Below are 46,524 nucleotides of genomic sequence, written 5' to 3'. Positions count from 1 at the left end.
TCCTTCCGCCACCCTCCTCCAAAAGTTGCGGTGACTGCTCGCGATTCCCGCAACTTGTGGATGACCGTCACCACCGCAGGAGTCGCGACGGATGCGCGCGCTCACCGCGACTCGCGGGGCCGGGTGGGACGGCTCGACCCTCGTTCGCAGCAGGTGGCAGCGGTAGGGCCGGCGCTCGCCTCGCCTCCAAGCCGACGCAGAGGCCTGAGCCGGAGGCCGCGGCTCAACCGCGCCAGCCGTGGGCGTGGAGCGCCGCACGGATCTCGGCGATCGTCCGGGCACTCCCCCGCCGCAGGCCCTCCGCTCGGACCGGGACGATGATCCATCCCGCGAGCTGCAGGGAGAGACGGCGCTCGCGGTCGCGGGCGAACTGCGCATCGCTCGTGCGGTGCTGCTCCCCGTCGTACTCGACGAGCACCTTCCACCGCGAGAACACCAGATCGCCGATCGTGATGACCCTCGCCCCCACTCGGATCGGGACGTTGAGCTCCGGTTCCGGGAGACCCGCCTCCACTATCAGCAGCCGCAGCCCGGTCTCGGGTCGGGACGCCGCCTCCGCCGACGCCGCCGAGAGCGCAGCCCGGAGCGCCCGTGCGCCGCTCCCGTGGAAATCGGCGAGTGCCTTCTCGAGCTCGGCCCGCGTCGCGAAGGGACGATCGGGGTCGTCACTGCGGTAGCGCGGAACGAAGAGGAAGTGGTCCGTCGCGACGACCAGCTCCCGGAACGAGAGGATCGGGCCGAGCATCAGCCAGGTCGACACGGCGTCCGAGACGGGGAGCCTCCGTCGGGTGGTGACGACGAAACGACGGCCGTCGACCGCGTGGCCGATGACTCCGCGGCACCGCGGCGGCCTCGCCGGAGTGAACGCCGCCACGTGCACCGGATCGTCCTCCGCGGCGAGAGTCGGCAGTGGGACGTCGTACAGCACCGCCGCCGTCAGGTGCGAGAAGAACTGGCCGTCGCGGAGCCGCGGCACGTACGCCTGGGCGCGCTGGAGATGGGTGCGAGGCTGGACGACGGTGCGCACGCCGTGGAACGGACGGGACAGCGCTCGCCTCCGGATGCGATCCTCCGACCAGCCCCGCTCGATCGCGGACGCGCGGGAGAAGGCTCCGAGGGGGTTGTCGCTCTGACTCATGCGCCCAGCATCCCCGCGCCGCCGCGCCCGACGCCGTTGTCCACAGGCCCCTCGAGGCCGCAACCGCCTGTGGAGGCGTCAGTGCGTCCGCCCTCCTCCAAGAGTTGCGGTAAGTGCTGGCGCTTACCGCAGCTCTTGGAGGACCGCCAAGGGCGGGCAGGGCGGCGGGCGGCGCCCTGCCGCCCCGCCTCAGAGGAACAGCGGCGCCGGATCCAGCGTCGCGAAGCGGCGGCGCATCACCGCGACCGCGTCCGCGTGCGAGTCGATCAGCACGAAGCGCCGCCCCAGCGCGTGCGCGACCGCCCCGGTCGTGCCCGAGCCGGCGAAGAAGTCGAGCACCGCGTCGCCCTCGCGGCTCGACGCCTGCACGATGCGCCGGAGGATTCCCTCCGGCTTCTGCGTCGGGTACCCGGTCTTCTCGCGGCCCGTCGGCGACACGATCGTGTGCCACCACACGTCGGTCGGCCGCTTGCCCCGCTCCGCCTTCTCGGGGGTCACCAGTCCGGGCGCCATGTAGGGCTCGCGGTCGACCGCGACGGAGTCGAAGTGGTAGCTGCGCGGGTTCTTCACGTACACGAGGATCGTGTCGTGCTTGGTCGGCCAGCGCCGGGTCGCCTTGGCGCCGTAGTCGTACGCCCAGATGATCTCGTTGAGGAAGCACTCGCGGCCGAAGAGCGCGTCCAGCAGGACCTTGGCGTAGTGCGCCTCGCGGTAGTCGAGGTGGAGGTAGAGGGTGCCGTCGTCGGCGAGCAGGCGCCAGGCCTCGGCGAGCCGCGGCTCCAGGAACGACCAGTAGTCGTCGAAGCGGTCGTCGTAGCGGAGCAGGTCGCCCCGGATCCGCTCGTAGCTGCGGCCCTTGAACCCCGCGATCGTGCCCGTCGCCGAGCGCACCGACGTCGTCGAGGTGCGCACCTGCGCGCGCCCCGTGTTGAAGGGCGGGTCGAGGTACACGACCGTGAACGCCCCGTCGGCCAGCTGCGGCAGCACCTCGAGGTTGTCGGCGTGGATCACCGCGCTCCGCGACTCCGGCACGCCGTCGGCGATCTGCGGGGTCGGGGGCATCCGGCAATTCTGCCAGGGCGAGGGAGCGCTCCCGACACGCCCTTCCGCCCGGGAGGACCCTGAGCGACCCCGCCCGGTCCCCGGCGTAGAGTGCTGCGATGACTTCCGAGGTGCGTCACGACGAGGACGAGTCCAGGTACACGCTGTGGGTCGACGGCGAGAACGTCGGGGTCGCCGACTACGCGATCCGCGGATCCGACATCGTGTTCCTGCACACGGAGATCGCTCCCGAGCACCGCCACGAGGGGCTCGGCGACCGCCTGGTCGAGGCGGCGCTCGACGACGCGCACCAGCGCTTCGGCGGCCGCATCGTGCCGACGTGCCCCTTCGTGGCCGAGTTCATCGCCGCGCACCCCGACTACCAGGAGCTGCTCGCGAGCTGAGCCCGCCCGGCCGGGCGACCCGCGTCAGCGGAGGCGTCGCGTCGCGCTCACGGGACCCGGCGCAGCCACTCCTGGGTCGAGTACTTGGTCCGCACCAGCTCCTCGGCCTCGGCGTACTCCGCGTCGGTCAGGTCTCCCGGCGTGCCGCCGTGCAGGCGCACGAAGGTGTCCTTCATCCGCTCGATGATCTCGGCGCGGCTGAGCCCGGTCTGACTGCGCAGCGGGTCGACGCGCTTGACGGCGGAGGCGATGCCCTTGTCGGACAGCTTCTCGCGGCCGATGCGCAGCACCTGCACCATCTTCTCGGCGTCGATGTCGTAGCTCATGGTCACGTGGTGCAGGACCGCTCCCGAGCCCAGGCGCTTCTGCGCGGCTCCGCCGATCTTGCCCGAGGGCGAGGTGATGTCGTTGAGCGGCTGGTAGACCGCGTCGATGCCGAGCGACTGCAGCGCGCTGATCGTCCACTCGTCCAGGAACGCGTAGGAGTCGGCGAAGGTCAGACCCTGAACCAGGTCGCCGGGCACGTAGATCGAGTAGGTGACGACGCTGCCCGCCTCCATGAACATCGCCCCGCCGCCCGAGATGCGCCGGACCACCTCGACTCCGTGCTTCTCGGCGTTCTCGAGGTCGACCTCGTTGCGCAGCGACTGGAAGCTGCCGATGACGACGGCCGGCTGGTCCCACTCCCAGATCCGCAGGGTCGGCTCGCGGCGGCCCTCGCCGACGGCGGCGGTCAGGACCTCGTCGAGCGCGAGGTGCATCGCGGGCGGCACGGCCTTCGCGTGCACGATCCGCCAGTCGTAGTCGCGCCAGCTGGTCGCCTTCTGCAGCGAGCGGCGGATCGCGACCGCCACCGCCTCGGGCGTGAAGCCCAGCAGCACGGCGTCCGCGGGCAGCGCCGCCCGGATCGCGGCGGCGATCGTCTTGGCGTCGCTCTCCTCCGGCAGCCCCACGACGGCGCGGTCGATGTCGTCGAGCGCGGTGTCGGGCTCGAGGAAGAAGTCGCCCGCGAGGCGGAAGTCGGCGAACCTGCCGTCGACCACCTCCAGGTCGACGACCACGAGTTTTCCGCCGGGGACCTTGTACTCGCCATGCATGGGGCCAGCCTAGGCGGGAGCGGCCGCCCCGGGTGGTGCGTCGAAGCGCTCGTCGAGCCACGCGACCACGTCCGCCGTGACCTCGGCCCGGTTGAGCTCCTGGAACAGCTCGTGCCGGGCCTCCGGGTACACCCGGACCGACACGTCGGTGAAGCCGGAGCGCCGGCGGTAGGCGCGGGCGAGGGCCTGCACGGACCGCTCGCCGCCCAGCGTGTCCTCGGCGCCGATGACGATGAGCAGCGGCAGCGGAGGAGTGATCCGCCGCGCGGGCCGGCCGACCAGCCGCAGGGTCTCGATCACCCCGACCCGCTTCGCCAGCGGATCGGTGAAGGTCAGCTGGTCGTCCTGGAACAGCTGCCAGACGGCCGGATCGCGCGACAGCCACTCGAGGCCCAGGCCGCCGGGCTGCCGGTGCCGCCGGGTGAGGTCCCCGCCGTTCATGAACCCGGGCAGCCGGTAGGCGGTGCCGCTGAGCACGAGGGCCGCGTAGTCGGAGGAGTGGTGGTCGACGATCCGCTGCGCCATCAGCGATCCCCAGGAGTGGCCCAGCAGCACGATCGGCAGCCCGGCGTTCTCGGCGGCGAGCTCGCGCGTCAGGCGGTTGATCGCCTCCTCCGTCGCCCGCAGGCCGCCCGGACCCAGCCGCCCCAGCTGCGACGCGTCGCCGCCGTGCTGCTGCAGGCCCGTGCGCCCGTGCCCGCGGTGGTCGTCGGCGGCGACGGCGTAGCCCGCCGCCACGAGGGCCTGCGCGAGCTCGAGATACCGGCCCGAGTGCTCGCCGACGCCGTGCGCGATCTGCACGAGGGCGCGGGGCGCGGGGTGCGACCACCAGCGGTAGTGGATGGTCACGCCGTAGGCGTCGTCGAAGGTCCTGTCGACCGCGGTGTCCGGCATGGCACCAGTTTGGCCCACCGGCCGCTCAGCGCGACGGCGGACCCGAGAACTGAGAAGATACTCACGATCGAGTCGGAGCCGCCGCCTCGCCGTCGGCGGATCGTTACGGTTCTCATCGACTCACGGCGCCTCCGACGCCGGTCCCCCCACCCCTTCTCGAGCGAGGCCTCCCCCACTGATGACCGTATCGCCCCTGATCTGGACCCTGACGATCGTCTTCATCGTCCTGCTCCTGCTCTTCGACTTCTTCTTCCACGTGCGCAAGGCGCACGAGCCCACGCTGAAGGAGTCGGCGCTCTGGTCGGCCCTGTACGTCGGCATCGCCGTGCTCTTCGGCCTCGGCGTCCTCGTCTTCGGCGGGCCGACCCCCGGGTCCGAGTACTTCGCGGGCTACATCACCGAGAAGGCCCTCTCGGTCGACAACCTGTTCGTCTTCCTGATCATCATGGCGAGCTTCAAGGTGCCCCGCGCCGACCAGCAGAAGGTGCTGCTCTTCGGCATCGTCTTCGCCCTGATCGCCCGCACCGGCTTCATCTTCCTCGGCGCCGCCCTGATCAACTCGTTCGCCTGGGTCTTCTACGCGTTCGGCCTGATCCTGCTGCTCACCGCGTTCAACCTGGTGAAGCCCGGCGACGAGCACTCCGGCGACAACGTCATGGTCCGCCTCGCCAAGCGCGTCTTCAAGACGAGCGACAAGTACGACGGCGACAGGTTCTACACGACCGTCGACGGCAAGCGCGTCCTCACCCCGATGATCCTGGTCATGGCCGCGATCGGCGGTACGGACATCCTGTTCGCGCTCGACAGCGTGCCCGCGATTTTCGGCCTCACCAACGACGTCTTCCTGGTCTTCACCGCGACCGCGTTCTCGCTGCTGGGCCTGCGCCAGCTGTACTTCCTGATCGACGGCCTGCTCGACCGCCTGGTCTACCTCAGCTACGGACTCGCCGCGATCCTCGCCTTCATCGGCGTGAAGCTGATCCTGCACGCGCTCCACGAGAACACCCTGCCGTTCATCAACAACGGCGAGCACGTCGAGGTCTTCGAGATCGGCACCGGCCTCTCCCTCACCGTGATCATCGGAGTGCTGACCGTCACGGTCATCGCCTCGCTGGTCAGCCCCAAGGGCCGCCGCATGGCGAAGGAGGCCGCCGAGCGCCGCCGCATCGAGGCCGAGGCCGGCGCCGGGCACTGATCCCTCTTGTGTGCCGCAGGGCGGCGCACCGCGGTCGGCTTCCCTGCGTGGGACGGTCGCGCAGAGCGTCCTGCGTCCGCCTACGGCGATCCGCTGGCACGCGGATCACCTGTTCGGCTCCCACCCTGCGATGAAGCCCCCCGGAACCGCGAGTCCCGGGGGGCTTCGTCCTTCCCGGAGCAGGCACTCACTTCGCGCGGTACCGGTGCTCGGGCCGGCCGGTGCTGCCGTAGCTCAGCGTCATCTCGACCAGCCCGCGGCTTGCCAGCCCCGCGAGGTAGCGCTGAGCCGTAGCCCGAGAAATCCCCGCGCGCTCCGCGACCTCGAGTGCCGAGAGCTCGGCTCCGGACTCGGTGAGCCGGGCGAGCACGAGCTGCTCGGTGGCCGACCGCGAGGGCGGGGCCGCGGCCGCGTCGCCCGAGTGCAGGATCCGGAGCGCCCGTTCCACCGCCTCCTGGTCGGCCGCGCGGTCCTCGCGCAGCACGTTGCGGAACCTCACGTAGGCGTCGAGCCGCTCGCCCAGCAGCCGCGCGTCGAACGGCTTGATCAGGTAGCCGAGCGCACCGGCGTGCAGCGCGCGCCGCACCGTCGCTCCGTCCGACGCGGCGCTCACGACGAACGCGTCGGTGTCGAGCTCGCGCAGCAGTGCGATGCCGCTCTGGTCCGGCAGGTGCACGTCGAGCAGCAGCAGATCCGGAGCGGAGTCGAGCACCGCCGCCCGCGCCGCCCGCGCGGTGTGCACGGGCGGCAGCGCGCGCAGCCCCTGGCGCCCGTCGACCAGGTCGGCGTGCAGCTGCGCCACGCGGAAGTCGTCGTCCACGACGAGCACGGTGCGCTCCTGCGGGTCGGTCATCGCTCCTCCTCCGTCCCGGGCGGACGCACCGCGCCCGGCAGCCGCGCGCAGAGCACCGCCCCTCCCGTGCCGCCACCGGCGTCCGCCAGCCACACCGCGCCGCCGCGCCGCGCCGCCACCTCGCGGCAGAGCGGCAGCCCGAAGCCGCGGCCGTGCACGCGGTCCTCGTCCCCGTCGTCCTCGGCGGGGCCGCGATCGAAGAGGGTCTCCGGATCCGCGACGCCGTCGCCGCTGTCGGCGACCGTGACGAAGAGGGTGTCGCCGTCGTCGAGCAGCTCGACCTCGACGAAGCGCACGTCGCGGGCGCCCACCGCCGCTGCGCGCACCGCGTTGTCGACGAGGTTGCCGACCACCGTGGCGACGTCCTCCGGCTCGACGACGACCCCGCGCACGAGCGTCTCGTCGCCGAGGGTCAGCAGCACGCCGCGCTCGGCCGCCTCGATCCCCTTGGCGCCGACGAGCGCCTGCAGGTACGGCTCCTGCAGCCGGTCGGCGTGCTGCACCGGGTACTTCAGCGGCCCGCGGGTCAGCACCTCGCCGAGGTAGTCGCGGGCCGACTCCGTGCGGCCGGCGTCGAGCAGCCCCGCCACGACGTGCAGGCGGTTCGCGAACTCGTGCCGCTGCACGCGCAGGGCGTTGGTCATCGAGCCGACGGCGTCCAGGCGGCGGCTGAGCGCGGCGACATCGGTGCGGTCGCGCAGCACGACCACCAGCCCGAGGTCGCGCTCCCCGCGGGTGACCCGGCGGATGTCCACGTAGACGATGCGCGAGCGGACGACGAACCCCTCGGCTCCGGCACTCCGGGCGCGCTCGGGCGAGCGGAGCGCGGCGGCGACCGCGTCGGCCAGCGGCGTCGGCAGGCCGAGCTCGGCGAGCGCGAGCCCGTGCAGCGCGCGCCCGGAGGGGTCGTCCGAGCCGAGGATCGCGGCGGCGCGGGCGTTGCAGACGCCGACCCGCCCGTCGAGGTCGAAGGCGAGCACTCCCTCGTCGACGCCGTCGAGCACCGCGGCCTGGTCCTGCACGAGCGCGGTCAGCTCCTCCGGGGCCAGTCCCAGGGTCAACCGCAGCAGCCGACGGCGGATGAAGACGGAGGCGACCACGGCGAGCGCCAGCGCGGCGACGGCCGCCGCGACGACTCCGAGGAGCGCCTTCGGCAGGTCGTCGAAGACGCTCGAGCGGGCGAAGCCGATGCTCACCTCGCCGACGACCCCGCCGCCCGCGGGAGCGAAGACGGGCACCTTCGCCCGGGCCGACTCCCCCAGCGTGCCGGTGCCCCACGACACGCTCTCCCGCCCGGCGAGGGCCTCGGTCGCGCTCGTCGAGACGATCTCGCCGAGCCGGTCGGGGTCGGGGTGCGCGAGCCGGATGCCCTGGTCGTCGGTGATCACCACGAAGAGCGCGCCGGTGCGCTCCTCCACTCCGGCGGCGAGGTCCTCGAGCGGGCCGGAGCGCAGATCGACCGCGTCCGGCGTGCCGGGGTCGGCGGAGTAGTCGCCGACGGCCGAGCGCACGTCGGGATCCTCGGCGACGGTGCGGGCGATGGCGAGCGCCGTCTCCTCCGCCTCGCCGCGCAGCTGCTGCACGCTGAGGGCGGTGACGAGGCCGGCGCAGACCAGGACCGCCGCCGAGACGGTCGCGAGCTGCAGCACGAGCACGTGGGTCGCGAAGCGCATGCGCCGCCTCCTCACTGCGCAGAATGCGCAGAACCCACACTATGCGCAGATCGCGCGCTAATGAGCGATACCCGGGTGCGGCCGTCGGGCGTCCCTAGGGTTCTCAGGACCCGGAGAGCGCCGCCTCGGCCGGAGCGCTGGACGCACCACGACGAAGGAGTCAGCAGTGTTGGTAGTACTCGGATTCACGATGATCCTGGCCTTCATGGCCCTGATCATGACCAAGAGGCTCACGCCCATGGTCGCGCTGATCGTCGTCCCCACGATCTTCGGCCTCTTCGCGGGCGCGGGCCTGGGCATCGGCGACATGGTCATCGAGGCCATCGGCAGCCTCGCCCCCACGGCCGCCCTGCTGATGTTCGCGATCATGTACTTCGGCATCATGATCGACGTCGGGCTCTTCGACCCGCTGATCCGCTTCATCGTCCGCGCCCTGGGCGACGACCCGGCCAAGGTCGTGCTCGGCACGGCGCTGCTGGCCGGCGCGGTCTCGCTCGACGGCGACGGATCGACCACCTTCATCGTGACCACCGCCGCGATGCTGCCCATCTACCTCCGCCTGGGCATGAACCCGGTCGTGCTCACCTGCGTCGCGGGTCTGGCCAACGGCACGCTGAACATCGTCCCGTGGGGCGGCCCGACGGTCCGCGCCGCCGCCGCCCTGCAGGTCTCGCCGAGCGAGATCTTCGTGCCGATGCTCCCCTCCCTCGCGGTGGGGCTGGCCGTCACGCTGGTCTTCGCGTGGATGCTCGGACTCGGCGAGCGCCGCCGCCTCGGCTCGCTCGCCCTGGCCGAGCCCATGGTCGAGCAGGAGCTCGTCGGCGCCGGCCGCGCCGGCCGCGCCGGCGGGCTCGCCGCCCTCACCGGAGGCATCCGCACCGTCGCCCGCGAGAAGTTCTCGTTCCTGCGCGGACCGGAGTCGCTGCGCGGCGCCCAGGTCGCCGTCGCCGCCCGTGTGCAGGCCGACGACGCCGACACCGCCATGGCCGACACCATGCTCGACCCCGAGCGCGAGACCCTGCGCCCGAAGCTGATCTGGGTGAACCTCGCGCTCACGCTGGCGGTCATGACCCTGCTGGTCGCCGACGTCCTGCCGCTGCCCTACGTCTTCATGGTCGGCTCGGCCGTGGCCCTGCTCATCAACTTCCCGAAGATGAAGGACCAGGCGTCCGAGATCGTCAAGCACGCGCCGAGCATCGTCGGCGTCGTCTCGATGGTGCTCGCCGCCGGTGTCCTCATCGGAGTGCTGAACGGCACCGGGATGGTCGACGCGATGGCCGAGTGGGTCGTCGACGTGATCCCGCCGGCGCTGGGTCCGTTCCTCGCCGTCATCACCGGTGTCCTGAGCATCCCGATGACGTTCTTCATGTCGAACGACGCCTTCTACTACGGCATCCTCCCGGTGCTCGCCGAGAGCGCCGCGAACTACGGCATCGACCCGGTCGAGATGGCCCGCGCCTCGATCACCGGCCAGCCCGTCCACCTGCAGAGCCCGCTCGTGCCGGCGATCCTGCTGCTCGTCTCGCTCGCCGCGGTCAACCTCGGCGACCACCACCGCAAGGTGCTGTGGCGCGCGGTGATCGTGTCGCTGGTGATGCTGGCGGTCGGCGTGCTGGTCGGAGCGATCCCCTTCGGCTGATCCGCAGCAGAACCTCGGCCCGGAGGGCCCGTCGCGCACCATCAGGCGCGACGGGCCCTCTCCGCTGAGGCTCTGCGGCTGTCGCGCAGCCCTCAGGCCGCGACGTCCGCCCGCTCCGCCTCGCGGGTGCCCGCGTAGACCTCGCGGTCGATCTCGTCGTCGGCGTGCGCGACGAGCATCGCGACGAAGGTGTCGCCGTTGACGTTGAGGAAGGTGCGGAAGATGCCGGTGAACCAGTCGACGGCGATCAGCAGGCCGACCGCCTGGATCGGGAGGCCGAGGGTGGTCGCGAGGAACAGCGCGACGACGGGGAACCCGCCGGGCACCGTGATGGTGCCCATGTTCAGCAGGATCGCGAGGCCCATCCCGAGCAGGATCTGCCCGGGCGAGAGCGCGACGTCGCCGGCCTGCGCGAGGAAGAGGACGACGATCGTGTAGTTCAGCACCGCGCCGTAGGAGCCCATGGTGAGCCCGATCGACAGGGTGAAGTCGGCCACCCGGCGGCTCACTCCGACCTTCTCGACGGTGTTGCGCAGGACGGTCGGGAAGGTGACGGCGGAGCTGGTGGTCGTGATCGCGATCACGGTCTGCTCGGCGAGCTTGCGGGGCAGGCGTCGCGGGTCGAGGCGGGTGCGCACCGTGACCACGACGACGAACACGACCGTGAGGATCAGCACGCCCAGCAGCGTGGTGCCGAGGTACGCCAGCGCGGTCGACACCACGGCGAGCCCGACCTCGCCGGTCAGCGCGGCGAGCAGGGCGAACACGCCGATCGGCGCGATGCGCATCACGAGCCGGATGAGGACGAGCAGGATCTGCTGCAGCTGCTCGAGGCCCTTCAGCACGAGGGTGTTGCCGGTGGAGGTCGCGTAGCTGTTCAGGGCGATGCCGAACAGGAGCGAGAAGACGATGATCGGCACCATCGTCGCCGTCGACATCGAGGCGATGATGTTGGTCGAGAAGAAGCCCAGCAGCGTGTCCTGCCATCCCGCGGCCTCGGCCGCCGACTCCTGCAGCGCCGGGTCGAGCTCCCCTGAGAAGGTGGCGCCCGCGCCCGGCTGCAGCAGCAGGCCGAGGGCGACGGCGACCGACGCGGCGACGATCGAGAAGCCGATCATCCAGCCGAACGTGCGGGCGGCGAGCCGGCCGGTGCCGACCCCGCCCATCGAGCCGGTCGCCACGATCACCGATGCCATCACGAGCGGCACGATCGCCATCTGGATCAGGCGGATGAAGATCTGGCCGACGAACTCGAGGTTCCCCGCCCACTCCCCCGCGATCAGGCCGAAGACGATCCCGGCGACGGCTGCGAGGCCGATCCGGGTCGCCGGGTTCGTGAGGACGCTGAGCTTCATGGGGACTCCGAGGACGAGGGCGGACGGCCGGGGCCGAAGTGGTAGGACCAATCAAGCGCACGGGTGTTGCGTCCGCGCTTCGCCCGTGTTTCGAGTGCGTGACGACCGTCGGCAGCGTGTGATGATCGGAGCGTCCGCCCCGCGTCCCGGGGCGCAGGAAGGGCAGCCCGTGGTCGAGACCTCCGCCGAGACGGTGCCCGCCGTCGTCGTCCGGCACCTCGAGGGCCTGATCGCCCGGGGCAGGCTCCTCCCCGGTGCCCGGCTCGATTCCGAGCGGGCGATCGCCGCCGAGCTCGGCGTCTCGCGCACCGCCGTCCGCGACGCGCTCGCCCGGATGGAGGCGGCGGGCCTGGTCGAGCGCCGGCAGGGCTCCGGTACCCGCGTCAGCGCGATGCCGCCCGCCGAGCGGCTCCTCGCCTCCGGCCTCGAGCGGCACCTGTCCGACCTCGCTCACTCCGCCGAGCTCCGCCGCGTCCTGGAGCCCGAGACCGCCCGACTCGCGGCCCTCCGCGCGACTCCGGAGGACCTGCGCGCACTCGTGGACGTCCTGGAGCGGGCAGCGGGCTGCGACGACCCCGACCGGTCCGTGCGGCTGGACGTCGAGTTCCACGTCGGCGTCGCCCGGCTCACCGGCAACCCGCTCCTGGTCACGATGAGCGACCTGACCACCTCCTGGACCGTCGAGGCGCGGATCTACTCCCACCTCGAGGACCGCGGACGCGCGGCGTCGCTCGCGGGCCACCGCCGGATCCTCGACGCCCTGGCCGCCGGCGACGGCGAGTCGGCCGCGATCGCGATGCGCGAGCACCTGGGCGAGATCGAGACGATCATCGCCGAGGTCGTCGCGCCCTGAGCCCGGTCCTCAGGCCAGCAGCGGCGCCAGGTTCTCGGTCCACACGTCGAAGCCGAGCTTCACGATGAGCGCGCCGACCACCGCGAGGAACGCGATCCGGATGAAGCGGCTCCCCTTGGCCACCGCCATGCGCGAGCCCAGATAGGCGCCCGCCACGTTCGCGAGACCCATGAAGAGGCCCAGCACCCAGATCACGTGCCCGCCGGGGACGAAGTAGAGCAGCGCCCCGAGGTTCGTCGCGACGTTGACGATCTTCGCCTTGGCGCTGGCGAGCAGGAAGTCGTAGCCGAGCGCCGTGATCAGCGCGATGATCAGGAACGTGCCGGTCCCGGGGCCGATCAGTCCGTCGTAGAACCCGATCACCAGGCCCAGCACCGCCGCGGTCGCCAGGTGCCGCCGCCCCGCGTGCTTGAGCGCGGTGACGCTGCCCATCGTGGGGCGCGCGATCGTGACGACGGCGACGACGATCAGCGCGACGACGATGATCGGCTTGAAGACGGAGGAGGGCAGCAGCCCCGCGAGCGTCGCGCCTCCGTAGCTGCCCGCGAGGGCGACGGCCGCCATCGGCAGCGCCGTGCGGAGGTCGGGCCGGGCCCGCCGGAAGAACGTGATCGCACTGGTCGTGGTGCCGAAGATCGACGCGAGCTTGTTGGTGGCCAGCGCCTGCACCGGCGAGATCCCCGGCACGAGGAGCAGGGCGGGCAGCTGGAGGAGGCCTCCGCCGCCCACCACCGCGTCGATCCAGCCGGCCGCGAAGGCCGCGAGGACCATCAGCGCGATGATCGGGAGCCCGAGGTCCGAGGTGAAGTCCAGCATCGCTTCGGAGCGTACTGGAGCGCTCCCACCCCCTCGACCTCCCGCCCGGGCCGCCCTAGGGTCGGCGGCATGCGATTCGGACTCTTCATCCCCCAGGGCTGGCGCCACGACCTCGTCGGCATCGACCCCGCCGACCAGTGGAGCACCATGAACGACCTCGCCCGGCACGCCGATGCCGGCGCCTGGGAGTCGATCTGGGTGTACGACCACTTCCACACCGTGCCGGTGGTGACCGAGGAGGCGACGCACGAGGCGTGGACGCTGATGGCCGCCTTCGCCGCCACCACCTCGCGCGTCCGCCTCGGCCAGATGTGCACGTGCATGTCGTACCGCAACCCCGCGCACCTCGCCAAGATCGCCACGACCGTCGACGTGGTCTCGGGCGGCCGCGTCGAGATGGGCATCGGCGGCGGCTGGTACGAGCACGAGTGGCGCGCCTACGGCTACGGGTTCCCCCGCATCGGGGAGCGGCTCGGCCGCCTCGACGAGGGCGTGCAGATCATGCGCCAGGCGTGGACCACCGGGTCGGCGACCCTCGACGGCCGCTACTACACGGTCGACGGCGCGCAGAACCGGCCGCTGCCGCTCCAGGAGGGCGGGATCCCGCTCTGGGTCGCGGGCGGAGGCGAGAAGGTCACCCTGCGCATCGCGGCGCAGTACGCGCAGTACACCAACTTCGCCGGCGCTCCGGAGGCGTTCGATCGGAAGAGCGAGGTGCTGCGCGGGCACTGCGAGCGTCTCGGCACCGACTTCTCGGCGATCACCCGCAGCGCCAACTACAACGTGATGATCGCCGAGACGGAGGCGGAGGTCGAGCGGGGCCTGCAGCGCCTCGAGGAGCGGGTCGCCCCGTTCCTCGGCGCCGAGGCCGCCGCGTCGTTCGTCGCGGAGTACCGCTCGCCCGAGGCGCTCGCCGTCGGCACCCCCGGGCAGATCGTCGACCGCCTCGCCGACATGGCGTCGCGCGGCATGGACTACGGGATCTTCTACTTCCCGGACGCGGCGTACGACCGCTCGGGGATCGAGCTGTTCGAGCGCGAGGTCCTGCCGGCCCTCGCGTGAGCGCGCGGATCGGAGGCGGTGCCTACGCCTCCGATCCGCAGTCCGCAAGTCCCTGCGTCGCCCCCGCACCCCCGCCTACGGTCGGAGCATGGACGCACAGGACATCCGCTGGAACGACGAAGCCCGCAGCAAGATCCTCGAGGACTCGGACCGTGTCCTCCGCGAGGCGGTGCTCGATCTCGCCCGGAGCAAGAAGGGCGAGCCCTGGGAGGACGTCTTCGCCGAGCTGAACGCCCGGCTGAAGGACCGCTTCATCGACTTCGAGCCCGGGCCGGACCTCCGCAAGTACGCCGAGGCCGTCTCGGCCGGAGAGATCGAGTCGGGCTCGTGAGCGGCTCGCCGGACGACGCGGCGCTCACCGACGACATCGAGTCGATCAGGGCCCTGGGCGAGGGCCGGATCGGCGAGACCGCCGGCCCCGAGGACGTCGAGCACGAGCTGTCCCCCGAGGAGGACGCCGCGATCGAGGACGAGCTCAAGCACCGGGGCTGATCCCGGACGCGACGAAGGCCCGCCCCCGAGAGGGAGCGGGCCTTCGTCGTCGGTGCGGCTACGCCGAGAGGCGCTCGTAGTCGGTGTAGCCCTCGGCTCCGCTCGCGTAGACCGTGGCCTGGTCGAGCTCGTTCTCGGGGTGCCCGCCCTGCCAGCGCTCGACGAGGTCGGGGTTGGCCATGACCGGGCGGCCGACCGCGACGGCGTCGGCGTGGCCGTCGGCGATCAGCGAGCGGACCTCGTCGCGCGTCGTCGGCGATCCGAATCCGCTGTTGGCGATGAGCACCCCGCCGAAGCGCGAGCGGAGGTCCTGGACCAGCTCGCCCGCGGGCTCGGCGTGCAGGACGCTGAGGTACGAGAGCCCGAGCGGCGCGAGGCCGTCGACGAGGGCGCCGTAGGTGGCGCGCACGTCGTCGGCGTCGGTCTCGAGCACGTCCTGGATGTTGTGGCTGGGCGAGATGCGGATGCCGACGCGGCCGGCGCCGATCTCGGCGGCGATCGCGCGCGTCACCTCGAGCGGGAACGCGACGCGGGCCTCGGGGCTTCCGCCGTAGGCGTCGGTGCGCACGTTCGAGACGGGCGACAGGAACTCGTGGAGCAGGTAGCCGTTGGCCGAGTGCACCTCGACGCCGTCGAATCCGGCGTCGATCGCGCGGCGGGACGCGGCGACGAACTCGTCGCGGACGACCGCCAGCTCCTCGGTCGTGAGCGCGTGCGGCACGGGGAACCGCGCCTTGTCGTCGCCGGGGACGTGCACCTCTCCATCGATCGCGATCGCGCTCGGGGCGACGATGCGGTCGGTGCCGGTGATGGCGGTGTGCGAGACGCGGCCCGCGTTCATGACCTGCATGACGATGCGGCCGCCCGCGGCGTGCACGGCGTCGGCGACAGCGCGCCAGCCCTCGGCCTGCTCGGTGGTCGCGATGCCGGGCTGGCCGGCGTAGCCCTTGGACTCAGCGCTCGGGAAGACGCCCTCGCTGATGATCAGGCCCAGGCTCGCGCGCTGGGCGTAGTGCTCGGCGATGAGGGCGCCGGGGACGCCCTGCTCGTCGGCGCGCAGGCGCGTCATCGGCGCCATGACGACGCGGTTGGGGAGTTCGAGGTCACCGGCGGTGAGCGGGGAGAAGGGATCCACGGAGGGCCTTTCGTCGGGGGTCGTGCGGTTCGGATGCTGTGGCACCGCGGAGGGGAACCGCGGCGGTGACGCGCGCATTCCGTCTCCCGGCGTTCTCCCATGCGGGGCCGACCCCCGGCACGCGCCGCGGCCGTCCCGGCCCAGCACGACCGGGCCGCGCGACGGACCCTCGGTGCCCGCGCACGATCGCGTCGAGCACGACCGTCACGCCGCGCCACACCGGCGAGCGTCCGATCCCGGCGGCTGGCGTTGCACGATCATGACCGACGCCGAGGAACCGCCTGCGGAGCGATCACCCGCCGTCACGGAGCTGACCATCGGCTGCCTGGCCGACGACGAGGTCGCCGATGCCCTGCGCCGCGCCGTGCTCGTCCTCCTCGCGAGCGAGGAGTTCACCGACATCCCCTGGACCCTCACCGTGTCGCGGGCGCCCGAGCTGCAGGACTCGTACGCGCACCTCTACGACCAGGCCGCGATCGAAGCGTCGAGCGGCATCGCGCGCTGACGGGGCCGGGCATCCGCACACCGCTCCTCTTCGTCGCCTGTCTACACTCGGGAGGCGAACGACGAAGGAGTGTGCGCGATGACCGCGACAGCGAACCACCGGTCCGACGTCCGTGAGCACTTCGCCGCGCGGCGGCCACTCCTGCGCACGACGACGGTGCGCACGACGACGGTGCGCACGGGCACGCTGCGCACGATCACCGCCCTGTTGATCGGCGCCGGAGTCGTCCTGGCCGGCGCCCCCGTCGCCGTCGCCGAGGATCCGGTGACGCTCGGCTCCTCCCCCGTGCTCGACTCCATCGGCGCGCTCGGCTCCGGTGACGCCGCCGAGATCGAGTCGGCCGCCTCGCGACTGTACGAGGAGCACCGGGTCCAGCTGTTCGTCACCTACGTCGACAGCTTCTCCGGCGTCTCGGGCGACGAGCGCTGGTCCGACGCCACGGCGGACCTCAACGGGCTGGGCGAGGAGGACGTCCTCCTCGCCGTCGCGGTCGACGCCCGCCAGTACCAGGTCTCGGTCGCCGACGGCTTCCCGCTCGACGACGCACAGCTCTCGTCGCTGCAGAGCGAGGACATCGAGCCGCAGCTCGTCGAGGGCGACTGGGCGGGAGCCGCGGTCGCCGCGGCCGACGGCATCGGCGAGCGCCTCGACGCGCCGACCGCCGGGGAGTCGCTCGGCCGAGGCGCGACGGTGGTGCTCGCGGTCCTCGCCGTCCTCGTGGTCCTGGGCATCGTGGTCCTCCTGCTCGTCCGCCGCTCGCGCCGTCGGAAGGCCGCGGAGGCCGTCGAGGCCTCGATCGACGAGCTCGCCACCCGCGCCGGATCGGCCCTCGTGCACGCCGACGACGCCGTGCGCACCAGCGAGCAGGAGGTGGGCTTCGCGGAGGCGCAGTTCGGCTCCGATGCGACCGGCCCCTTCCGCGAGGCGCTCGTGACCGCGAAGCGCCTCCTCGGCGAGGCCTTCGGCCTGCAGCAGCGCCTCGACGACGCCGAGCCCGAGACCGACCAGGAGCGCCGCGACGGCTACTCCCGGATCCTGCAGCTGTGCGCCGACGCCGAGCAGGCGCTGGACGAGAAGGCCGAGGCGTTCGAGCTGCTGCGCGACCTCGAGAAGAACGCCCCGGAGGTGGCGGCGCAGCTCTCCGCACGCGTCGAGGCGGTCGCGGCCCGCGTCGCCCCTGCCCGCGCGATCCTCGGCGAGCTCGCGGCCGCCTACGCGCCGACCGCGATCGACGACGTCGAGGACGACGCCGACCAGGCCGAGGACCGCCTCCGCTTCGCGCGCGACGGCGTCACGTCGACCCGCGAGGCCCTCGCCGCCGGTGACACCGGGCGCGCGGCCGTGCTCCTGCGCGCCGGACAGCAGGCGGCCGAGCAGGCCTCCGGTCTGCTCGACGCGGTCGCCACCCGCGCCGCCGATCTGCGCGAGGCCGAGGGGACGCTCGCGGCGCGGATCGGCGAGATCCGCGCCGACGTCGCCCAGGGCCGAGCCCTCGCCGCCGGCGCGGACGCGTCGGATCCCGCCACCGCTCCCCTCGTCGCGAACGTGGGAGCCGCCGTCGCGCAGACGGAGGCGTCCCTCGAGCAGGTCGAGCGCGCCGCGTCCGTCCGCCCGAACGACCCGCTGGGACTGCTCGCCGCCCTCGCCGCCGAGCTGACGAGTGCGCGCAGCCGCGTCTCGGCCGCCGAGGACTTCATCGCCGCGCGCCGCGGAGCCGTCGGCCCGCTCGCGCGCACCCGCCTCACCGAGGCCGCGCGCGCCTCGGAGTACGCCGCGCAGATCGCGGCGTCCGATCCGCGCGAGGCGCTCGCCTCCGCGCAGCGCGCCTCCGCCCTCGCCGAGCAGGCGCTGCAGCAGGCCCGCTCGGACACGAGCGGGTACGCCTCGCCGAGCGCCGCGGGCAGCCCCTTCGGCGGGAACACCACCGGGGCGTTCCTCGGCGGGATCCTGGTCGAGTCGCTGCTGGGCGGCGGCCGGCGCTCCGGCTACCGGTCGGGCGGCTTCGGCGGCGGCGGCTTCGGCGGCTCGTCCGGCGGCGGCTTCGGCGGCGGCTCCCGCCGATCGAGCGGCGGCGGCTTCGGCGGCGGCGGCGGTCGCCGCGGCGGCGGCGGCCGCTTCTGACCGGCTCCCCTCCGCCCTCCACGACCTCCACGACGCACCCCACCCACGACGCAAGGAGAGACAGCATGGCCCAGAGACAGTCCATCTTCGGACGCATCGCGCAGCTCGCGAAGGCGAACATCAACGCGCTCCTCGACCAGGCCGAGGACCCGCAGAAGATGCTCGACCAGATGGTGCGCGACTACACCGACAGCATCCGCGACGCCGAGGCCGCCATCGCGCAGACCATCGGCAACCTGCGCCTGCTCGAGGACGACTACCGCGAGGACGTCGACAACGCGCAGGAGTGGGGCGCCAAGGCGCTCGCGGCGAGCCGCAAGGCCGACGATCTGCGCTCCTCCGGCAGCACCGGCGACGCCGACAAGTTCGACGCCCTCGCGAAGGTCGCGCTGCAGCGCCAGATCCAGTCCGAGAAGGAGGCGAAGGACGCCGAGCCGACCATCCGCTCGCAGACCGAGGTCGTCGACAAGCTCAAGTCGGGTCTCAACCAGATGCGCGAGAAGCTGAACCAGCTCTCGTCCAAGCGCGACGAGCTGATCGCCCGCTCCAAGACCGTCGAGGCGCAGACCCAGGTCCAGGACGCGATCAAGAGCATCGACATCATGGACCCCACCAGCGAGGTGAGCCGCTTCGAGCAGAAGATCCGCCGCGAGGAGGCGCGCGTCCGCGGCGCCGAGGAGCTCGCCTCCTCGAGCCTCGACGCCCAGTTCGAGTCGCTCGAGGACCTCGGCGAGATGACCGAGGTCGAGGCGCGTCTCGCGGCGCTCAAGTCCGGCCGCCCGCAGGACTCGATCGGATCCTGAGAGCGCCGATCGGCGCGGCGGCTGCGATCGCGGCCGCCGCGCCGACGTACCGTTCGCGAAGGCTGGCAATCCTCATGGTGCGCAGGACAGGTGCTGCCCCTAGTCTTCGAAGAGGTAGCCCCTGAAACCGGTCGCCGCACGCCGCGTCCGGCCCCTACCGGCGCGGTGAACCAGGAGCGGACCAGGCCTGCCTTACGCAGGCGGAGCCGGGGATCGCTCTCCACGAGGCCGTCGACGCCGATGGCCGCCCCGAAAGAACGAGGCACCCCGTGAGCATCTCCGACACCCTGCCCGACGGCGGCGCGACCGCGCAGCCCGGCGGCGAAGCGAAAGCCGCCCCCCGAGTCGTCCGCACGCGTCCGCGCGCCGACGGCCGCATCAACCCCACGACCGAGTACTCCGGTCTGCTCAGCACCGTCCGCGATGCGGGCCTGCTGCGCCGTCGCACCGGCTTCTACTACACGATGTTCGCCGTCCTGGTGCTGGCCCTCGGCGGCATCGTCACCGGCTTCGTCCTGCTGGGCGACTCCTGGTTCCAGCTGCTGCTGGCCGCCGCCCTCGGCATCGTGCTCACCCAGTTCGCCTTCCTCGCGCACGAGGCCTCGCACCGACAGGTCTTCGAGTCCGGCAAGGCCAACGACGTGGCGGGCCGCACGCTCGCGAACCTCTTCGTCGGCATCAGCTACTCCTGGTGGATGACGAAGCACAGCCGCCACCACGCCAACCCGAACGTGCTCGGCAAGGACCCCGACATCGAGCGCGACGTCATCTCGTTCACGAGCGAGGACGCGGCCCGCTCGCGCGGCCTGTACGCCTGGCTGACCCGTCGCCAGGGCTACGCGTTCTTCCCGCTCCTCCTGCTCGAGGGCATCAACCTCCACATCCACGGCTTCCGCACCGTCTTCGGCCGCGGCAAGGTCGACAAGCGCTGGGTCGAGATCTCGATGCTCGTCACCCGCGTCGGCCTCTACCTCGCGGTCATCTTCTGGGCTCTGCCGCTCGGCATGGCGTTCGCCTTCCTCGGCGTCCAGATGGGCGTCTTCGGCCTCTACATGGGCGCCTCGTTCGCCCCGAACCACAAGGGCATGCCGCTGCTGCCCAAGGAGGCGCGCGTCGACTTCCTGCGCCGCCAGGTCCTCACCTCGCGCAGCATCAAGAGCACCTGGCTGACCGACCTCTACATGGGCGGTCTCAACTACCAGGTCGAGCACCACCTCTTCCCGAACATGCCCCGCCCGGCCCTGCGCCGCGCCCAAGTCATCGCGAAGGAGTACTGCGCCACCCACCAGATCCCCTACACCGAGACCTCGCTGCTCGAGTCGTACGGCATCGTCGTCCGCTACCTCAACCGCGTGGGCCTCTCGGCCGGCGGCGACCCGTTCGACTGCCCGGCCGCCTCGGCCTACGGCCGCTGACCCGCGCGAGACGCCGCGAAGGCCCCCGCTCCGATCGGAGCGGGGGCCTTCGCCGTTTCCCGGGGAGGGCGGATCGGGCCCGGCGTCAGTTCGCGGAGCAGAGGATGAGCGTCGACGACACGAAGCCGGCGGTCTTGGCTCCGGTGCCGACGTAGCCGGTCGGGAGGGACGCCACGGCGTTGAGCCGGAACGCGACCGAGATCGACAGGGTGGTCCGGAAGGTGATCGTCGCTCCGGCGGGCAGATCCGCCGTCAGGGTGATCTGCCGACTGGTGCCGCTGAGGACCAGGACGTCCGCGCTGCCGCCCGAGACCGAGAAGACCCCGATGCTGGCGACACCGGAGCCCGTGATGATGACCGTCGTGCCGACCGGAAGCGAGGCCGTCGGGCCGGCCTGGAGGGCGAAGCCGGGACCGAGGATCCCGAGGGTTCCGCAGGTGCCGCGGAGCGCGAAGGAGCCCACGTCGGTGCTCGAGGCGGCGGCCGACGGAGTGGCGACGGCGACCGCGACGACGGGGACGGTCCACGCGGCTGCGGCGGTCACCGAGCGGCGCGGGACGAGGCGCTCGGCGTGGAGAGGAGCGGGAGTGAGGTTGTGGGTCACGAGCGGCCCTTTCTGTCGGAGGAGGACGACCGAGGGCGCCCTCCGGCACGGAACGGCCGGCAGCGGTGAGGTTCGGGAGCGATCCTGGGCGGCGGGCGATCCGCGTTCAAGGCGCGGGCCTCTGCCCCTCGCAGGTGGGAGTCGCCCGAGCGCAAGGGGGTGCGCGGGGGCGGGAGCGCGACCTAGCGTGGCGTCATGAGCAGCTCCGACAACGACATCGAACCGACCCTCGTCGACCCCGAGCGGACCCCGGCCGAGACCGATCCCGAGACGGGCGGAGGCACCACCGCCGGCCTCGACGAGGTGGGCCGTCCGTCCCCCGACGGACTCACCCAGGACGGCGAGGCCGAGAACCCCCCGCTGCCCGACTGGGGCCCCACCGACGGCGTCCACGGCACCGACGCCGACCCCGACGGAACCGGTGGCGCGACCCGCTGACCGCGCACGATCCGAGGGACCTCCTCGGGCGCTGATCGCCCCGGCGATCGCTGCCCGAAGAGGTCCCTCCGTGTTCGCCCGGACGTCGCCGCCGCGACGGCGGCGCCGCCCTACACTGGCGGGATGCAGCCGAAAGAACGCGCCCTCCGGGTGATCTCCTACAACCTCCGGGAGCACCGAGCGCACGTCGAGATCGCTCCTCTCGCAGCCCGGCACGATGTCGACGTCCTCTGCCTCCAGGAGTGCGACACGACGAAGCTCCCCCAGGAGCTGGGCGACCTGCGCCTCGCGAGCGTCACCGCGCGCAACCGTCTGGGCCTCGCGATCTACTACTCCCACGCCCGTTTCGAACTCGTCGGCAGCGCCGCCTTCGAGCTCAGCAAGTCGATGCACGACCGCGTGATGTCCCCCGCTCACGAGCGCCTGCTGGCCGTCCGCCTGGTCGACGAGGAGGGCGGAGCGATCGCCGTCTCGTCGTTCCACGCGGCCCCCCTCTCGGCGGGCAACGCGCTGCGGCGCAAGCAGATCGACGAGGCGCTCAACCGGCTCCGGGAGTACGCGCCGGACACCCCGTCGCTCATGGTGGGTGACTACAACTACCCCTGGTTCTTCCGCGGACTCGACCGGAAGATGACGCGGAACGGGTACCTCGTGTCGCGGAGCGACTCCCCCACCTACGCGCGCTACCGCTACTTCAGCGGGCACTTCGACTTCGCGATCAGCGACTCCGTCCGCATCGAGCGCGTGTCGACCCTGCCCCAGGGGCTGTCCGACCACCTGCCCGTCCTGGTCGACGCCCACTACGGGATCAGCGCGGCCTAGGTCCGCCGGGCCGCGGTCCGCCGCGGTCCCGGAGCGCTCACCTCCCGCACGGCCACCGCTCGCTAGGCTCGGGGGGTGACGACCCTGATCCTGGCCCGGCACGGAGAGACCGTCTGGCACTCCGAGAACCGCTTCGCGGGCTCCTCCGACATCGCTCTGACCCCTCGCGGACAGGACCAGGCGGCGACGCTGGCCTCCTGGGCCGTCGACGCGGACCTCGAGGCGGTGTACTCCTCCACCCTCGTGCGCGCCGTCCGCACCGCCGTTCCGGCCGCGCGAGCGGCGCACCTCGAGGTGCAGCTCGATCCTGCGCTCGTCGAGGTCGACTTCGGCCAGGGCGAGGGGCTGACCACCGCCGAGATGGAGAAGAGCTTCCCCGACGCCTACCGCGCGTGGGTCGCCGCACCGGCGATCCAGCCCATGCCCGGCGGGGAATCGGGGCTCGACGCGGTCGCCCGCGCGAACTCGTCGCTCGCCCGGATCCACCGCGACCATCCCGAGGGCCGTGTGCTCGTCGTCGCGCACGGCACCCTCATCCGCCTGCTGCTCTGCGCGTACCTCGGCATCAACCCCGAGACCTACCGCCACACCTTCCCGGTCGTCGACAACGTCTCGCTGACGACCTTGCGCTGGGACGAGACGGGCGTGGGCCTGCTCGGCTACAACGTCCCGCCGGTGCAGAAGCAGCGGCGCTCGAGCTGAGCGCCGTCGACCCGGCCCCGCGCCGCCCGGGTGGCGCGGGCTCGATCGGGCTCGTCCTGGGCGCGGTCGCGAGCGTGCAGCTGGGCGCCTCGTTCGCGGTCCTCCTCTTCCCCGCCGCGGGCCCGATCGGCACCGTCACCCTGCGCCTGGTCTTCTCGGCGCTCGTGCTGCTCGTGGTGTGCCGTCCCCGGATCCGCGGCTACAGCCGCGCCGACTGGGGCACCGTCGCCGTCTACGGCCTCGCCCTGGGCGGGATGAACGCCTGCTACTACGAGGCCATCGCCCGCATCCCGCAGGGCGCGGCCGTCACCCTCGAGGTGCTCGGGCCGCTGGCCCTCTCGGTGATCGCCGGTCGCAGCCTTCTCAGCCTGCTCTGGGCCGGCCTCGCCCTCGCGGGCGTCGTCACGCTGTCGCAGGGCGGCTTCGGCTCCCTCGACCCCGTCGGCGTCGCCTTCGCCCTCGGAGCAGCGGCGCTCTGGGCGACGTACATCGTCTTCGCCGAGCGCACGGGCGGACGCTTCCCGCGCCTGGACGGTCTCGCCCTGGCCCTCGCCGCGGGCGCGATCGTGTCGCTGCCGTTCGGCATCGCCACCGCCGGATCCGCCCTCGTCCTGCCGCCCGTGCTGCTGCTGGGCCTCGCGGTCGCGGTGCTCTCCTCCGCCGTCCCCTACGCGCTCGAGCTGCTGGCGCTGCGGCGCCTCCGCTCCTCGACCTTCTCGATCCTGATGTCGCTGGCACCGGGGGCGGCGGCGCTCTCGGGGTTCCTCGTGCTCGGCCAGCGCCTCACCGCGATCGAGGCGGTCGGCATCGGCCTCGTCGTGGCGGCGAGCGTGGGCGCCGTGCGCACCGCTCGGCGCTGACCCTCGCGGGTTCGGGCGATCCCTCCCGTTCGGGCTGATGTTTCGTTAGGCTAACTATGTGCCTATCGAGACCGCGATACCCGCTCTCGCCGGAGAGCTCCGCGTCGCCGTCGCACGACTGGGCCGCAGGCTCCGCCAGGAGAAGGGCCGGCACGAGCTGAGCGACGCGCAGCTGAGCGTCCTCGCCCTGCTCGAGCGGGAGGGTCCGCGCACGCTCGGCGAGCTGGCCGAGCTCGAGCGCGTCCGCCCGCCGTCGATGTCGCGCACCGTCGCGTGCCTCGTCGACGACGGCCTGGCCGAGCGGCTCGGCGATCCGACGGACGGGCGGATCACCCGTCTGCGCCCGACCGAGGCCGGCACGGCCCTGGTCCGCGAGGTCCGCCGCAGCCGCGACGCCTGGCTGGTCGCCCGGCTCCGGGAGCTCTCCCCCGCCCAGCGGGCGCTGCTGCACGACGCCGCCGGACTCCTGCGCGAGGTGGCGGAGCGATGAGCGCCATGTTCCGCTCGATGGCCGTGCCGAACTACCGCATCTGGTTCGCCGGTGCGACGGTCTCGAACATCGGCACCTGGATGCAGCGCACGGCCCAGGACTGGATCGTGATCAACGACCTCACCGACCACGACGCCACCGCGCTGGGCATCACGATGGCCCTCCAGTTCGGGCCGCAGCTGCTCATGGTCCCCTTCTCGGGCTTCATCGCCGACCGCTTCGACCGGCGACGGCTGCTCATGGCCACCCAGGCCGCGATGGGCGCGCTCGGACTCGCCCTCGGCCTCCTCGTCGTCACCGGAGCGGTCCAGCTCTGGATGGTCTACCTCTTCGCCCTGCTGCTGGGCTTCGCCGCCGCGATCGACGCTCCGGTGCGCCAGACCTTCGTCTCGGCGCTCGTCGAGGAGAAGGACCTCTCGAACGCGGTCTCGCTCAACTCCGCCTCGTTCAACTCCGCGCGGATGATCGGCCCGGCCCTCGCGGGCGTGCTGATCTCGGCGATCGGGTCGGGCTGGGTCTTCCTCCTCAACGCCGCGAGCTTCCTCGCGGTGCTGCTCTCGCTGCGCCTCCTGCACCGCGACCAGCTCCACTCCGCGCCGCGCGCCTCCCGCGGGCCGGGTGCGCTGCTGGAGGGGTTCCGCTACGTCTCGCGGCGGCCGGACATCATCGTCGTGCTGATCATCGTGTTCCTGATCGGCACCTTCGGCCTCAACTTCCCGATCTTCGCCTCGACCATGGCCACCGTCGAGTTCGACATGGGAGCGAGCGAGTTCGGGCTGCTCTCCTCCGCGATCGCGATCGGCTCCGTCGTCGGAGCCCTGCTCTCGGCCCGCCGAGACCGCCCGCGCCTGCGCCTGATCGTCGCGGCCGCCGCCGCGTTCGGCGTGGCGCTCGCCCTGTCGGGACTGATGCCGACGGCGTGGTCCTTCGCGATCGTCCTGCCCCTGGTGGGCGTCGCCGCGCAGACTCTGATGACCTCGGCCAACGGCTTCGTGCAGCTCTCCACCGCGCCCGAGATGCGCGGCCGCGTGATGGCGCTCTACATGGCGATCTTCGTCGGAGGGACCCCGATCGGCGCACCGCTCATCGGAGCCGTCGCGAACGGCCTCGGCCCGCGCTGGGCCATCGCGGTGGGGGCCGCGTCGGGTCTCGCCGCCGCCGCGGTGGGGCTGGGCTTCCACGTCCGGATGCGCCGCGCAGGAGCCGCTCCGGCTCGCCAGGACGCGCTGGGCTCGCAGGACGCGCTCGGCTCGCAGGACGCGCTCGGCTCGCAGGACCGGCTGGATTCCGCGAGCCGGACCTGATCGCACGAGCGCGAGCTCGACTCCCGCTCCCCCGCGCTCAGGCCTCGCGGGTGATCTCGACCCGCACGAACAGCTTCGACGAGTGCGGCCCGGCGTAGACGCCCCGCAGCGGGGCGATGTCGTTGTAATCGCGGCCGCGGCCGACGATCACGTGCCGGTCGCCGATGTCGATCAGGTTCGTCGGGTCGTAGCCGCGCCACGCGCCTCCGCAGAACCACTCCACCCACGCGTGCGACTCGCCCGTCACCGTCTCGCCGATCTCGGCGTGCGGCTTGGGGTGCAGGTAGCCCGAGACGTACCGGGCCGGGATTCCGACGGAGCGCAGCGCCCCCAGCACGATGTGGGTGATGTCCTGGCAGACGCCCTTGCGAGCGGTCCACGACTCCGTCGCCGTCGAGTGCACGCCGGTCACGCCCTGCTTGTACGTCATCTCGCGGCCGATGCGCTCGGCGATCGCGAGCGCGGCCTCGCAGGGCCCGGCCGCCTCGTCGGCGAGCGAGCGCGCCAGATCGACGAGGTCCTCGGGAGGAGCGGTGCGGGTGGTCTGCTTCGACTGCTCCACGTACTCGGTGAGGGTCTCGACCTGCTCGGCGAGCTGCTCCCAGCCGTAGGGGTGCTCCGGATGCGCTTTCGGGCGCACCTCGACGAGGGAGGTCGCCGTGAGCGAGAGCTCCTGGTGCGGGTCGAGCACGTCGAACGAGGACACCCGGGTGCCCCAGTAGTCGGTGTAGGTGTGCGCCGAGGTGACCGGTCGGATGTCGAGGTTCGAGAACAGCACGAGCTGCCCGTCCGAGGACGCCGGCAGCATCCTCGCCTCGTTGTACGACGCCACGACGTCGCCCTGGTAGGTGAAACCCGTGGTGTGCGTGATGCGCAGCCTGCTCACAGCGCCTCCCCGATCCAGCTCGGCATGACGTTGGTGGGGAAGTAGCGCTGCCGGATCGCCTCGGACGCGGCCGAGGTCGCGTCCTGCACCCCGTCCATGTGCCGCGGGAGGTCCTCGAGGATCTCCGCGATCGGCCGGTACTCCAGCTCGCTCCGGATCTGGCCCAGCACGCGCTGCGCGTCGCCGGTGTGGCCGATCCGGCCCGTGCGCGGCTCGATGTCGCGCATGCACATCTCGGCGCGCGAGATCGAGAAGAGGATCGAGCGCGGGAAGAGGCGGTCGAGCAGGAGGAACTCCGCCGCGTTCCGCGCGCTCGGCACCCCGCGGTAGGTGCGGAGGTAGGCCTCGTACGCCCCGCACGAGCGGAGGATCGTGGTCCACGACGGGCCGCTCGCCTCGGTCAGCGACCGGGTCGCGAGCAGCCGCGCGGTCATGTCGGCCCGCTCGATCGAGCGGCCGAGCGTGAAGAACTGCCAGGCCTCGTCGCGGGACGTCGCCGACTCGATGATGCCCACGGCCAGTGCCGAGCGCTCGCGCACCCAGCTGAAGAACTCCGAGACGCGCTCGCCCGAGACGCGGCGCGGCATCCGGGTGCGGGTGGTGTTGAGGCACTCCCAGAGCTCGGTCGACACGATCTCGCGGGCGCGGCGGGCGTTCTCGCGGGCGGCGCCGAGCGAGTACGCGATGGACGCCGGGTTCGTGCGGTCGATGGCGAGGATCGTCAGCACGTCGGCGCGGGTGATCTCGCCCATGTCGTCGGGCGGGGTCGAGCCCATCACCGACAGCAGCGAGCGGCACGCGGTGTCCTCGTCGATCCACGGGTCCTCCAGCAGGAGCTGGAGGTGGACGTCGAGGATGCGGGCGGTGCCGTCGGAGCGCTCGATGTAGCGGCCGATCCAGAAGAGGGACTCTGCGATCCGGGAGAGCATCAGTCCTCCTCCCCCGCGTCGCGACCCTGCTGCTGCTGCTGCTCCTGGTCGGTGTTCGGGCCGTCGTGCGGCGAGTGGTCGGGGGTGTGGTTCAGCGGGTACACGATCGGGATCGAGCTGGTGACGGCGGCCTGCTCGGCGACGAGGCCCTGGATGTCGTGCGCGTCCGGCTCCCGGTCGCGCTGCGACTCCAGACCCACGACCCAGGTGTCCTTCGATCCGCCGCCCTGGGACGAGTTCACGACGAGCTGGCCCTCGGGCAGCGCCACGCGGGTGAGTCCGCCGGGCAGCACCCAGACGTCGGTGCCGTCGTTGACCGCGAACGGCCGGAGGTCGGCGTGGCGCGGGCGCATGCCGTCGTCGACGAGCGTGGGGATGGTCGAGAGCTGCACGACCGGCTGCGCGATCCAGCCGCGCGGATCGGCCTGCAGGCGCGAGCGCAACTCGGCCAGCTCCTTCGCCGAGGCGTCGGGGCCCACCACGAGGCCCTTTCCGCCGGAGCCGTCGACCGGCTTCACGACGAGCTCGTCGAGGCGGTCGAGGACCTCCTCGAGCGCGCCCGGATCCTCCAGGCGCCACGTGTCGACGTTCTTGATCACCGCGTCCTCGCCGAGGTAGTAGCGGATGAGGTCGGGCATGTAGGTGTAGACGAGCTTGTCGTCGGCGACTCCGTTGCCCACGGCGTTGGCGATGGTCACGGTGCCCAGGCGCGCGGCGAGCATGAGCCCCGGCGAGCCGAGCATCGAGTCGGCGCGGAACTGCAGCGGGTCGAGGAACTCGTCGTCGACGCGGCGGTAGATCACGTCGACGCGGGTGGGGCCGGAGGTCGTCCGCATGAACACCTTGCCGCCGGTGCAGAACAGGTCGCGGCCCTCGACGAGCTCGACGCCCATGAGGCGCGCGAGCAGGGTGTGCTCGAAGTAGGCGGAGTTGTAGACGCCGGGGGTCAGGACGACCACGGTCGGGTCGTCGACGCCCTCCGGAGCCGAGGCGCGCAGGGCCTGCAGCAGCTTGTTGGGGTAGTCGCCGACGGGGCGGACCCGCATCGAGACGAACAGCTCGGGCAGGGTCTGCGCCATGACGCGGCGGTTGGAGATGACATACGAGACACCGGAGGGCACGCGGACGTTGTCCTCGAGCACGCGCCAGCCGCCGACCTCGTCCCGGATGAGGTCGATGCCCGAGACCTGGATCCGCACGCCGTTCGCCGACACGATGCCCGCGGCCTGGCGGTGGAAGTGGCTGGAGCTCGAGATGAGCCCGGCGGGGATCACGCCGTCCTTGACCGCGTTCTGCGGCCCGTAGACATCGGCCAGGAACGCCTCGAGCGCCCGGACCCGCTGCTTGATGCCGCTCTGCACCTCGTTCCACTCGGCCCGCTCGATCACGCGCGGCACGGCGTCGAGCGGGAACGGGCGCTCCTCGCCGGCGAAGTCGAACGTGACGCCCTGCGCGAGGTAGGAGGAGGCGAGCGCGTCGGTACGGCCGCGCAGCTCCTCCTGCGTCATCCGCGCGAGCGAGGAGTAGATGTCGCGGTACGCCGAGCGGACCCCGTCGGGACCCTTCGTCGCGGCGACATCAGCGAACATCTCGTCCCAGGGAGGGGCGCCGGCACGGCGGCGCTCGACCTTCTGGGACCCGTAGCCGTCGAAGAGGTCACCCATGGCACGACTCTAGTCCGGGGCGTATTGCGGGGATGTTTCGCGGTGCGAGGGCTCCGAGGCGGGCCCGGTGGTCCGGGCGGTGCCGGCAGCCGCAGGGTCCGGGAATAGATCGCGCCGCAGGGCGTTGTACCGCGATGTACATGCAAACGCATGGACTGGGCGCCGCAGAGGCGCCCGCGACGGAAGGGGCGCACCTCATGCAGTTCGGAATCTTCTCGGTCAGCGACATCACGACCGACCCCACCACGGGAGCGACCCCGACCGAGTCCGAGAAGATCGCGGCCGCGGTCACCATCGCCAAAAAGGCGGAGGAGGTCGGCCTCGACGTCTACGCGCTCGGCGAGCACCACAACCCGCCGTTCTGGTCCTCCTCGCCCACCACCACGCTCGCGTTCATCGCCGCGCAGACCGAGCGCCTGCTGCTCTCGACCGCGACCACGCTCATCACCACGAACGACCCGGTGAAGATCGCCGAGGACTTCGCGATGCTGCAGCACCTCTCCGGCGGACGCGTCGACCTCATGCTCGGCCGCGGCAACACCGGCCCGGTCTACCCCTGGTTCGGCAAGGACATCCGCCAGGGCATCGAGCTCACGATCGAGAACTACGACCTGCTCCACCGCCTCTGGCGCGAGGACTTCGTCGACTGGCAGGGCCAGTTCCGCACGCCGCTGCAGGGCTTCCAGTCGACCCCGCGCCCGCTCGACGGAGTCGCTCCGTTCGTCTGGCACGGCTCGATCCGCTCGCCGCAGATCGCCGAGCAGGCCGCCTACTACGGCGACGGCTTCTTCTCGAACCACATCTTCTGGCCCGCCTCGCACACGCAGAAGATGGTGCAGCTCTACCGCCAGCGCTTCGAGCACTACGGCCACGGCTCCGCCGACCAGGCGATCGTCGGGCTCGGCGGGCAGATCTTCATGGCCCGCAGCTCGCAGGACGCGGTGAAGCAGTTCCGGCCCTACTTCGACAACGCGCCGGTCTACGGGCACGGGCCCTCGCTCGAGGACTTCACAGAGCAGACCCCGCTCACCGTCGGCTCCCCGCAGGAGGTCATCGACCGCACGCTCGGCTTCCGCGACTACGTCGGCGACTACCAGCGCCAGCTCTTCCTGATGGACCACGCGGGCCTCCCGCTGGCCACCGTCCTCGAGCAGCTCGACCTGCTCGGCGAGATCCTGCCCGTGCTGCGGCACGAGTTCGACTCCCGCCGCCCCGCTCACGTGCCCGAGGCGCCCACGCACGCCTCGCTCGTCGCCGCCCGCGACGCGCAGCCCGTCGCCGTCTGATCCGCGCGACAGAACAGGAGATCCACCATGGACACCCGCAGGATCACCGTCCTCTCGGCCGGCCTCGGCCAGCCGTCCTCCACGCGGCTGCTCGCCGACCGCCTCGCCGATGCGACCGAGCGCGACCTGTCCCGGCAGGGCTTCGCCGTCGAGCGGAGCGTCGTCGAGCTGCGCGATCTCGCGCACGACGTCGTGAACGACCTGCTCACCGGATTCGCGAGTCCGGCCCTGCAGACCGCGCTCGACGCGGTCGCCGGCGCCGACGGCCTGATCGCCGTCACCCCGGTCTTCACGACCAGCTACAGCGGACTCTTCAAGTCGTTCGTCGACGTGCTCGACACGGAGGCGCTGCGCGGGCTGCCCGTGCTGCTCGCGGCGACGGGAGGGTCGCCCCGCCATTCGCTCGCGGTCGACTACGCGATGCGCCCGCTGTTCAGCTACCTGCACGCCGCCCCTCTGTCGACGACCGTCTTCGCGGCGACCGACGACTGGGGCGGAGCGAGCGAGGACGGCCGGGCGCTGCCCGGGCGCATCGAGCGGGCCGGCCGCGAGCTCGCGGCTGAGGCGGCGCGCGTCTCGCGGTCCGTGCGGGACCCCTGGGCGCTCGAGGGCTCCTTCGAGGGGATGCTGGGCCGCCGGAGCTGATCCCGGCGGGCACGACGACGGATCGTGCCAGCACCGGCCGACGACCCGGGGGCGGATTACCCTCGCCCTCGGGTCGCGCGCCTCCCCCGGTCGCGGCACCCCCGCCGGACCCGAGGAGCACCATGACCCGCGCCGTTCTGCGCCGCCCGATCGCCGCGGCCCTCGGTGCCGCGGATCGCGCCGGCCACCGGAGGACGACCGACGGATCCGCGATTCGGCAGGAGGTCCCCGGCTACTACGTCGACGACGCGGTGCACATCCTCGTGGTCCTCAACCCGACGCGCAGGCGCCTCCTTCTCCGCCTCGCGGTCCACCACGTCCCCTTCCCCGAGTCCGCGCCGGCCGCCCCCTACCGGATCGCCGGCGTCACGGGTGTGATCGCGCGGGCCCACGGTCGCGACGTCGCCTCCTACGACCTCGGAGTCGTCCCCGTGCCCGCCCAGGGCTCGTGGGTGGGGACGATCGAGCCGGTGCGCGCGCAGGGCGCGGTGTCGTTCCTCCCCTCGGTGCACTCGCTCGCGCACAGGATCCTGCTCACGGCGGCCCTCCCGTCCGGTGCGGGCGCCCCCGTCGCGCGGAGCGGCCCGATCGTCTCGACGGCCTACCTCCCGTCCGCCTCGGCCGCCCCGACGGTCGTCGACCTCCCCGGCTGAGCAGGGCCCGCGCAGGCCGCTGAGCGCGCTCCGGATCGAGGTCCTCGCCCAGCGGCCCGGCCCCGCTCGGGCGTGTCGACGACCTGCTCAGAGGCGACGCGCTGTCAATCCCCGATCCGGGCCTCCCCCGCGAAAGGGTGCTCGCGGTACCGTCTTCCCAGGCGCCGTTCTGGAGCGCTCAGAACGTGCCGTTCCCTCGGAAGGCGGGCTCCTCATGAGCACCATCGCCGCCAATGCCGCCCAGCAGCGGGTGGCAGGGCGCTACTACCTCATCGAGCGGATCGGCTCGGGCGGGATGGGCTCGGTGTACCGCGCACGGGACGAGACCGTGCAGCGCGACGTGGCCGTGAAGGTGTTCCGCGCCGAAGCCTCCAATCCGGAGGACGTCGCCCGCCAGGAGCGCGAGGTGCGGATGCTCAGCTCGTTCGCGCACCCGGGGATCGTCAACCTCTTCGACGCCGGCCTGCACAACTTCGGCGGCGAGGTCCGCCGCTACGTCGTCATGGAGCTCGTCGCCGACCCCACGATGGAGGCCCGGCTCGAGTCGGGACCGATGGCGGTCGACGAGGTCTCGGCGATCGGCACCCAGCTCGCCGAGGCGCTCGCCTATCTGCACGAGCGCGGCGTGGTCCACCGCGACGTGAAGCCGGCCAACATCCTCGTCAGCGATGTCGGCTCGAGCGGCTACGAGCACACCGCCAAGCTCACCGACTTCGGCGTCGCCCACTTCATGGACGGCTCGCGCCTCACCAGCGACGGCATCGTCATCGGCACGGCCAGCTTCGTCAGCCCCGAGCAGGTCGCCGGCGAGCCGATCAGCGGAGCGAGCGACGTCTTCTCGCTCGGCCTGGTCCTCCTCGAGGCGCTCACCGGCCACCGGGAGTACTCGGGCACGGTGCTGGAGGCGGCGATCGCCCGCCTGCACCGCAGCCCCACGATCCCCGAGACGCTCCCCGCCGAGTGGCGGACGCTCCTGGCCGAGATGACGCAGAGGGACCCGGCGGGCCGCCCCACCGCCGACGAGGTCGCGCACCGGCTGCGGGGCGGGCTGACCCCGACCTCGACCGCTCCCGCGCAGTCGGTGGACGGGAGCCGGACCGCGAGGATCCGCCGCAGCGTCATCATCGGCTCGAGCGTGGTCGGCGTCGGCGCGGTCGCCGCGCTGTCCTGGATGCTCGGCGTGCTCACCGGGCGCTGAGCACGCCCGCTCCGCGGTCCACTCGATCAGCAGGCAGGACCGCACGCTCCGCGGGCTACTCGATCAGCGGAAGCCTGCTGGTCGAGCAGCGGCGCAGCCGCGTATCGAGGCCCCGCCGCCCGGAGGAGGCCCGCTCACGCCTCGCCCGGCAGCGCCTTCCGCAGGACGATGCGGGTCCAGGCGCCGACGTAGAGACGGTCGCCCTCCTCGATCTCGCGGCGCTGGCCCGGGGCGATCGGAGTCTGCGGCAGCGCGGCGCCCGCTACGGCGACGTACGTGCCGTTGGCCGACTGCAGGTCCTCCACCCACCAGCGGTAGCCGTCGGTGCTCAGCTGGCAGTGGCGGCGCGAGACTCCCGAGTCGGTGCCGCAGTCGATCTGCGGCGAGATGCCGCGCGAGACCGAGGGACGCCCGACCAGCAGCGTGCGCTCGCGCAGCACGACGACGGCCGGCGGTCCGGCGGAGGGCATCGGGTCGTCCGCACGCTGCTCGGCGTACCACTCCGGATCGATCCAGAGCTCGGCGATCCACGGCTCGTCCTCCGCAGCCTCCGGCGAGGGAGCGGGCGCAGGAGAGGGCGCAGGAGCGGCCTCCGGGATCACCTCGGTCGGCGGGGCCGTGGCGACCGGCACGTCGAAGCCGGCCTCCTGCTCCGGGACGAACTCCGTCGGAGCCTCCGCCGCCGCGCCGGGCGCCGGAGCCTCGCCGAGGTGGGCGCCGGGGTCGCCGGCCCCAGTCGCGGAGCCGCCGACCTCGCCGGGCGCGCGCACGGCGCCCGACTCGGTGAACGGGTCGGCCTCGGGCAGCGAGCCGGTCGTGAAGTCGTAGCCGCAGTTCTCGCAGAACAGCGCGCCCGCCTCGTTGGGGTACGAGCAGTTCGGGCAGACGGCGGGCCCGGTCGGGATCGCGGTCGTCGGCGCGGCGGCGCTGGGCGCCGGAGCGGCCGAGGGCGCGGCCTGGATGGGCGCCCCGCAGACGTCGCAGTAGTCGCCGGACGCGGAGGTGTGCCCCTCGGGGCACCGGAAGCTCACTTGCGCACCCGGGTGGTCTTGGTGGACGCCGTGTCGAGCGCCATCTCGTCGAGGCGGGTCACTCCGCGCTTGAGCCGCACGGTGCCCTCGTTCGGGTCGTCGATCTCGACCACCTTGCGCAGCTTCGCGGTGGCCTCGTCGTTGCCGGTGACGGCGGCCAGCTGCACGGCGCGGCCGAGCTTGACCGTGGCCGTCGCGTCGTCGCCGACGGCCTTCGCGGCCAGTCCGTCCTGGATCGCCGACGCGAGCTCGGTCTGCCCGGTGTAGTGCGCGACGGCCGGGTCGATGCGCGCGGTGAGCGCGGAGTCGTCCGTCCAGCGGGCCTTCACCAGCGCCGAGGCGACCACCTCGTCGCGGACGCTCAGCTGCACGCGGGCGGCGAGCTGCTCCGCTCCGACGGGCTTGGACGCCACGCGGACCGCCACGTGGTACTCCCGGGACTCGTCGCCCCAGGCGCCCGTCGGGTACGAGCCGGTCAGTGGGTTCACCGGAGTGCGGCGCGAGCTGAGGTCCTCGAGGTTCGGCGCGACCTGGCGGACGAACAGCAGCTGGGCGCCCTGCGGGGTCCACACGCGCAGCTCGCCGTTGGCGACTCCGCGGCCCATCGACGCCTGCATGAGCTGCTCGAAGTCGGCGGCCATGTCGGCCGGATTCGCGATGAGGCCCACGGTGCCCAGGAGCGCGCTCGCGATCGTGCGCGCCTCCTCGACGACCCAGCGGGAGCCGACTCCGCGCACGTCGCACTGGAACACGCCCTGGGCGGCGCGGATGGCGGCGTCGAGCTGCATCCGCGACTCGTGCTCGTTCTTGCCGTCGGTGAGGAGGATCGCGTGGCGCTGCGTCGCCTCCGGGACCGTCGCGAAGAGCTGACGGGCGAGGGTCAGCCAGCTGCCCATCGCGGTGCCGCCGTCGGCCTGCAGGTAGCCGATGGCCTCGCGGGCCGCGGCGCGGGCGCCCGGCTCCATCCGCACCATCGAGACGGAGGCGTTGGGGTACGGGAACGCGCGGTCGGCGCGCTCGGAGCCCGCGACGACCGCGAAGAACGTCCCGTCGAGGATCTGGTCGACCGCGACCTGGGCCGCGCGCTTGGCGGCGGTCATGTTCTCGCCGGTCATCGATCCGGAGCAGTCGACGATGATGATCTCGGCGGCCGCTCCGTCGCTGCCGGCCGAGCCGGTGCCGGAGGCGGTGACCGTCACGATCGCGTGCACATCCGTGGCGCCGTCCGAGAGGTACTCGTTCTGGAAAACACTCGCGCTGAACTCCGCCATTCCCGCAGTCTATTTCGCGCGTCGCCCCGCGCGCGGCCCCGGCTGCCGCGCTCACAGGCGGCTCCCGCCTCGCGGACGCCGCGGAGAGCCCTCGCGGTCCTGGCGAGCGCGCTCCTGCTGCTCTCGGGCTGCTCCTCGACGACGCCCGGAGAAATCGCCCTCCCTCCCGGCGGCGCCCGGTTCGACTACCAGCTGGGCGGCGGATATCCCCCGGCCGAGGGCGTGCAGCTCGTGGTGCGCGATCGCGAGGACCTACCCGAGCCCGGTCTCTACTCCGTCTGCTACGTCAACGCGTTCCAGACGCAGCCCGGCGAGCGCGAGGACTGGACGGGCGAGCGCGCCGAGCTGCTGCTGCGGGACTCCTCCGGCACCCCCGTCGCCGACCCCGACTGGCCCGACGAGGTGCTGCTGGACGTGTCGACGCCGGCGAAGCGGGAGGCGCTGATCGCGATCGTCGCGTCGTGGATCGCGGGCTGCGCCGACAGCGGCTTCGCCGCGGTCGAGGCCGACAACCTCGACTCCGCGACCCGCTCCCAGGGGCTGCTGAGCGACTCCGACACCGCCGCGTTCGCCGCCGACCTGATCGAGGAGGCGCACCGCAACGGGCTCGCACTCGGGCAGAAGAACGCGGCCGAGCGGGCACCGGAGCTGCGCGGCCTCGGCTTCGACTTCGCGATCACCGAGGAGTGCGAGGCCTTCGACGAGTGCGACGCGTACACCGGCGTCTACGGCGACCGGGTCTACGAGGTGGAGTACACCGACGCGCCGGAGGCCGTCTTCGAGCGGGCCTGCGCGGCGCGCGGCGACCGCATCGGAGTGCTGCAGCGCGACCGCGATCTGCTGGTGCCCGGCGAGGACGGGTTCGTCTCGCGGCAGTGCTGAGATCGAGAGCGCCCGCGACCGGTAGCATCGACCGCTCCGACAGGGAGCGGGACGCATGGGCGAGCCGGGACGGGCCTTCACACCGATCGAGCAGCGGATCGACGACGCCGCGAACCGGCTCCTCGCCCGCGGCCCCGCCACCGGTCCGCGCGCCTCGCTGATCGAGTTCCTCGTCTTCGGGGCGAAGCAGGCGTGGGCGTGCGTCTTCGGCGCCGTGCTGCTCGCGGTCCTCCTCGCCGCCCGCCTCTGGTACCCGGACGACGCCGCGCTCGCCCGCAACGACCTGCTGACGATCGTCGCCGTGGTGCTGCAGATCGTCCTCGTCGCCACCAGGCTCGAGACGGGGCGCGAGCTGTGGGTGATCGTGCTGTTCCACCTCGTGGGCACCGGGATGGAGCTCTTCAAGACCGACGTGGGCTCGTGGAGCTACGAGGCCGACGGGGTGCTGCGGATCGGCGCGGTGCCGCTGTTCAGCGGCTTCCTCTACGCGTCCGTCGGCTCGTACATGGTGCGGATCCACCGCCTCTTCGACGTGCGCTTCGTCCGCTGGCCGCGGTGGTGGCTCACGCTGGTCGTCGCAGTGCTGATCTACGTCAACTTCTTCAGCCACCACTTCCTGCCGGACGCCCGGTGGCTGCTCCTCGCGGCCGTCGTCCTGCTGTGGGCGCGCAGCACGATGGTCTACCGTGTCCACCGCGGTGTGCACCGCATGCCGGTGCTCCTGGGGTTCGCGCTGGTCGCCCTGTTCATCTGGTTCGCCGAGAACATCGCCACCTACTCCGGCGCCTGGCTCTACCCCGATCAGGTCGACGGCTGGCAGGTCGTCTCGCTGTCGAAGCTCGTGTCGTGGTTCCTGCTGATGATCGTGTCGGTCGTGCTGGTCACCGCGGTGCACCCGCCGCGCGAACCCGACCCCGTCGTCAACCCCGAGCGCTCGGGACGGACGGGTTGAGAGGCTGAGCCGTGCCCACTTGGTCCCTCGCCCTCCTCAGCGGCGCGATCGGAGGAGCGACGCTCCTGATCGGAGCGGCGCTCGCCTGGTTCTTCCGCGTCCCGCCGAAGCTGACGGCCGCCGTGTCGGCCTTCGGCGCCGGCGTGCTCATCTCGGCCCTCGCGTACGAGCTGGTCGCCGAGGCCGCCGACGACGGCGGGCTCCTGCCGACCGTCCTCGGCACCCTCGCCGGCGCGATCGTCTTCGTCGGGGCGGATGCGCTGCTCTCGCGCGCGGGCGCCGCGAACCGCAAGTCCTCCTCCGGGTCCGGCGGGGGCGGCGGGGCGGCGATCGCCGCCGGGGCTCTGATCGACGGCGTCCCCGAGTCGATCGTCCTCGGGCTCTCGGTCGCGCAGGGCGGGTCGGCCGCCGCCATCAGCGTGCCGATCGTCGCCGCCGTGGCGATCTCGAACCTGCCGGAGGGCCTCTCGTCGACCGCGGGCATGAAGTCCGACGGGCGCTCCGCCCGCTACGTCTTCACCGTCTGGGGCGGCATCGCCGCGGCGTCGGCCGCCGCCGCACTCGTGGGCTTCCTCGTGTTCGCGACCGCGCCCGGAGCCGTCGTGGCCTTCGTCACGACCGTCGCGGCCGGCGCGATCCTCGCGATGATCTCGAACACGATGATCCCGGAGGCGTTCGACCGCGACAACGTGCTGACGGGGTTGTATGCCGTACTCGGCTTCGTCACAGCCTTCACCCTGCACAGCCTCGGTTGAAGCGGTGACGAAGCCTCGAGCACGCCGCGGGGCGGCGTGCCGCGGTCGGTTGTGCTCATGAGCCCGCCGCGGGGCGGCGTGCCGCAGTCGGCGACCGCGGACAACCGCGTCCTCCAGAGCGTCCTGCGTTCGGCGACGGGAATCCGCTGACACGCGGATTCCCGGATACGCCTCGTGCGGTGCCGCTGGTCCGGCTTCCTCGTCGTCGGGGGAAGCTGAGGGGCACTTCTGGCTGTCGTTGTGCGCGGCACAGCCCCGACCTGCCACTCCGGCGACGCAGGACGACGCCGCGGGCCTCAGAAGTAAGGCTCCCCGACGCGATTCCGTGATCCTCGCCCGGATCAGCGGGTTCAGCCTTCGTTCTGCAGGCCGAGCGGTCTGCAACCGAGGTCGGGAGCCGACCGGGCGGCTCGATCGGACTCCGTCAGCCCTCCCGACCTCGATTCCCGACAGGACGACGGCCCGGACTCGAGGAGGCGGCCGCCCGCGTCAGCCGCTGAAGGCGGTGAGGGCGTCGTCGAGGATCGAGAGGCCGCGGGCGACCTCGGCCGGCGTGACGACGGCGGGCGGCACCACGTGGATCCTGTTGTCGGCCGTGAACGGGAGCAGGCCCCGCGAGAGGAGGTCCGACTTGAGGCGCCCGACCGAGGCGGCCGCGAGCGGCGCGCGGGTGCCGCGGTCCTCGACGAGCTCGAGGGCCCAGAAGACGCCGGAGCCGCGGACCTCGCCGATCACCTCGTGCTTCGCCTCCAGCGCGGCGAGCCCGGGAGCGAGGTGCTCCGACCCGATGGTCCTCGCGTTCTCGACGATGCCCTCCTCCTCCATGGCCTCGAGCGTCGCGATGACGCTGGCGGCGGCGAGCGGGTGGCCGGAGTAGGTGAGCCCGCCCGGGAAGACGCGCTCGTCGAAGTGGTGGGCGATCGGATCCGAGATGATCACTCCTCCGATCGGCACGTAGCCCGAGTTGACGCCCTTGGCGAAGGTGATGAGATCGGGCCGCACGTCGAACGCGTCGAAGGCGAACCACTCCCCGGTGCGCCCGAAGCCGGCCATGACCTCGTCGAGGATGAGCTGGATGCCGTACCGGTCGGCGATCGCTCGCACACCCGCGAGGTACCCGGGGGGCGGGGTCAGCACGCCGGCGGTGCCGGGGATCGTCTCGAGCAGGAACGCCGCGATCGACTCCGGGCCCTCGGCCTGCACGACGCGCTCCAGGTGGTGCAGCGCTCGCTCGCACTCCTGCTCGGGGGTCTCGGCCCAGAACTCGCTGCGGTAGAGGTACGGGCCGAACGCGTGAACGTGGCCGCGGGCGTACTCGTTCGGGATGCGGCGCCAGTCGCCGGTCGACACGATCGCCGCTCCGGTGTTGCCGTGGTACGAGCGGTACAGCGAGACGACCTTGTCGCGGCCCGTGAACAGGCGGGCCATGCGGATCGCGTTCTCGTTCGCATCCGCTCCGCCGTTGGTGAAGAAGACCTTCTCGAAGCCCTCGGGCGCACGATCGGTGATCAGCCGCGCCGCCTCGGCCCGCGTCTCGTTTGCGAAGGCGGGACCGACCGTCGTGAGCACCGCGGCCTGCTCCTGGATCGCGGCGACGACCTTCGGGTGCTGGTAGCCGATGTTGACGTTCACGAGCTGGCTCGAGAAGTCGAGGTAGCGGTTCCCGTCGACGTCCCAGACCTCGGCTCCCAGGCCGCCGGCGATCGGCAGCGGACTGAGGGCGCCCTGGGCCGACCAGGAGTGGAACACCCGCGAGCGGTCGGCGGCGGTGACCGCGGCGTTGCTGCGGGCGGTGGCGGTCGGAGCGGTCTCGGTGCTCATGGTGTCCTTCCGGAGGCGGGGTCGTTCCATCCTCGCCCCCGCCCGCCCGCGCCGCTGTGGCGGATACGTCGATCGACGACCCCTACGATGGACGGATCGTCGATCCCGGCCCCCGCGCCGGTCCCCTCGGAGGCTGCCGTGCCCGCGACCGTCCGCGACCTGCTCGCCGAGCCGGCGTTCGCCCTCCACGTCCTCGCGGGCGTGCACGACGAGGCCGCGCTGGACGCCCCGCTCGTCTGGGCGCACTCCTCCGACCTGGTCGATCCCACGCCCTGGCTCGAATCGGGGCAGCTGCTGCTGACCGACGGCGTGCACTTCGCCGGCGAGCACACGGCCGACTTCTCGGAGGAGTACGTCGCCCGGCTGCGCGGCCGCGGCATCCGGGCGCTGGGCTTCGCGACCGGCATCGTGCACGACGACGTGCCGGCGGCGCTCATCGCGGCCTGCGAGCGGCAGGGCCTGCCCCTGCTCGAGGTCGCCGAGCTCACGCCGTTCATGGGCATCATCCGCTTCGTCGCCGACGTCATCTCGCGAGAGCAGCGCGAACGGCTCGAGTGGTCGCTCGAGGCGCAGCGCCGGGTCGCCCGGGCGGCTCTGCGCCCCGACGGGCTGGCCGCGATCCTCTCGGAGCTCGAGCGGCAGCTCGGCTGCTGGGTCGCCCTCTACGACGCGGTGGGCCAGCGCGTGCAGGTGCCCACCCGGCTCGACGTGCCCCCGGAGGCGGAGCGCTCGGTCGCGGACGCCGTGCGGCACACCCTCGCGCGCGGCAGCCGGGCGGGGCTGCGGCTCGACGACGGCGGTGGCGTGACCCTGCAGACGCTGGGGCGGCGCGACCACCTGCGGGGCGTGCTCGCGGTGGGCACCGGCACCCCGCTCGATCCGGCGGGGAACGACCTGGTCGCCAGCGTGATCGCGCTCGCGAGCATCGCCCTCGAGCAGCGGCGGGCGCTCGACGCCTCGCGCCGGCAGCTGCGCTCCGGGCTCCTCGAGCTGCTCGCCTCCGGCGCGTTCGAGGTCGCCGCGCGCACCGCCCGGCAGCTGTGGGGGCCGCTGCCCGCCGAGCCTCTCCGCGTGAGCGTGCTCGCGGAGCCGGTGCACGGCGACTCGCTGCTCGACGAGCTCGAGGTGGTCGCCGAGGAGAACGGCGCGCGCCTGTTCTTCGCCGAGCGCGAGGGGACGCTCGTGCTCGTCACGAAGGCCGACGACCTCGCCGCCATCAGCGACGTGCTCGCGCGGCACGGAGCGGCGGCCGGTGCGTCCGCCCCGACCGGCTGGGCGTCGCTCGAGGGGGCGCTGGTCGAGGCGCGCCGCGCGGCCGACCGCTCCTCGCCCCAGCGGCCGCTGCTGCGCTTCGAGGACGTCGCGGCGCAGGGCATGCTCGGCCTGCTGACCGCGTCCGGGGCGGAGCCGCTCGCGCGCCGCCTGCTCGCCCCGCTGCTGACCCCGGAGGGCGCGGTGCTCCTCGAGACCGCCCGCGTGTGGCTCCGCCGCAACGGCGCCTGGGAGCCGGCCGCGCGCGAGCTCGGCGTCCACCGGCACACCCTCCGCAACCGCATCACCGCCATCGAGCGCGCCCTCGGCGTCGACCTCGACGACGTGTCGGCACGCAGCGAGCTCTGGCTCGCGCTCTCCGTGCTGGGCTGAGGGATGCGCCGGGGGACGCGGGTCTCGATACGCCGCTGCGCGGCTACTCGACCAGCGAAGGGTGACCGAGCCGCAACCGGCGATCCGCGTGTCAGCGGATCGTCGTGCGCGGACGCAGGACGCTCTGCGGAACGCTGCCCACTGCCCGACCGACCGCGGGCGATCGACGACGCAGGAGGAGAGAGCTTGAGAACACCGCGGCGATCCGCGTGTCAGCGGATCGTCGTGCGCGGACGCGAGACGCTCCACGGAACGCGACCCTCTTCGCAAGCCGACCGCGGCCGATCGACGAGCGCAGCGAGGAGAGAGGCTCAGAAACTCAGTTCTGCGGGAAGCCCAAGTTGATGCCGCCGTGCGACGGGTCGAGCCAGCGGCTCGTGATCGCCTTCTGCTGGGTGAAGAAGCGCACCCCCTCCGCGCCGTGGGCCTTCGTGTCGCCGAACAGTGACGACTTCCAGCCGCCGAACGAGAACGTCGCCACCGGCACCGGGATCGGCACGTTGATGCCGATCATGCCCACCTCGACCTCGTTCTGGAAGCGGCGAGCCGCCCCTCCGTCGTTCGTGAAGATCGCCGTCCCGTTGCCGAACGCACCCGCGTTGATCAGCGCCACGCCCTCCTCGTAGGTACCCACGCGCACGATCGACAGGACCGGGCCGAAGATCTCCTCCGTGTACGCGCGCGACGTCGTCGGCACCTTGTCGAGCAGCGTCGGGCCGAGCCAGAAGCCGTTCGCGTCGCCGTCGACCTCGATGCCGCGACCGTCCACGATCACCTCGGCGCCGTCCTCCTCGGCGATCGCGATGTACGACGCGACCTTGTCGCGGTGCTGCTCCGTCACGAGGGGACCCATGTCGCAGCCCCGGCGCCCGTCGCCGATCCGCAGCTGCGACGCCCGCTCCTGGATCTTCGCGATCAACTCGTCCGCGACCGGCTCGACCGCGACGACCACCGAGATCGCCATGCACCGCTCGCCCGCCGAGCCGAAGCCGGCGTTGATCGCCGAGTCGGCCACCAGATCCAGGTCGGCGTCCGGCAGCACCAGCATGTGGTTCTTCGCCCCACCGAGCGCCTGCACGCGCTTGCCGTGCTTGGTCCCGGTCTCGTACACGTACTGCGCGATCGGAGTGGACCCCACGAACGAGATCGAGCGGACGTCCGGGTGGGTCAGCAGTCCGTCGACGGCGACCTTGTCGCCGTTGAGGACGGTGTAGACGCCGTCGGGGAGACCGGCCTCCTTCCACAGGGCTCCGAGCCAGATCGCCGCCGACGGGTCCTTCTCGGACGGCTTCACGACGACCGTGTTCCCCGCCGCGATCGCGATCGGGAAGAACCACATCGGCACCATCGCCGGGAAGTTGAACGGCGAGATGATCCCGACGACACCGAGCGGCTGCTTCGTCGAGTACACGTCGACACCGGTCGACACCTGCTCGGAGTACTCGCCCTTGAGGTGATGGGCCAGCGTCGTGGCGAACTCCACCACCTCCTGGCCGCGGGTGATCTCGCCCATCGCGTCGGACACGACCTTGCCGTGCTCCGACGTGATGATCTCGGCCAGCTCGCCCTTCTTCGACTCGAGCAGCTCGCGGAACCGGAACAGGATCTGCTGCCGCTTGGCCAGCGACGTGTCGCGCCAGGCGGGGAAGGCGGCCTTGGCGGAGGCGACGGCCAGATCGATCTCGGCGGCGTCGGCGAGCGCCACCTCGCGGGCCACGACTCCGAGCGCCGGGTCGTAGACGGGGGCGGTCCGACCGGACGAGGACGCCGACGGCGCCCCGTCGATCCAGTGGCCGACGATGGACAGCGCGGTGCGGGACTCGGCGAGGCTCATGGGGTCGAGCGTAGGGAGCACGTCCGCCAGCGGAGCGGCGGATTCGTCCAGCGGGAGCCCGCGCCGCTGGACGGACCCGCTACTCCCCCGGCACCTCGAAGCGCGCCAGAGCCGCCGTGATGTTGTCGTGCCCGCCCTGCTCGTTGGCCCACGCGACGAGCGCCTCGGCCAGCGTCACGGGGTCGCTGCCGACCCGCTGCCGCGCCTCGTGCAGCACGGCGGCCAGGTCCTCGGCGGGCGAGGCGTAGTTCCACAGCCCGTCCGAGCAGGCGAGCACCCAGCCCGCCTCCCCGAGCACCGTCGTCGACAGCCGCGGCTCCTCGTCGTGCGCGTCGGCGCCGAGCCAGCGGGTGATCGCGTGCGCGTCCTTCGACGTCTCCGCCTCGGCCCGGCTCATCCCGGACGCGATCTGCTCCTGCGCCCACGAGTCGTCCACGGTGAGCTGCCGGGGGGTCCCGGCGTCGGGGATCCAGTAGCAGCGACTGTCGCCGACGTTGCCGGTGACCAGCAGCGCCCCCTCGAGGATCGCGGCCGTGAAGGTGCAGGACGGCGGGTTGTCGCGCTTCTCGGGCACGGCGGCGTCGATCGCTCCGGAGGCGCGCGCCGTCGCCATCTGCAGCAGGGCGCCCCACCGCTCGGCCCCGCGGGCACCGCCGCCGACCTCCGCCTGCAGGGCGCTCAGTGCGGCGCGGGCCGCAGCGAGCGAGGCGGTGTCGGAGTCGGGGGTCGACGAGACGCCGTCGCAGACGACGAGGAGCGCCGTGCTCAGCGCGCCGTCCTCGGCCGCCACCGCTCCGATCGCCATGGCGTCCTCGTTGGCCGGGTGCCGGATCCCGCGGTCGCAGACGCCCCCGACGAGCGGATGCGGCGCCTCGGCCCAGTGCTCGCGCTCGGTCGGCGCGCGCTGCCCGCACTGCTCGCAGTATCCGTCCGCGGCGACGGTGCCCCCGCAGTACACGCACGCGCGGGCCGCCTCGACGGCCGTCGGCGGGGCGGTCGGAGCGGCCGCCACGATCAGCGTCGCGCCGCACGCCTCGCAGAACGCGTCGCCGGTCGTGACCGGCTCACCGCAGACGGGGCACGGCGTGGACAGCGCCGGGCTGTCGTCGGCCGGGCCGTCGTGCGCCGTGCTCTCCTCGGCCGGGCTCTCCTCGCCCAGAATCTCCTCGGCCGGGCTCTCCTCGACGGTCGGCACCGCGTCGGGGGCCCGAGTCTCCTCGGCACCCTCGCTCACTTCCTCGCTCACCTTCCCGCTCAGGCCGTCTTCCCCGCCCACGCCCCCGCTCACGTCAGCGTCCAGCGCCGCACGGCGTTCGCCCTGTCGACGAGTCGGAGGCGCTCCTCGCGCTCCCGTGTCGACGCGGCGAGCGAGCGGTACGAGGCTTCGAGCCCGTCGCGGATCGCCGGCTCGGTCGCTTCCACGGTCCCCAGCATCGCCCCCTCGGCCGGCCCGTCGCGCCGGACCAGTTCGAGCGCCGACTCCAGCACCCCGGTCGTCAGCTCGAGCCGGGTGCGCGGGTCGATCGCGAGCGAGTCGACACTCGTGAGCGCCGCCGAGAGCGCGGGCAGGCCGCGACCCGACTCCGCGAGCAGCTCCGCTCGCCGACGGCGGGCGTCGAGGAAGGAGGAGCGCGTCGGCGTGACGATGTCGAGCGCGTCGAGCGCGCCGTCGAGGTCGCCGCGGGCCTGCCGCACCCGGGCGAGACCGAAGGCGGCCGGAGCGGTGTAGTTCGCGTCCGAGCGGGCGCAGATCACGTAGAGCGACTCCGCCACCTCGGGCTCGCCGCTCGACTCGCACGCCGCGGCGAGCGCCAGCTTGGGCGCCAGCTCGCCGGGGACCTGGCCGTAGACCGTGTTGAAGGAGGCGCGCGCGCCGACGTCGTCGCCGCGCGCGAGCTGCGCGAGACCGCTCAGCCACACGGCCCGCCACTCCCACGGATCCTCGGACAGGACCTCACCGGTCGCGCGGGAGACCTCGTCCCACCGCTCGGCCTCGATCGCCGCTCGGGCCCGCGCGAGCCGCACCTCCACCGTCGTGGTCGGAGCGAGCGCGAGGGCGCGCAGGCGCACGACCGGATCGGCGACGTTCACTCCCGCGAGCCACGCCTTCGCGGCGTCGGACTCGTCGATCTTCAGCAGCGGCAGCGCGTCCCACGGCAGCGGACGGTCGACCACGTCGGCGACCGGCGCCTCGAACAGCGCCGACTCGGTCGAGTGCAGCGACGGGTGCCCGGGCCCGCGGTCGGTCGCGACGACCTCGCGGAGCACTCCGAGCAGCTGACCGCGCATCTCGTCGACCGTCGCGAACCGGTCCTGCGGATCCGGGGCGCACGCCTTCGCCACCAGCCGGTAGAACGAGTCGTACCGCTGGAACAGCGGTGTCTCGGACACCGGCGGCAGGGAGGCGACGTACGTCGTCTGGTTGCCGCGGAAGTCCAGCACGAGCGAGGCGAGGGTCCGGCCGATCGTGTACACGTCGGACGCGATCGACGGGCCGACCTCGGGCACCTCCGGCGCCTGGTAGCCGACGGTGCCGTAGATCGCCGAGGCGTCGTCGTCGGCGCGGCGCACCCCGCCGAGGTCGATCAGCTTGACCTGGTCGCCGACCTGGATCATGTTGTCCGGCTTGAAGTCGCAGTAGAGCAGGCCGTGGTCGTGCAGGTACGCGAAGGCGGGCATGACCTCGAGCACGAACGCGAGCGCCTGGTCGACCGGCAGTGGATCGGCGCTGCCGCCGTTCGCCTCGAGCCGCTCCTTGAGGATCTGCTTGAGGCTCGGACCGCCGACGTACTCCATCACGATGTAGCCGGCGCCCTCGTGCAGCACGAAGTTGTAGATCTCGACGATGAGCGGATGCTCGACCTCGGCGAGGAACTGCCGCTCGGTGACGGCGGCGGCGTAGGCGTCCGGGTCGCCCGAGTTGAGCAGGCCCTTCAGCACCACCCAGCGGCCCGAGACGTTGCGGTCGCGCGCGAGGTAGATCCAGCCGAGTCCGCCGTAGGCGAGGCAGCCGACGACCTCGTACTGCCCGCCGACCACGTCGCCCTTCCGCAGCTGCGGGGTGAACGAGAACGGGGTGCGGCAGTTGGGGCAGAAGCCCTCGGTGCGGCCCGGCTTGCCGTCGCGGCCGCGGCCCACGGCGGTGCCGCAGTTCGAGCAGAAGCGCTTGCGCTCGGGGAGGACCGCCTCCGTCATGAGCGCGGCCATCGGGTCGGCGGCGGGGCGCGAGGGCACGGACGTCAGCCCGGCGCCCAGACGCGGTCCGCGCAGGCGGGTCGACGTGGTGCCGACGCGGCGGGTGACCTTCGAGCCGGTCTGCGCGGTGCGGGCCGAGCCGAGGGCCGCGGTGGCGAGGCGGGCGG

44 protein-coding genes are annotated in these 46,524 nt (G+C 72.6%); 25 read left to right on the top strand and 19 right to left on the bottom strand.

The genetic code is table 11. From position 1 onward, the window contains the following. Nucleotides 1-223: 223 nt before the first annotated feature. Nucleotides 224-1,138, bottom strand: a complete 915-nt coding sequence (locus NB037_RS07000) for a DUF559 domain-containing protein (RefSeq protein ID WP_251944573.1) — start codon at nt 1,136-1,138, stop codon at nt 224-226. Between the two features lie 189 nt (nt 1,139-1,327). After that, nucleotides 1,328-2,200 carry a DNA-methyltransferase gene (locus tag NB037_RS06995; protein WP_251944572.1) on the bottom strand — a complete coding sequence of 291 codons (873 nt, stop codon included), beginning with the start codon at nt 2,198-2,200 and terminating at the stop codon, nt 1,328-1,330. 98 nt (nt 2,201-2,298) lie between these two features. On the opposite strand from NB037_RS06995, the gene NB037_RS06990 reads away from it, so the two are divergent. Beyond that, nucleotides 2,299-2,583 (top strand): GNAT family N-acetyltransferase, encoded by a 285-nt coding sequence (locus NB037_RS06990; protein ID WP_251944571.1) that lies wholly within the window; start codon nt 2,299-2,301, stop codon nt 2,581-2,583. Nucleotides 2,584-2,630: 47 nt separating this feature from the next. On the opposite strand, the gene lplAB is transcribed toward NB037_RS06990, so the two are convergent. Both lplAB and NB037_RS06980 read right to left on the bottom strand, forming a co-directional pair. After that, nucleotides 2,631-3,680 carry a lipoate-protein ligase LplAB gene (gene lplAB, locus NB037_RS06985; protein WP_251944570.1) on the bottom strand — a complete coding sequence of 350 codons (1,050 nt, stop codon included), beginning with the start codon at nt 3,678-3,680 and terminating at the stop codon, nt 2,631-2,633. Nucleotides 3,681-3,689: 9 nt separating this feature from the next. Beyond that, complete coding sequence (locus NB037_RS06980; RefSeq protein ID WP_251944569.1) at nt 3,690-4,574, bottom strand: alpha/beta fold hydrolase; 885 nt, start codon at nt 4,572-4,574, stop codon at nt 3,690-3,692. 178 nt (nt 4,575-4,752) lie between these two features. On the opposite strand from NB037_RS06980, the gene NB037_RS06975 reads away from it, so the two are divergent. Further along, entirely contained in the window at nt 4,753-5,769 is a 1,017-nt protein-coding gene (locus NB037_RS06975; protein ID WP_251944568.1) for a TerC family protein, read from the top strand. A 187-nt stretch (nt 5,770-5,956) separates the two neighbouring features. On the opposite strand, the gene NB037_RS06970 is transcribed toward NB037_RS06975, so the two are convergent. Further along, a complete protein-coding gene (locus NB037_RS06970; protein WP_251944567.1) occupies nt 5,957-6,622 on the bottom strand; it encodes a response regulator in 666 nt (221 codons plus the stop codon). Next, the gene (locus NB037_RS06965) at nt 6,619-8,295 is read right to left on the bottom strand and encodes a sensor histidine kinase (RefSeq protein WP_251944566.1); all 1,677 of its coding nucleotides are present in this window, start codon (nt 8,293-8,295) and stop codon (nt 6,619-6,621) included. The genes NB037_RS06970 and NB037_RS06965 overlap by 4 nt, the downstream gene beginning before the upstream one ends. A gap of 190 nt (nt 8,296-8,485) precedes the next feature. On the opposite strand from NB037_RS06965, the gene NB037_RS06960 reads away from it, so the two are divergent. Then, a complete protein-coding gene (locus NB037_RS06960; RefSeq protein WP_251944577.1) occupies nt 8,486-9,934 on the top strand; it encodes a CitMHS family transporter in 1,449 nt (482 codons plus the stop codon). Nucleotides 9,935-10,026: 92 nt separating this feature from the next. Here the strand turns inward: NB037_RS06960 and NB037_RS06955 are convergent, their stop codons facing one another. Continuing rightward, nucleotides 10,027-11,289, bottom strand: coding sequence for a dicarboxylate/amino acid:cation symporter (locus NB037_RS06955; RefSeq protein ID WP_251944564.1), 1,263 nt, complete (start codon nt 11,287-11,289; stop codon nt 10,027-10,029). Nucleotides 11,290-11,458: 169 nt separating this feature from the next. On the opposite strand from NB037_RS06955, the gene NB037_RS06950 reads away from it, so the two are divergent. Then, complete coding sequence (locus tag NB037_RS06950; protein ID WP_251944562.1) at nt 11,459-12,142, top strand: FadR/GntR family transcriptional regulator; 684 nt, start codon at nt 11,459-11,461, stop codon at nt 12,140-12,142. A 9-nt stretch (nt 12,143-12,151) separates the two neighbouring features. Here the strand turns inward: NB037_RS06950 and NB037_RS06945 are convergent, their stop codons facing one another. Then, nucleotides 12,152-12,958, bottom strand: a complete 807-nt coding sequence (locus NB037_RS06945; protein WP_251944560.1) for a sulfite exporter TauE/SafE family protein — start codon at nt 12,956-12,958, stop codon at nt 12,152-12,154. 69 nt (nt 12,959-13,027) lie between these two features. Here NB037_RS06945 and NB037_RS06940 point away from each other — a divergent pair, with 69 nt between their 5' ends. The 3 genes from NB037_RS06940 (at nt 13,028) to NB037_RS06930 (ending at nt 14,512) form a co-directional block, all read left to right on the top strand. Beyond that, a complete protein-coding gene (locus NB037_RS06940; protein ID WP_251944559.1) occupies nt 13,028-14,020 on the top strand; it encodes an LLM class F420-dependent oxidoreductase in 993 nt (330 codons plus the stop codon). Between the two features lie 88 nt (nt 14,021-14,108). Next, nucleotides 14,109-14,351, top strand: coding sequence for a hypothetical protein (locus NB037_RS06935; RefSeq protein WP_251944558.1), 243 nt, complete (start codon nt 14,109-14,111; stop codon nt 14,349-14,351). Then, a complete protein-coding gene (locus NB037_RS06930; protein ID WP_251944557.1) occupies nt 14,348-14,512 on the top strand; it encodes a hypothetical protein in 165 nt (54 codons plus the stop codon). The genes NB037_RS06935 and NB037_RS06930 overlap by 4 nt, the downstream gene beginning before the upstream one ends. A gap of 58 nt (nt 14,513-14,570) precedes the next feature. Here the strand turns inward: NB037_RS06930 and NB037_RS06925 are convergent, their stop codons facing one another. Next, entirely contained in the window at nt 14,571-15,647 is a 1,077-nt protein-coding gene (locus NB037_RS06925; RefSeq protein ID WP_251944556.1) for an alkene reductase, read from the bottom strand. Nucleotides 15,648-15,906: 259 nt separating this feature from the next. On the opposite strand from NB037_RS06925, the gene NB037_RS06920 reads away from it, so the two are divergent. From NB037_RS06920 to NB037_RS06905, 4 genes are all read left to right on the top strand, one after another. Beyond that, the gene (locus NB037_RS06920) at nt 15,907-16,152 is read left to right on the top strand and encodes a hypothetical protein (protein WP_251944555.1); all 246 of its coding nucleotides are present in this window, start codon (nt 15,907-15,909) and stop codon (nt 16,150-16,152) included. Between the two features lie 78 nt (nt 16,153-16,230). Further along, on the top strand, nt 16,231-18,273 hold the full coding sequence (locus tag NB037_RS06915) for a TPM domain-containing protein (protein WP_251944554.1): 2,043 nt from the start codon (nt 16,231-16,233) through the stop codon (nt 18,271-18,273). A 65-nt stretch (nt 18,274-18,338) separates the two neighbouring features. Then, nucleotides 18,339-19,076 (top strand): PspA/IM30 family protein, encoded by a 738-nt coding sequence (locus NB037_RS06910; protein ID WP_251944553.1) that lies wholly within the window; start codon nt 18,339-18,341, stop codon nt 19,074-19,076. Nucleotides 19,077-19,351: 275 nt separating this feature from the next. Beyond that, nucleotides 19,352-20,491: a fatty acid desaturase family protein gene (locus tag NB037_RS06905; RefSeq protein WP_251944575.1), complete on the top strand. Its 1,140-nt coding sequence runs from the start codon at nt 19,352-19,354 to the stop codon at nt 20,489-20,491. Between the two features lie 85 nt (nt 20,492-20,576). Here the strand turns inward: NB037_RS06905 and NB037_RS06900 are convergent, their stop codons facing one another. Continuing rightward, the gene (locus tag NB037_RS06900; protein WP_251944552.1) at nt 20,577-21,095 is read right to left on the bottom strand and encodes a hypothetical protein; all 519 of its coding nucleotides are present in this window, start codon (nt 21,093-21,095) and stop codon (nt 20,577-20,579) included. A gap of 195 nt (nt 21,096-21,290) precedes the next feature. Here NB037_RS06900 and NB037_RS06895 point away from each other — a divergent pair, with 195 nt between their 5' ends. From NB037_RS06895 to NB037_RS06870, 6 genes are all read left to right on the top strand, one after another. After that, entirely contained in the window at nt 21,291-21,533 is a 243-nt protein-coding gene (locus tag NB037_RS06895; protein WP_251944551.1) for a hypothetical protein, read from the top strand. 123 nt (nt 21,534-21,656) lie between these two features. Beyond that, entirely contained in the window at nt 21,657-22,355 is a 699-nt protein-coding gene (locus NB037_RS06890; protein ID WP_251944550.1) for an endonuclease/exonuclease/phosphatase family protein, read from the top strand. 75 nt (nt 22,356-22,430) lie between these two features. Further along, a complete protein-coding gene (locus NB037_RS06885) occupies nt 22,431-23,057 on the top strand; it encodes a histidine phosphatase family protein (protein ID WP_251944549.1) in 627 nt (208 codons plus the stop codon). A gap of 74 nt (nt 23,058-23,131) precedes the next feature. Beyond that, nucleotides 23,132-23,917: an EamA family transporter gene (locus NB037_RS06880; RefSeq protein WP_251944548.1), complete on the top strand. Its 786-nt coding sequence runs from the start codon at nt 23,132-23,134 to the stop codon at nt 23,915-23,917. Nucleotides 23,918-23,975: 58 nt separating this feature from the next. Beyond that, nucleotides 23,976-24,407 carry a MarR family winged helix-turn-helix transcriptional regulator gene (locus NB037_RS06875; protein WP_251944547.1) on the top strand — a complete coding sequence of 144 codons (432 nt, stop codon included), beginning with the start codon at nt 23,976-23,978 and terminating at the stop codon, nt 24,405-24,407. Next, entirely contained in the window at nt 24,404-25,711 is a 1,308-nt protein-coding gene (locus NB037_RS06870) for an MFS transporter (RefSeq protein ID WP_251944546.1), read from the top strand. The genes NB037_RS06875 and NB037_RS06870 overlap by 4 nt, the downstream gene beginning before the upstream one ends. Nucleotides 25,712-25,748: 37 nt before the next feature. On the opposite strand, the gene NB037_RS06865 is transcribed toward NB037_RS06870, so the two are convergent. The 3 genes from NB037_RS06865 to NB037_RS06855 are packed head-to-tail and all read right to left on the bottom strand — an operon-like array spanning nt 25,749 to nt 29,190. Next, the gene (locus NB037_RS06865; RefSeq protein WP_251944545.1) at nt 25,749-26,597 is read right to left on the bottom strand and encodes a transglutaminase family protein; all 849 of its coding nucleotides are present in this window, start codon (nt 26,595-26,597) and stop codon (nt 25,749-25,751) included. After that, complete coding sequence (locus NB037_RS06860; RefSeq protein WP_207405127.1) at nt 26,594-27,526, bottom strand: alpha-E domain-containing protein; 933 nt, start codon at nt 27,524-27,526, stop codon at nt 26,594-26,596. Before NB037_RS06860 ends, NB037_RS06865 begins: the two co-directional genes overlap by 4 nt. Next, nucleotides 27,526-29,190, bottom strand: a complete 1,665-nt coding sequence (locus NB037_RS06855) for a circularly permuted type 2 ATP-grasp protein (RefSeq protein WP_251944544.1) — start codon at nt 29,188-29,190, stop codon at nt 27,526-27,528. Before NB037_RS06855 ends, NB037_RS06860 begins: the two co-directional genes overlap by 1 nt. 197 nt (nt 29,191-29,387) lie before the next feature. Here NB037_RS06855 and NB037_RS06850 point away from each other — a divergent pair, with 197 nt between their 5' ends. The 4 genes from NB037_RS06850 (at nt 29,388) to NB037_RS06835 (ending at nt 32,972) form a co-directional block, all read left to right on the top strand. Then, a complete protein-coding gene (locus tag NB037_RS06850) occupies nt 29,388-30,476 on the top strand; it encodes an LLM class flavin-dependent oxidoreductase (RefSeq protein WP_251944543.1) in 1,089 nt (362 codons plus the stop codon). A gap of 27 nt (nt 30,477-30,503) precedes the next feature. Further along, nucleotides 30,504-31,121 carry an FMN reductase gene (locus NB037_RS06845; RefSeq protein WP_251944542.1) on the top strand — a complete coding sequence of 206 codons (618 nt, stop codon included), beginning with the start codon at nt 30,504-30,506 and terminating at the stop codon, nt 31,119-31,121. A gap of 122 nt (nt 31,122-31,243) precedes the next feature. Then, nucleotides 31,244-31,774, top strand: a complete 531-nt coding sequence (locus tag NB037_RS06840; RefSeq protein ID WP_251944541.1) for a hypothetical protein — start codon at nt 31,244-31,246, stop codon at nt 31,772-31,774. A 214-nt stretch (nt 31,775-31,988) separates the two neighbouring features. Further along, nucleotides 31,989-32,972 carry a serine/threonine-protein kinase gene (locus NB037_RS06835; RefSeq protein ID WP_251944540.1) on the top strand — a complete coding sequence of 328 codons (984 nt, stop codon included), beginning with the start codon at nt 31,989-31,991 and terminating at the stop codon, nt 32,970-32,972. Between the two features lie 134 nt (nt 32,973-33,106). On the opposite strand, the gene NB037_RS19840 is transcribed toward NB037_RS06835, so the two are convergent. Both NB037_RS19840 and NB037_RS06825 read right to left on the bottom strand, forming a co-directional pair. Further along, nucleotides 33,107-34,003, bottom strand: coding sequence for a double zinc ribbon and FHA domain-containing protein (locus tag NB037_RS19840; RefSeq protein ID WP_251944539.1), 897 nt, complete (start codon nt 34,001-34,003; stop codon nt 33,107-33,109). Beyond that, a complete protein-coding gene (locus tag NB037_RS06825) occupies nt 34,000-35,274 on the bottom strand; it encodes a vWA domain-containing protein (RefSeq protein WP_251944538.1) in 1,275 nt (424 codons plus the stop codon). Before NB037_RS06825 ends, NB037_RS19840 begins: the two co-directional genes overlap by 4 nt. Before the next feature lie 42 nt (nt 35,275-35,316). On the opposite strand from NB037_RS06825, the gene NB037_RS06820 reads away from it, so the two are divergent. The 3 genes from NB037_RS06820 to NB037_RS06810 are packed head-to-tail and all read left to right on the top strand — an operon-like array spanning nt 35,317 to nt 37,863. Further along, the gene (locus tag NB037_RS06820; RefSeq protein ID WP_279308680.1) at nt 35,317-36,156 is read left to right on the top strand and encodes an endo alpha-1,4 polygalactosaminidase; all 840 of its coding nucleotides are present in this window, start codon (nt 35,317-35,319) and stop codon (nt 36,154-36,156) included. Nucleotides 36,157-36,211: 55 nt separating this feature from the next. After that, nucleotides 36,212-37,108 (top strand): DUF817 domain-containing protein, encoded by an 897-nt coding sequence (locus NB037_RS06815; protein ID WP_251944536.1) that lies wholly within the window; start codon nt 36,212-36,214, stop codon nt 37,106-37,108. An 11-nt stretch (nt 37,109-37,119) separates the two neighbouring features. Continuing rightward, nucleotides 37,120-37,863, top strand: coding sequence for a ZIP family metal transporter (locus tag NB037_RS06810; protein ID WP_251944535.1), 744 nt, complete (start codon nt 37,120-37,122; stop codon nt 37,861-37,863). 489 nt (nt 37,864-38,352) lie between these two features. On the opposite strand, the gene NB037_RS06805 is transcribed toward NB037_RS06810, so the two are convergent. Then, nucleotides 38,353-39,684, bottom strand: coding sequence for an aspartate aminotransferase family protein (locus tag NB037_RS06805; protein ID WP_251944534.1), 1,332 nt, complete (start codon nt 39,682-39,684; stop codon nt 38,353-38,355). A gap of 138 nt (nt 39,685-39,822) precedes the next feature. Between NB037_RS06805 and NB037_RS06800 the strand changes: the two genes are divergently transcribed. After that, on the top strand, nt 39,823-41,328 hold the full coding sequence (locus NB037_RS06800; RefSeq protein ID WP_251944533.1) for a PucR family transcriptional regulator: 1,506 nt from the start codon (nt 39,823-39,825) through the stop codon (nt 41,326-41,328). 319 nt (nt 41,329-41,647) lie between these two features. Here the strand turns inward: NB037_RS06800 and NB037_RS06795 are convergent, their stop codons facing one another. The 3 genes from NB037_RS06795 to NB037_RS06785 form a co-directional block, all read right to left on the bottom strand. Then, nucleotides 41,648-43,162: a CoA-acylating methylmalonate-semialdehyde dehydrogenase gene (locus NB037_RS06795; protein WP_279308675.1), complete on the bottom strand. Its 1,515-nt coding sequence runs from the start codon at nt 43,160-43,162 to the stop codon at nt 41,648-41,650. Between the two features lie 79 nt (nt 43,163-43,241). Then, nucleotides 43,242-44,396 carry a PP2C family protein-serine/threonine phosphatase gene (locus NB037_RS06790; RefSeq protein WP_251944532.1) on the bottom strand — a complete coding sequence of 385 codons (1,155 nt, stop codon included), beginning with the start codon at nt 44,394-44,396 and terminating at the stop codon, nt 43,242-43,244. 50 nt (nt 44,397-44,446) lie between these two features. Then, nucleotides 44,447-46,524, bottom strand: a 2,078-nt coding sequence (locus NB037_RS06785; RefSeq protein ID WP_251944531.1) for a serine/threonine-protein kinase, incomplete at its 5' end; no start/stop codon positions are given.

It is taken from the genome of Rathayibacter rubneri, from assembly GCF_023743255.1.
GTDB lineage: Bacteria > Actinomycetota > Actinomycetes > Actinomycetales > Microbacteriaceae > Rathayibacter > Rathayibacter rubneri.
Note: the sequence above shows the minus strand (reverse complement) of the source record. Positions and strands in the feature narration are given on the sequence as shown.

Excerpts from the sequence above, each read along its gene's own strand:
- NB037_RS06975 (WP_251944568.1), top strand. The coding sequence starts at position 4,753 with ATGACCGTATCGCCCCTGATCTGGACCCTGACGATCGTCTTCATCGTC.
- NB037_RS06945 (WP_251944560.1), bottom strand. The coding sequence starts at position 12,958 with ATGCTGGACTTCACCTCGGACCTCGGGCTCCCGATCATCGCGCTGATG.
- NB037_RS06940 (WP_251944559.1), top strand. The coding sequence starts at position 13,028 with ATGCGATTCGGACTCTTCATCCCCCAGGGCTGGCGCCACGACCTCGTC.
- NB037_RS06845 (WP_251944542.1), top strand. The coding sequence starts at position 30,504 with ATGGACACCCGCAGGATCACCGTCCTCTCGGCCGGCCTCGGCCAGCCG.
- NB037_RS06910 (WP_251944553.1), top strand. The coding sequence starts at position 18,339 with ATGGCCCAGAGACAGTCCATCTTCGGACGCATCGCGCAGCTCGCGAAG.
- NB037_RS06955 (WP_251944564.1), bottom strand. The coding sequence starts at position 11,289 with ATGAAGCTCAGCGTCCTCACGAACCCGGCGACCCGGATCGGCCTCGCA.
- NB037_RS06935 (WP_251944558.1), top strand. The coding sequence starts at position 14,109 with ATGGACGCACAGGACATCCGCTGGAACGACGAAGCCCGCAGCAAGATC.
- NB037_RS06805 (WP_251944534.1), bottom strand. The coding sequence starts at position 39,684 with ATGAGCACCGAGACCGCTCCGACCGCCACCGCCCGCAGCAACGCCGCG.
- NB037_RS06855 (WP_251944544.1), bottom strand. The coding sequence starts at position 29,190 with ATGGGTGACCTCTTCGACGGCTACGGGTCCCAGAAGGTCGAGCGCCGC.
- NB037_RS07000 (WP_251944573.1), bottom strand. The coding sequence starts at position 1,138 with ATGAGTCAGAGCGACAACCCCCTCGGAGCCTTCTCCCGCGCGTCCGCG.
- NB037_RS06815 (WP_251944536.1), top strand. The coding sequence starts at position 36,212 with ATGGGCGAGCCGGGACGGGCCTTCACACCGATCGAGCAGCGGATCGAC.
- NB037_RS06990 (WP_251944571.1), top strand. The coding sequence starts at position 2,299 with ATGACTTCCGAGGTGCGTCACGACGAGGACGAGTCCAGGTACACGCTG.
- NB037_RS06825 (WP_251944538.1), bottom strand. The coding sequence starts at position 35,274 with ATGGCGGAGTTCAGCGCGAGTGTTTTCCAGAACGAGTACCTCTCGGAC.
- NB037_RS06895 (WP_251944551.1), top strand. The coding sequence starts at position 21,291 with ATGAGCAGCTCCGACAACGACATCGAACCGACCCTCGTCGACCCCGAG.
- NB037_RS06850 (WP_251944543.1), top strand. The coding sequence starts at position 29,388 with ATGCAGTTCGGAATCTTCTCGGTCAGCGACATCACGACCGACCCCACC.
- NB037_RS06795 (WP_279308675.1), bottom strand. The coding sequence starts at position 43,162 with ATGAGCCTCGCCGAGTCCCGCACCGCGCTGTCCATCGTCGGCCACTGG.
- lplAB (WP_251944570.1), bottom strand. The coding sequence starts at position 3,680 with ATGCATGGCGAGTACAAGGTCCCCGGCGGAAAACTCGTGGTCGTCGAC.
- NB037_RS06995 (WP_251944572.1), bottom strand. The coding sequence starts at position 2,200 with ATGCCCCCGACCCCGCAGATCGCCGACGGCGTGCCGGAGTCGCGGAGC.
- NB037_RS06920 (WP_251944555.1), top strand. The coding sequence starts at position 15,907 with ATGACCGACGCCGAGGAACCGCCTGCGGAGCGATCACCCGCCGTCACG.
- NB037_RS06860 (WP_207405127.1), bottom strand. The coding sequence starts at position 27,526 with ATGCTCTCCCGGATCGCAGAGTCCCTCTTCTGGATCGGCCGCTACATC.
- NB037_RS06870 (WP_251944546.1), top strand. The coding sequence starts at position 24,404 with ATGAGCGCCATGTTCCGCTCGATGGCCGTGCCGAACTACCGCATCTGG.
- NB037_RS06970 (WP_251944567.1), bottom strand. The coding sequence starts at position 6,622 with ATGACCGACCCGCAGGAGCGCACCGTGCTCGTCGTGGACGACGACTTC.
- NB037_RS06890 (WP_251944550.1), top strand. The coding sequence starts at position 21,657 with ATGCAGCCGAAAGAACGCGCCCTCCGGGTGATCTCCTACAACCTCCGG.
- NB037_RS06980 (WP_251944569.1), bottom strand. The coding sequence starts at position 4,574 with ATGCCGGACACCGCGGTCGACAGGACCTTCGACGACGCCTACGGCGTG.
- NB037_RS06960 (WP_251944577.1), top strand. The coding sequence starts at position 8,486 with ATGATCCTGGCCTTCATGGCCCTGATCATGACCAAGAGGCTCACGCCC.
- NB037_RS06840 (WP_251944541.1), top strand. The coding sequence starts at position 31,244 with ATGACCCGCGCCGTTCTGCGCCGCCCGATCGCCGCGGCCCTCGGTGCC.
- NB037_RS06915 (WP_251944554.1), top strand. The coding sequence starts at position 16,231 with ATGACCGCGACAGCGAACCACCGGTCCGACGTCCGTGAGCACTTCGCC.
- NB037_RS06835 (WP_251944540.1), top strand. The coding sequence starts at position 31,989 with ATGAGCACCATCGCCGCCAATGCCGCCCAGCAGCGGGTGGCAGGGCGC.
- NB037_RS06965 (WP_251944566.1), bottom strand. The coding sequence starts at position 8,295 with ATGCGCTTCGCGACCCACGTGCTCGTGCTGCAGCTCGCGACCGTCTCG.